This window comes from Blautia sp. AM42-2 (assembly GCF_003480245.1).
Lineage (GTDB): Bacteria > Bacillota > Clostridia > Lachnospirales > Lachnospiraceae > Fusicatenibacter > Fusicatenibacter saccharivorans.
In genome coordinates, this window is sequence record NZ_QUIM01000013.1 from 1 (window position 1) to 57,671 (window position 57,671).

Below are 57,671 nucleotides of genomic sequence, written 5' to 3' on the forward strand. Positions count from 1 at the left end.
ATTGATGATCTGTCAATCCACTTTGACGGCATTCCATGATGAGACGGTATTGTTCTTCGGCAGGTATTCTTTTGCTTCTCATGAGCACACCTCCATAACTTTAATAGAGTAAAATGCTCGCATCTATCATTTCTAGCAAGAAAAGATGAAGTAAAATGCTTGCATTCTCTATTGATTATTATGGGATATTTTTTGGGGCAACACAATCCGTCGAATTATTTTGCACTTACGATTAATGGACAAAAAAACGAACCACACTAACCATGTGATTCGTTATCTTTTATAACAATTCCAATATTTTTAATATTATGAATCTCATCTTTGCCTCTCCAAAAGATTCTTAAAAATTCTACATTACTTCAAGAACTCGAATTGCTATCAATCCAATTCGAACACTAAGCACTTCTGCTGGATTATTAAAATCTATATTCGTTATTTCTATTATTTTCTGCAAACGATATGAAACAGTTCGATAATGAATAAACATTAATTCAGAAGTCTTTTTTAAGCTTTGGTTGACATTCAGATAACATTCCAATGTATCAACCAGCTCTCCATTTTTCTGAATATCGTACTGGCGAAGTTTATTCAATGACTCCGGTATAAACGCTTGCAACTGATTTATATCTTTCATCTTTTCCAGTATCTGATAAAAGAATCCTACCTTTGTACTATCTATAACTGACTTATCCTCGTCTCCGATTATTCGTCTAATAACTTTAATATATTTAAGCGCAATTTTAGAAGATTTAAAAGACTCCTTCAATTCATGGTATCCTGTGACAGTTTTACCTATACCAATCAGAAAATCTATTTCAACTCCCCTATTAACTAGAAATTCTTGTATCGTTTTCTGCAGTTTCTCCAGTTTTTTACGAAATTCCAATCCGGTTTCCCGTTCCGTTTCTCTGTGAATATATACAATCTGGTTGGTTTGCAAAAAAATAGGCTCCCTCGGTAAATAACGTATAATTTCGTTTTCGACCAATTCTGTTTCTTTTATCTGGGCATTGGTAAATTTTTCCATATTCTTTATTGCATCCATACGGAAAGTGACAACCCGATATATCTCTGCATCATTAAGACCAAGCATACCTGCAACTTCATTTTCTTCATCATTTGACAGCGAACCATTCAGCATACGATATTCCAAATCTCTTAGATGTCGTTTTTCAAGATTCTCTTCTAATACATGTCTGATCAAACTAAACTGTAATGTAATGATAATATTCTCTAACGCGATAAAATCTAATTCCCTCAATGGTTCATTCTGTTCTGAAACAACAAAATACATTTCCTGTCTTTCAAATATATTGAGCTTCTTAATATATTCAATATAGTTAGTATTTTTTCTTTTTTGACACAAATATTGATATCTGGTTATAATTCCAGACTTATATTCCGCAATATTTTTTTCAATTCTAAAATCCTGTGTTTCCGAATTACTTGAAAAAAGACAGGTTCCATCTGCGTTATATAAACCGACCGGATTCCCGAGCATGGTACTGATCAAGAAAAATATTCTCTCTATAGATTCCCTTGAATCTATCACGTTCAGTAAAATATTACTTAAATTATCATGTGTCATCTTAAAATATTTCAGTTTTGCAGTTTCAATATCACACAACTGAAGTAGTATATGCTTAATAATCCCCCAAAAATACAAATCCTCAGAAATTTCTATCACGGGCAAATGATGTTCCTGCGAAAATTCCATTAAAATATCAAACAGTCTTTTCAGGTGTTCAGTTCTCTGACAGCACTTTACTATAAATCCACTTATCTGCTTTTTATCCAATTCTTTTAAATGATGCAAAAAAACATCTTCCTCTGTGGCTTCATAGGCTCGCATACTTGTCAGGAGCAGCTCACCCCCCCCCAGGAATTTTTCCATATCTGGCACTTCAATGATTCGGACTCCTTTAATTTCACGACCAATTCCAGAATCATCACTTATCAGTTGCATTTCCGAGAAATTGTTTGATTCAAGCAAGTCCTTTACTGTATACCCCATTTGTATTCCCTTCCTTTTACAATTGATTTGATTTATCTTTATTTTGCCTTATTATGTTATGCTATATCTATTTTAATATATTGGTGGAGTTATTTCTATAATTGTTTTTCATATTCTCTAGTTTGTTTTCTTAGCTATTCTGATAACTCATCGGCATCTGGTTTTATAATCTCCGAGACCTTTATGCCCTTTAGTAGATTGTCATAAGTTTGCTGCACATCCAGCAATATTTTATGTACTTTACAATGCTCTGTTGCATTTCTGGAACAAAACCCATCCTCTTCTAAACAACGATTTAATTTCATGGTTACTTCCGTGGAGGATATTATGTCAAACAGAGAAATATCTTCTGTTTTTTTCACAAGTGAATACCCACCTTTTATTCCTTCGCAAGCTGTAATTATATTCGCTTCTTTTAATTTTTTTGTGATCTTTGGAATATAGCTTTCTGGAATCTTTAATTCGTAAGCTAACTCAGACGCAGTGATTACTTCACCACGACAAGCCAGATAATATACTATTCTGATCGCATAATCCGTTGTAATTTTTAATTGCATAATTGCTCCTCTCCAAAACAGGAAAAATCCCGAATTATTATCCTTGCGCTTCATCTTTTATCGCCTCAAGTCTAATAAATTCGGGATATTGTATAACCTTTCATTTCCATATCTGTGCCTGATGCTTCAACTACTACATTTAAGGATAAAAAACATATAGAAAGAATCAAAATCCAAGAACATAAAATTTTTATGTATTTTTTCCATATATTATGCCTCATCTTGTGATTCTCCCTTATTTCTTTTCTGTTTTTTATGGATTAAAACACTTAGACAAATCAGTGAACCAAACAGCAATAAGAAATATCCCATAACAGGACTGTCATCTCCAGTCTTTACGCTATTGGTTTTTCCTAATCCATCCGAATAGGACGGACCAGATGGTTGTGACGGGTTTGAGGGCTGTGTTAGATTCGGCTTTTCTTCTCCCATATAACTGTTTTTAAAAGAGATCGCTTCTATTTTCTCCCCCTTCTCATTTGCTACAATTGTGACAACTTTTAACTGATTCGATTCATTATAGTAAGCCTCGACAGTCACATAGTACCTGTTTTGATCATATTTATAATCATCCTTTTTTTCTGTCGTCTGATAAATGTTATAATGATACTGTCCTGCTGTTTTTACATTCAGTATAATCTCTGTTGCTGCATTCTTTTCCATTGTCCAGGAATACTGCATATTGCGGCTTCCGGCTGGCATTGGTGCGTCGCTTTGATCGGTTGTCATAATATAAGAAAATTCATCTGCAATGCCTTCCACTTCACTGTCAAAGATCTGTCTCACCGGAATTTTCACTACAGTACAGTTATCAGATGCAAACGCTGATATCTGCATGCTCAGAAAAAGGAGCATAGTCACCAATATGACAGCTGTTTTCTTTAAATCAAGAATTTTCATGTTTTTTCTTTCCCTTCTTCTTTAATTTTCTATCTATCAGCAATAGAACGATAATTAGCAAAAGTATCCAGTAGATAACCGGCACCTGAATCATCTTTTCTTTCAATTTATCAATTCCAGTTCCCAGATTCTTGGCTTTCTCTTTCTCAGGATAGACCTGATCCGTAAGCCTTCCTACTAATATATTTCTTCCATTTGTCATGTCTGAGGTACATGTTATCAGAAGAACCAAATGGTCATTTTCAGTAAGTTCAATGTTTCTTTTATGTAAAGCATTGTCCGATATTTCCTGCAGATACGCCTGTTTTGCTGCCGGTTCCTCTGAACTGACACTGAACAGCCGCTCATTATAAGCATCTGCCTGAATCAATGCATAAAATTCAATTCCATGATCTTTTCCATCAAAAAAAAGATTTCCGTATGGATGTTCGTCAAAATACTCCTTATCTGCGAATAGCCCCACATCTCCAAACATCATGTGTTTTTCCATATGGTGTCCATAAATCATATTGTTAAAATCGGAAAAATCCGGTTTGTTTGCACAGTGCAAAAATATGGAACCACTTAAAGAATATTTGCCTTCGGCATCCGTATTCATATAAGTATCATCATCTTCTGCCTGAAGCAGCGGATAATTAACGTTTGTTTCATTTATTCGAATCCAGCCAATAATATCCGGATTGATTTTCTGCAATTCTTCAAAAGATTTCGTATGTTTTTCTGTTGGAATATAGGCTTCGTAGTTCTTCGCATCAGCCGCCTGATATACCTGATTGGAATCCCATAACATATAGCATGACAGGAACATTACCATAAGAATCAGCAATAACGCTATAAAATTCACCATATGATCGACTATTTTGACTAAAAACTTTGCTGCTTTTTTCATATGAAATATTCCTGAAGTTTCCTTTCTTATTGCAAAAGGGAATGCGACGGAGTATCGCCGCACGCATTCCCTTTGCTGTTACTTTTATGATTTTATGTAATTATTTCTGTACTTTTTTGCGTTTGAAAGCAACGAATCCAAACAGTGCTACAGCACAAAGAGCAACCATCAGAACGTATGGAAGAGTGTTCATGATAATACCAGTTGTTGGTACGTTGTTGAATCTGTTGGTTACGTCAACAATGTTCTTTTTCTGGCCGAGTTTACCACTGGCTGTAATTGCTTCATTGTATTTTTGTGCTGCTTTAGATGTCTCCACACCATTAAGTGTAACTACAGTGCTTCCCTTGTAGTTTGCTTTTGCAGCCTCAGTTACGGTAATCGTTGTTCCTACTGGAAGACCTGTGAATTTCATGTTCTCGCCATTTCCCAGCTGGAATGTACATTGTCCAGTCGCGTCTAACGTAACATCTTTACCATCTTTGTCTTTTACACCGCCAAGTGTTTTTGCATCTGTTCCTGCCGGGAATTCAAATTTTGCAGTAAAGTCGAATTTCTCAGTTGGAAGAGATTTTTCGGCATCTGTTACATTCTGAATAACCTTCTTGGATACGTTCAATGCACCGTTTGTTTTATAGTCAGGATCTGGCTTATTCGGATCTGGTTTCTCACCTGTACCAGCTTCCTGTACATAGGTGTTGACAAAGTTGAAACCATTCTTGCTTGCATCACCACCAATATCTACTTTACCTGTTGTTGCTTTACCTTTGTCATCTTTTGTCTTATTTACAATGATCTTATCAATTTCAAGTGTTCCACCAGTTTTCTCAACAACATATACATCCATTCTATACTCAGCATCGGACATAATCAGTTTTTCATATGCTGTCTCTGTAACAGACGGATTAGCCGTTTCGTTCTCTTCTACTGTATAGGAATATCTACCAGCTTCAGGAAAATCAGTGCCTACTAAATTAATTTTCTTAGTTTTTGTAGTTGTACCAAGATCAGTTGTTTCAAAACTGATTGTTGGTATTTCAACAGCATGAGCAGTATGTATTACATCATCCCCCTCCATAATCTGTGTAGCAGTAAAGCTAAATGTCTCTGCTTTTCCCACCTCAGTGTTGTAGGTCTTGCTGATATAGGCTTCCTTTGCATTATTTTTTGTGTCTGTCGTTGTTTGATCCGCTGCCATTGCCGGCATTGCCATTCCCATTGTCATAGCACCTGCTGCGACAATTGCGAGCATTTTCTTAGTGAATTTTTTCATGCTCATTTTAGTTCCTCCCTTGTAAATTATTTTGTTTTTTATTTGATTAACGGCTCTGGTAATTAAATTCCCCTGCTCCGAATAATCGCGATGACTTTTCCTTTGACATCTTTTATATCAATGCAGCCATAAATTCGGCTGTCCGATGCCTGAGGCCTGTTATCTCCAAGTATAAATACCTGGCCGCTCCCGACTGTGACCGGGAAATCCACTCCATCTTTGAATTGGGTGGTATCAAAGTAAATGTCCTGAGATATCTGTTCTGCACCATTTATCTTCAGTCCGTTTTTTGTAATGTCAACGGTGTCTCCTGCTACTGCCACAACACGTCCGGTCGTGGTTCTGCCATCAGCTTCAAACACTGCAACATCACCGGAGATAAACCTTTTATCCAATCGGTAATACATGACCAGATCACCGTCTTTGATTGCCGGTTTCATGGAGACATCATTTATTCTTACAATTCCATAGAGAAATGTAAAAATAAGAAATACTGCTAAGATAATAAATGCAATCTTCAATAACAACTGAACAATATCCTGTGCTACAGATGTTTCCTGTATTATATTGTTGTTTTTATTTGACCGTTCAGTTTCGTTCTTCATCCTATCCTTCCATAAAAATGGATGCCCATAACCCTTCTAGGGGATTTATTTGTTTTAGGTCAACTCAGACATCCACGGTACTAGTTTGTACCCTTTATTATAGTGGTTTATTTTTTTATTCCAATGCAACAAACATGTAAAAAGGCGGATGTATTTTTGCAAGTTTTGTTCCATAGCAGTGTCTATTCCATTTTCCGTCTTCTCCAGAAAAACAGAACCATAACGATACTTATAGCGAGTAATAGCCATACATGCCTGCTTGTTCCCAGACGAACCCCTGTTTCCGGTATTGATTGTGTGTTTTCGTTTGTGATTTTTAACTCAATCACATCTCCTCGTGCAGCCTCAATCCGCTGTTTCATGACAGCCGTATTTTCATTCGATGTTGCCTGAACTGGATTTGAATACTTATCATTCTCTTCTTTTTTAGAAATCGAAACAGCGTATTTTGATGTATCAACAGTTTCTGTTATTATGATATCCGAAGATATATCTACATTTTGTAATGTAACTTTATCTCCATGTTTCAAGGATGTTCTAAGTGTCTTACTACGCAGCTTTTGACCATCTGCCCAATAGAGAATTTCCATATCAAATGGCTTCTTGCGGTTTCCAAGTGGACCAGTGACTTCCTTTGTAATCTCAACCGTCACCCCGCCTTTTTGCGGATGATTGACGATATGTCTGTCCGAAACAGCTCTCCAGGTATTTGTCGTCGGTGATTTCTCATATAGGAATAAAATATCGGATTCTACATCGACCATATATAAATTAAAGTTATCCTGATACTGTGTTTTGGTTTTATCTGCTTTGTTCTTTTTGTTCGGAGTAACAGATTCTACCATCCAGTATCTGCCATCTGGTATCTCCTCCGATAACTGAAGCATTCCATTCTCATCAGTCAGTTGCAAGTCAAAATCAGGATTACACTTCTGACCATCCTTTTTCAGAACGATATCGTCCTTGCTCTGTGTATTGTCATAATCTACTGTATATCCTGTATCATCCGCATATTCTTTCGTAACATCATCATACGGTACTTTGTAGAACAGAAAACCTGCACCAGCAAGTCGGTTTCTTGGAAGATCATCCGTCTTTAAGAAACTTCGTTCAGCAAGATTGAAATGCAGATTCTGCACTTCCAGTTCCATCTTGGAAACATCCTTGAACTCATTCTCATCCTTCGGGAATATTTGTTGTCCATTTGAATCGAAATACTGAATCTCTGGATAAATAACTTCATAATATAGGAAACCATCCCCGTATTCCGAAGAATAATGTGTCTTTCCTATCTCAATTTCTTCCACCTTATATTCCACCGGATTTCTGTCCTGGAATAGTGGAACATTGTCGACTGTGTGTTCCCATCCGTTCTCTTCATTCAGCAGGAATTCCTGTCCTGTAGAAATTCCATTCTGATACAATCTGATTTTCACCTGTTTTTCCGTCAGTGCATCATTTGGATTTTCCCATGTCTTTTTGATATGCAGAGTGCCTGTTTTAGCAAAATTTCGGATATTAAGGCTGGTATCTCCTCGCTGAAACAGAACAGATTTTCCGTCTATCTTACCATCAACTGGTGCCTTAACAGCCTCCTGATTTTCGTTAGCCTCCCTATCCACCAATTTTGCATCAATGATTTTGAATGCTCCATTGGCAATCTCAACGGTGATCTGTATATCTCCTGTGTCTACATATCCCGTCGGTAAGTTTGTCTCTCGCAACAAATACGTCTCAGTTGCTGTTCTGTTCTGTTTGTTTTCATCTTGTAACGGAATGTGAAGTTGTGCGATTCCGTATTTATCAGTTGTTACCGTTTCCTCCTCAACACCGTTCTTACTGACAGCAAAATTGATCTTCTCCATTCCATGTCCGGTAGACTCATCAAATTTGTTCAGTGTGAGTATTCCCTCTTTCTGATAACGGTTCTCCAATTCAATAGTAAGAGTCTCACCACCGCGTCCAATTCCACGTCCTGTGAATTGAATTCCACTTTCTGGATATGCTTCCCATGAATTTACATTATCTCCTTGTTCATGAGAATTGCGGACATTGTACCAACCTGAAAATTTCACATTCGAATCTTTTGGCTTATAGTTGTACTCTTTTAATGTGTATTTCCAGAATGAGTCCGCCTTAACGATCCACGTACAGCTTGTATGTGTATCATCTGTCCATGTACCTACAACTTCTATTGGAGCATCCTCCGCTTGCGGAGCTTCTGCATCCGGTTTCTGGCTATCTTCTGAAGGAAGCACAAGTTTCATATGCTCATGAAATGCAGGTGGCTGAGGTTTTCCATCTAAAAGCTTTTCATCCATATCTACCTGGATATAATAATCTTTCTTGACTTTCTCTATTGCTTCCGGCATTCCGACAAAATCTTTCTTTACTGTCAGGTAACCATTTTTTGCTACAATACGTCCGTCAATATGCCACCCATCGGACATTTCACTTTTGAAAGAATACCAATAAATGGTGAAGAATTCGGTATCTAATTTCGATGGCGGAATCTCCCTGTCTCCGATACGAATCATACGTCCGCTTTCACGAATTGTCTGGAATACCTCTTCATCGGAAGGAATTCTATCTATCTTGTAGATATAGTCTCCATTTCCAATATATCCCTCATCTGGTTTAGTTCCCTGCAAAAGTTCTTGCACTCTCTTATTTCCATCCGCATACTGTTCCCACGTAGATGGATTCTTATTTCCAAGAACTGGAACATCATGCAATATACTTGCCTTCACATTACAGTTTGCCACGGCAACCGCACTTGTATAATCGTCTACATTCGTGGTTGGTAATGCTACCGAACCATCTTCCGGCATCGCTGACTTACAGATATAAAACTGTACCTGTTTTCGATTTTGGTTACTAACCTTACGCCACGCTGCATAGAGGGTGATTGGCTGTCTTGCACTATTATTTATAAGATCAGAAATAGAATCCCCTGCACCGCATTCCTGCCACTTTCCGTCTTTGTTTCTGTAATCCCAATGATCGAATTCATACTGTTCCAACTCTTTGCTGTCATTATCTTCATGATCATAAACTAGCGGATATGGTGACTTAACGTTATGTTTTCCAGCTTCTATTTCATTCTCATAATCATCTGTATGTCTTGTCTTATTCTCAACCTGAGGGGTCAACTTAGCTTCCTTAGGAAGTTTCTTCATATAACGAGTTGTATTATAGATAACCCTGACTGCCCCAGACTCCAGCGGTTTGTCTGCGATCACCTCATAAGATGAGTTAACCTTCGGAATTTCAAATTTTACCTTATCATTTCCGGACGGTTCTGGAAGAACCTCATTTTCGTCCCTGTCATTAGATGTACAACTCCAGACAATCTCCTTGCCATAATACTCACCTTCTAAACTTGCCCTCTTTGGTACTTCCAAAGTATATGCTTCCCCATGGCCTACATACTGTCTCTTAATTGCTTCTCTTTTGGTCAGATTCAGTGGATCCAACACTTCAATCAGATGAAAACTTTCCTCTACACTGAAATGTCTTCCTGCCAGCCCAACCTGAGAAGAAAGTCCTGTCAAACGATCAAAATAATTTTCGATTCTGTCTGGATTCAGTGGGTTTGGCTGTGAGAAATAATAGACAGATACATCTTTCCCGTTTTTCAGGACAGGAATATACCATGTACCATCGTTGTCCTTATAAGGGTGCTGTACAAACACACGGCTGTCTGTCGCATAACCAAACAGAATCTTCTCTTTCTGATCTGCGCCGGGCTCCAGCTTGCTCGGAGTGAAACCAAACTCACTGTAAATTTTAGAAATCGTATCATCTGGTTTAGCTCGCAAATAATAACGACTGGCTCGGCCACTGTTTGCTTTGATTATGTAATGTTGCTCAGCATTGAGGTTCTTTATCAGCTTATAATGTCCATCGATAAATACATAAAAACTGATATTTGCTTCTTTTACCGCAGCCGGCTTTTCTGTATTATCAGGAACAATCACATATGGACGTACTGCATCATCTGGCTGAATAGTAAAGCTCATGGTATGCTCTGCTTCATTTTTACTCCATGTAACCGCTGAAAGAGTACCATCTTCCTTTCTGCATTCCCAGTTTATATCCTGCGTTTGTTCTTCTACACGCGGCTTTGTACTAACTGTTCTTGTAAGTGTTGACTTTCTTGCAACAAAATCAATTGCCGGAAGATCACGCAAAGCTGTTTGGCTGTAAACCTGTCCATCTTCATCCTGTACTGTCACACTGTAAAAACCGTTATATCTATCATCGTCGTGTTCTAGTAAGGTCTTTGCACTCATTGTGGCAATATTCTGTCCGTCTGGCAGGTAATACACATCCATCGGCTCTCCGGACTTTCCTATATAAATACATTCATGACCTTCTATCGTGTATTTCCCTGCATTATGGATTGTATCGTAATCTCTCTTGGAATAATAAAAACGCTCTTTTGCTCCATTTTGAATAGAACCATCGTAATGAAATTTTTCAAAATGCTCTTTTAACTCATCATTAGAAATATAATAATAAACTGTTCCCGGCTTTGTTGTAGTATCTTTTATAACAGGAATTTCTTCGTTTAGAACATTATATCTCTCATTATTTACAAAAGTATAGAATTTAATGTTCAAGGTTGCTGGTGCAAAAGTGTTGCATGCAACCGTATATGGTTGCTCTATCTTTCCAATAGAAAAGGTTAGTTTATCGCCCTGTTTCACCGGAGCAATTGTTTTATTTTCATCCTCACTGGCACAAAGCCAGTCGCTTTCCTTCGTATCTCCTGGATCAACGGAAATTGTGACCGCAGAATCTTTCTTATAGTAACTCACAGTTCGATTTCCATCCGGATTGATCACTGTAACCGAATAGAAACTGTTCTCATTCTGCTTAATCTGGTCTGAATCATTATCCGGAATTTTTTCGCCATCAGATGCTCCTTTTGGCATATAGTAAACATCTGTCGGTACCGTTGTGTCCTGATTGTCCAGGGTGTAGGATACATATTGCTGTCCTTTATAAGTTACCACTGTCGCCTGTGCTAATGTCTTCTCACCACGGACTGTATATGGAAAATAATTTCCGGACTGTGTTTCCTCTGCATTCAAGCCGAACTCTTTATAAATCTCAGCAAGATCACTGACAGATAAATAGCATCTGCCCTGACGGTTCCATTTATACACTTTTTTCAGTGAATCAGCCGGCAGCTTTCGAACCTCATTGTCTGCATATATATAAAACTGAATATCAAAGGCTGTCTGGTCCGCTCTCTGGAGCACATAAGACTGTGTGATCTTTCCGATTGAGAACCTTGTCCGGTTCCCTGATTCCCGTACACCATCTATTACCTTATCATCTGTTCCCATACAGGTCCATTCGATCTGGTCTGTCTGATCCGGCAATTGTGGATTAAAGTCAGACACAACTTCTTCCACTACAGTTCCTGTTAATGCATAACGAATCCGATCCTGCCCTTCTCCCTTTACCTCTACGGAATAAAACGAGTTGTCCTTTTTTACAGAATCTTTTAAATTTAATGCAAGGCCTTTTCCATTTGGAAGGTAGTAAACATCTATCGCTTCCCCTTGTTTATTCTGTCCATCATTGTAAGAAACATATGTCTTTCCGGATTCTGTGTCTGTATAAACTTTTCCGTATTCTATCCTGCTTTTTCCCCGGTATGCAGATACAAACTTATTTTTTGCATCTGGATTCTGACCATCGCTGTTTTTTACAAATCCAAATTCTTCATATATCAGGAGCAGGTCCTCAATGGAAACACCATAGTAGGTAGTTCTTCCGTCTTTCCATGTTGCAATGCCGGTAATGTCATTATGCTGAAGCTTTACCTTGTTTCCATCAATAATAACATAGAAATCAATATCAAATCCTTCGGAAATCTCCTGAAGCCTTGGTGATTCCTCTTGTGCAATCTGCTCCTCAACGGCTTTTTCTTCTTCTGAAAACTCTCCCGGGGATGGAGTAATTTCTTCCTCCGGAATCTCTTCTAATGGCGGGGTGATTTCCTCTCCAGGAGTCTCTTCTGATGGCGAAGTATTTTCTTCTTTCGACGTCTCTTCCGACAATGATGTACTTTCCTCAGGAATAGATTCTTCTGTGTGCAGTTCACCCTCTTGAGTACTATTTATATTTGGAATATTCTCTTCTTCCACTGAAACTGCCAAAACTGTCGTTCCTGCGCTATTCATGCACAAAACCAATAAAAGTGTCCAGGCTATCCATCTTAGCCATCTCTTTTTCCTCTTCACACAAATTCCTCCTAAAAACATATTTTCATTTTCTTAGCTATCTGCCTTTTTTATCCATTCCTTCTGCATTGCCGCTTCCAGAAAACAATGAAGCAGCGGTTGGGAGAACGAGCCACATTCCCCGTTCAGGATCATTTGCAATGCTTCTCCATGAGTCAGTTTACTTTTATAGGGGCGAGGACTGATTAAGGCATCATATGCATCAGCCAGTCCCACAACCTGTGCACAAAGAGGAATTTCTTCTCCATGCAAACCATCCGGATACCCAGCTCCGTCATATCGTTCATGATGATGTCTGCAGATTTCATAACTAAGCGCATTTAATTTGTCTATAGTAAGACCTTTTGGAAACTTCTTTGTCATTTCAGCTCCAACCAGTGGATGTTGTCTCACGGTTTCCATCTCTTCATCTGTCAGCCTGCCATTTTTGTTCAGAATTTCAACAGGCACCCTAATTTTTCCAATATCATGAATTGGCGCCAAATGTGATACAGCTTCTACTTCTTCGTCTGTAATTCCATATTCCGGATAATTTTTCTGCAGTTGGAGATACATCTGCTTTGTAAAGAAAATAATATTGTCCTGGTTTTCCACTTCTGATAAATTATTATGATCCAGAACTGTAGACAATAATGACACCATATTCCAATATTGCTTGGTCTTATCGCGCTCATTCTTCTGGAGTTCTCGTTTCATTTCCATTACGGATCTGTAGGTTCTTTTTACATTATGTAATGTAATCATTGCTATATTATCTTTTATATCCACATATTTCTTAGCCCTCATCTTTATATAAGATTTTTCACTCTCTATTCTGCGGTATACGATATCCTGCTCTGCATAGCCATGAACCAGATTTTCTGTTAACTTATCGCTTAACAGGAAATCTCGTAGCTTTGATTTATCAGCATCATGAATAAATCTCTCTATATATATCTGAATAAACGTATCATAATCTTCTGTCTTCCTTGCTATTTCAAAGACCTCTTGATTATGTGAGTAAATGCATTCATACCTATTTGTTTTTAAATTTAATTTTAATGCTACATAAAACCGGTCAAAGTCCTTATCTGTGCAAACCATTGGTTTTTCCTGCTCCATAACTCCACCTCTTACGTAACTCAACCCTTAAAGGTACTAGTTTATGTCAAAAAAATATTCCTTAATACTATTTTCACATATAATAGTATATCGTTCTTTCTATTTTTTATAATGCACAAAATTTGCAAATATGGTGTGTGTATTTTGCAAGAAGTGTTCCATTATATGAATTTTTCCAAAAAGAAAAACGAACCACACTAACCATGTGATTCGTTATCTTTTATAACAATTCCAATATTTTTAATATTATAATTCCGTTTCGAACAGCTAATATCTCAGCCACATTGTCAAAATCCATTCCTGTCAATTCTACTATTTTCTGCAAACGGTATGAAACTGTTCGAGCATGCACGCACATTAACTCTGAAGTTTTTCGAATACTTTGTTTATGATTCAAATAGCATTCCAGCGTATCAATCAGTTCTCCATTTTTCTGAACATCATACTGATGAATCTCATGGACTGTATCTGGTATATATGTTCTTAATTGCTTTTCATCCTTAATATTTGTAAAAACATGAAAGAATCCTAATTTTGAACAATCCACTACTGACTTCTGTATATCACCTGTTATCTTTCTAATGACATCAATGTATTCTATTGCAGTTTTAGAATCTTCAAAAGAATCTTTCAAATCATGATAACCTTTAACACTTTTTCCTATCCCAATCAGGAATTCAAATTGTTCTTTTCTATCTGTCAATTGATCTTGCGTTTCTTTTTGAAATTTTTCCAGCTTTCTTCGAAATTCCCGTTTTCCTTCTTTTTATTTTCCTTGTGAATATATATGATTCGATTTGTATTACAAAAAATATACTCTTTAGGTAGAAATTTTAAAACTGCTTTTTCTACAATCTTTGTCTCTTTTCTTTGTTCAGCACTGAAATTTTCTTTATTGTTTCCAGATTTCAAATAAAATGTGATAACCCGATATTCATCTGTTGCATTAAGATCAAGCAGATTTGCAACATCCTCTTTCTCTGATTCTGACAGCAATCCATTTAGCATTCGATATTCTAAATCTCTATGATATTTCTTTTCAATACTCTTTACCGTTTCATTTTGAATTAAAAAATATAATAAAGCTGAAACTGCCCCCTCTAATGTTATAAAATCTAATTCCATTAATGGTTCGTTTATCTCTGATATTAGCAAATAATACTTACTCTGACCGAAAATGTCGATTTCTTTTATATATTCAACATTATTTCTTTTTTGACGTATATATTCAAGCTGCGTAATGATATTAGACACATATTTTGGGCTATCCTTTAAAATTTTTAATTCAATTGGTTCTGATGTACTTGAATACATATTATGAAATTGTGCGTCATACAAAGCAACAGGATTTCCAAGCATAGTTTCCAGACCACAAATCAATTTCTCTATTGCTTTCTCTCTAATAGCTCTTCCAGCAAAATACTGACTGATTTCATCTCGAGTTAATTTAGAATAAATAAATTTTGCAACTACGATATTACTACATATTTGAGATAGTACATACTTAATAACCAACCAGTAACTGATATCCTGTGGAAGTTCCAAAACAGGTATATTGTGTTCTTCACAAAAACATACCAAAGTTTCAAACAACTTATTTAAATGAGCTGTATTCTGCTTTCTTTTCACAATAAATCCACTTATCTGCTTTTTATTTAATTCATTTAAGTGACTTACCATCATATGATCATCTAGTTTTTCATAAGCGGGCAAAGAAGTTAGGAGCAACTCACCCCCCCCAGAAAATTTTCCATGTTGGGAGCTACAATAATTCGAACTCCTCTTATTTCTCTATTGATTCCTGAATTGTCACTAATTAATTTCATCCCTGGGAATTTGTTTGAGTCAATAAAATTTTTTATTGTGTATCCAATTCGTGTTGTACCTCCGTATTTTATAGTATATGTTTATCTAAAACCTAAACATCTGCCAATGATATAGCGGTATTATAGCAAAAAGTAATATTATTTTCCACCTTAAGTAATCTGTATTTTCGCAAATAAATACAGCAAAACTTTATTTATACACTAAAAAAAGATGCAGGAATCAACTTCCCACACCTTCATTAGTAGCCTGGTATCCGCTATTCTAGCACCCCTGTTTATCTCACACCTCAATCAGCTCCTCTCTCCGGCTTATCTTTTCCCTGTTTTTCTTGAATAATCTTCTTATTGATTTCAAGCCGTTCATGAATGGATAATTTCTTATCTTTTCCATCTACCATCTGCTTCTGCTGTGCCGTTTTTCTATCTGTCTTTCCTGCATCCTTAACCACTGCATTCGCTTCGGTACTTGTTACTCGCTCATCTGCTCTTGGGCTTTGTCTGTACATATACATCTGATCGTTTGCTTTCAACTCCTTGTTGTACTCTCGCATCAAATTGTAGGCATACGCTTTAGAAACACCAAGAATTGCCCACACATCATCCACATCCATATACATTTTTTCCTGCACTATACTCATATCGCTTTATCCTCCTTCAAATATTGCTCAACATGTTCCAGACCATAAATCTTGTCCTCTACATAACGGGTTGGCACCCGACCGAGAATCACATAATAGTTCTTACTTGCCAGATCAGCATTCATTCTTTCCACCACCCGGTAAGCAAAAGAAACTGATAACTCAAAGAGTTCGGCAATGTCTTCCACTGATAAATACATTTTTCTTTTACGCATGAAACCATTCCTTTCCTTCTTCCTGTGAAATCTCACAGGTATCTTCTACCCCGTAGAAACGCTTCACAAAATACTTTGTCGGAACTTTTCCTCTAAGCGTCAAATATCCCTGTTCTTCCAGCTCCTTATTCAGATTGCCAATGATCTCATAAGCCGATGTCTGTTTCACCTCCAGAAGTTCACATATATCAGCTGCCTTTAAAAATAATTTGTTCTGCATAATCAGTACCTCCTGTATTTTGAATATTTATCTCTTCATATACTCTGTACTGGCAGATGCAAAATCGGACATCATTTTCCGAAATTTAGCAAATTATTTTAATTTTACAGTTTCCATATGTGTTATCTCTGAATCATGGAGTTTATATCATTGAAAAAGGGTATAAAAAAACAGTCTGCCCTGACGGAAAATATTTCCATCAAAACAAACTGTTCTTCATATTCACACTAATTATATTTTCTGAGCATAGTTACTTTTTGCGAAAATCTCAGATAACTCCGGAAAGAAAACAAAGAAAAAAAATATTTTTTAACTCCATTTGCACTCCACTGGAACATCCAGACAGCCCACAAAGCCTTTATTTATGGGCTTTTTCGCAATTTAGTCCGCTACTCAAACTCGATCGTTGCCGGTGGTTTTCCGGTGCAGTCGTACATGACGCGGTTGATGTGTTTGACTTCGTTTACGATTCGACTGGTTGTTCTTCCAATGACATCCCACGGGATTTCGGCGCTTTCGGCGGTCATGAAATCGGTGGTGGTGACGGCGCGGAGGGCGATGGCGTAATCGTAGGTTCTTTCATCTCCCATGACTCCGACGGAGCGCATGTTGGTCAGGGCTGCGAAGTACTGGCCGATTTCGTGGGCGATTCCGGCTTTGTCGATTTCTTCGCGCCAGATCGCGTCGGCGTCCTGTACCATTTTGACTTTCTCGGCGGTTACTTCGCCAATGATACGGATGCCAAGTCCCGGGCCCGGGAATGGCTGACGGAATACGAGGTATTCCGGGATGCCGAGCTCAAGGCCGGCTTTTCTTACTTCGTCTTTGAAGAGGTTGCGCAGCGGCTCGATGATTTCTTTGAAATCTACGTAGTCCGGCAGTCCTCCGACGTTATGATGGGATTTGATGACGGTGGATTCTCCGCCGACGCCGCTCTCTACAACGTCTGGGTAGATGGTTCCCTGTACCAGGAAGTCTACAGCACCAATTTTCTTTGCTTCTTCTTCGAAGACGCGGATGAACTCTTCGCCGATGATTTTACGTTTTCTCTCCGGCTCTTCTACGCCTTTTAATTTTACATAGAAACGCTCCTGTGCGTTGACGCGGATGAAATTCAGGTCGTATGGGCCGTCCGGTCCGAAGACTGCTTCTACTTCATCGCCCTCGTTTTTACGCAGCAGGCCGTGATCTACGAATACGCAGGTCAGCTGGTTTCCGACTGCTTTGGAAAGCATAACAGCTGCTACGGAGGAATCGACTCCGCCGGACAGTGCGCAGAGGACTTTTCCGTCGCCTACTTTTTCGCGGATAGCTTTGATGGATTCTTCTACGAAGGAGTCCATGTGCCAGTCGCCGGCGCAACGGCAGACATTGTATACAAAGTTGGAAAGCATTTTCTTTCCTTCTTTGGTGTGCAGAACTTCTGGATGGAACTGGGTTGCATAGAGGTTTTTCTCTACGTTTGCAACGGCTGCTACCGGACAGTCATCCGTATGAGCGATGATCTCGAAGCCCGGAGCTGCTTTGGAGATGTAGTCGTTGTGGCTCATCCAGCAGATGGTTTTTTCGGATACGTTCTCAAACAGTGCGGAACTGGTATCTACGGTTACCTCAATTTTTCCATATTCTCTGACCGGTGCTACTTCTACTTTTCCGCCGAGCAGATGCATCATCAGCTGTGATCCGTAGCAGATGCCGAGGATCGGGATTCCAAGTTCAAAAATTTCTTTTGTATAAGTCGGGGAATCCGGCAGATATGCGCTGTTCGGGCCGCCGGTGAAGATAATACCTTTCGGCTGAATTTCTTTGATCTTTTCGATGTCTGTTTTGTAAGAATAAATCTCACAGTAAACGTTGCACTCACGTACACGTCTTGCAATTAACTGATTGTACTGACCGCCAAAATCAAGTACGATAACCGTTTCTCTTTTCAAGAACGTTCCCTCCTGTTTTTTCTTCTGTGCATGATGAACTACATGCGTTTTTTGGGTTTGATGCTAATTATAGTAAAGAAACCGTAAAATTTCAACCCCTGAAGTACAGGAATCGTGTTCTTTTCGCTGTACTTCGGAGGTTTTTCTTTTTTTTCGGGTCCTTATTCTCCGATGGTGATGGTGTAGCCTGCCTGGAAGGTTTCCCCGGCTTTCAGGTGCTGTTCGCCGTATTTGTCTTTTAATTCGCCGTCAAAGCCGACGTTGTCGCAGCGGCCGATCCATGGCTCGAGGCACACGAACGGGGCACCTGCTTTTGGCTTGGACCATACGCCGACGCTCGGGAAGCCTTTGCAGGTGAGAGTGACATACGGTTTTCCATCCACTTCTACGCCGACGCGCTCGACCTGGATGTTGTCGAAGATCAGGGCGTCCTCGTCGAAAAGGGTTCTGGTGTACGGGATTCTGCCGTCCTGAAGTTTCAGTTTTCTCGGATGTGCGACATCGACGCCTGCTGTTTCCGGGTCGATCAGGACGTATTCGAGTTCGGTCTCGGTGTGGTTTTCCAGGCCTTTGTTGAAGACGATGTCATACTGTTCCGGAATCATGAATGCAGGATGTCCGCCGACGGAGAAGTACATGTCATCATCACCGGTGTTTTCTACGTTCCAGGTGATGGTCAGGGTTCTGCCGGAGAGTTCCTGGGTTACGGTGAAGGCGAAATCGAACGGGTAGACTTTTTTGGTTTCTTCGGTCGATACCAGGCGGTGTACAGTTTTGTTTTCGGTGTTTTCGATGCACTCGAATTCGTTGTCGCGGGCGAAACCGTGCTGGCCCATCGGGTATTTGACTCCTTTATGGGTGTAGAAGCCGCCGTTTACTTTTCCGACGAACGGGAACAGGACCGGTGCGTGGCGGTTCCAGAAGGTCGGATCGCCGATCCAGACTGCCTCACGGTCAGCCGCTTTATCGTAGATGCTGCTAAGTTCTGCGCCGTGATCGCTGATCTGCACGCGCAGGTTTTCGTTTTCCATGGTTCTCATACTCTGTTTCCCCCTGTTTTCTTTCATTTTTTGTAACTATTCAGAGCCATGCGAAATTGCATGGCGCTGAATAGTTACCATTTTTAGAATTTATTCCGGATAGACGAGACGGGATTCATCAATTCCGTACAAAACCTCATCCAGGTATTTTTTGCCAAGGTAATTTGCCATGGACAGATTCATATCCAGATAGTTTCCGCAGTCTTTCGGGGATGCACCCGGGACTTCGCCCTTGAAATCGCGGATAAATTCATACATTTCTATTACGAGTGAAACGATATCTTTCGAGCTGTAATCACCGGCCAGCAACAGGTAGAATCCTGTACGGCAGCCCATTGGACCGAAATATACGGTTTTATCTTTCCACTCTTCGTGATTACGCAGGAAGGTTGCGCCAAGATGCTCGATGGTGTGGACCTCAGCGGTATTCATAACAGGCTCATCGTTTGGAGATGTCATGCGCAGGTCAAAGGTTGTGATGACGCTGTCACCCACGTGATCTTTTCTTGAAACGTAGACGCCTGGTTTAAGTTTGATATGGTCGATCGTAAAGCTTGCAATTTTTTCCATGACTGGTATTTTCCTTTCTTTCTGTCCTTTAATAGCTGCGGAGTTCATCATCGGTATCCGCAGTGTTTTCGATGGATTTGATGATGAGATCATAACTATAGGCATCGCTTACTTTTACAGTGACGCGGTCGCCGACTTTATGACCCAGAATGGCTTTTCCTAATGGCGAGTCGATACTGACGTATCCTTTGAGAGAATTACCACGAACGGTGGTGACAAGTTTGTAGGTTTCTGTCTCATCATCTTCTTCGATGTAAACCTGGACGGTATTGTTGATGCCAACTTCATCGTCCTTTGAGGTATCTGAAATAACGTGAGCGGTTTTGATCATTTTTTCCAGATAGCGGATGCGGCTTTCGTTGCGATTTTTGTCCTGTTTGGCAGCTTTGTACTCAAAGTTTTCGCTGAGATCGCCCTGGGCACGGGCTTCTTTTACAGCCTCGAGTTCTTTTGGACGGACAACCAGTTTGCGGTAGTCGATTTCTTCCTGCATTTTTTTAATATCGTTTTCGGTCAGTTTATCATACATGATTTTTCTACCTCTTTTCTTGTGAGGTTATTTTAGCACAGAATACGTTAAATTGGAAGTAGGAAGACAGCCACGGTAGCATCACTTTCTTACGCACCGGAACAGCAAATGTTCCGGTGCTGAATGAACTATAACGGTTCACTCAGCCGTGTTGCTTGGTTTTGAAGGCGGAGTTCCTTTGTTGTCGCTGTTATTTGGCATTTTTCCACCTTCGGGATCGCTCATTGTTTTAACAGACCGGGTTCCGGCGGTGGTGATGATGTCCGTGAGGGTGATCTCTTCGTTGTCAGTGCCGGCAGCCAGAGTATACGTTGCGTCCAGTTTTATTTCTGAGCAGGTCAAAACGATGCTGGCGTAGGCTTTTTCAGGTGTGACCGTGAAGAGGGCACTTCCATCGCTGTCTGTCAGTGTGATGGTAGTGTCAGCGGACTGGGTTTCCGTACAGTAATAGGTGATAACGGGCTGGGTGGAAGCTTCGTCGAAGCTTTCTACCATGCCGGCACTGCCGATGGCAGCCAAGATTCCACCGCTCACAATTGCACTTCCGTCGTAATCGAGGGCACTGTCACCATCGCTGGTCGGCCCGTACACGATCGTAGTTCCGCCGGTCACGAGAAGGCCGCCGTTGGAATCAAGACCATCACCATCGGCGGATACGGTCAGGGTTCCGCCGGTAATTTTAATGTAAAGCTCAGAGTTTCCCCCGCCGCCAGGGCCTCCCTGCATCATCTGTGGAGCATCGCCGTCAGACGGAGCATTCCCCGGATCGAAGTCCTGCGGCGCATTTCCGTCAGACGGAGCGTTCTCCGGATCGAAGTCCTGTGACGGCTGCCTATCGCTGCCGTTTTCTGTATCAGGCGGCATTTGCGGAGGTTCCTTTCCGTCTGCCGCACCGGATATGCTGCCATCATCACCGGAGTTTACGACAGCACTGCTATCGTCGTTTGAGCTTGCAGCATTGCTGTCATCGTCACCGGAACCGGCAGCATTGGCGCCAGGATTTATGGCGTTGGCGCCATCGTCGCCGGAATTTGCGGCATTGATGCCATCGTCGCTGGCGTTTATGGTAATGTCACCGCCGTTGACCACGACGCGTTTTCCTTCCAGGCCTTCGTTGCTTTTTTCAACAAGGATCGTTCCGCCACGAATGATGGTGTCGAGCTCCGCATGGAAACCGTCATCACCGGAGTTTACGGTGATGGTTCCGTCATCGACAACGATGCTGCCGGTTGCATGGAATCCATCCTGTTCTGCCTTAACTGTAAAAACACCACCGGCAATATAGATATTTCCAAGCTCTATGTCATCCGTATTCTTCGCTTTGACCGCACTGTTTGCAGCATCAATGTCAAAGCTTCCATCCAGAATTTTAAGCTGATCTTTGGCTGTGATCCCGTTGTCCGCAGCGGCGATTTTGTAGGTTCCGCCGGTAATCACAAGGTCATCTTTGGATACAATCCCGTGTTTGTAGTCTGCCTCGATGGTCAGACTTCCTGTCCCGTTGCAGACAAGATCTGATTTGGAGAAGATAACACCGTCTACCGTGTTGTCGTCAATCTGAGTGTACTCGTTTCCACCGCCAAGCGTGTTGCTGCTGTTTTCAGCAAGCGTGATGAAAACTTTGTCCGCTTCGCGAACGTAGATGGCAGCATTTGTCTCACAGTTGATATTGACTCCATCGAGTACGATCTGAACCTTGTCGGAATCGGATGCGTCTACGATAATCTGGCCATCCTCAAGTGTTCCGCTTACGATGTAAACGCCTTCTTCCATAATGGTAATTGTGCTGCCGTCTGCTTTGGCTCCGCTGCCGGAGACGGTAGCTGTCGTCTTATTAAGTGTAATTTTTACGGCTTCCGACGCTTTGTAGCTTCCACTCTTCTCACGGTCTGTGAATTCGGTATCGATGGTGGATTCGGTCAGTTCCAGATCGAAATCAATGTCGGAGGCACTTTCTATTGCATTTTCCGAAGCTGTGCTCTCTGATGTGGCCGCCGCGTTGTCGGCAGATGTTTCGCCGGTTGACTCTGTACTGGCGGATTCGGTATTGACAAAGCTGGCAGATGTCACTGCTGTGCCGCATCCACCGAAGGCCAGCGATGATGCAAGAAGCAGGCTGACGACTGCGCCGGTCTCTTTTTTTCTGTTTTTTTTCTTTCTGTTTCGATTCATTATAATTCCTCCCTTCCGGTCTGCGCACGACTGCACAGGATTTCAAGGTTTCCGTTTCTGCAGCGGAGCTGGTCAATCATGTTTTTCTCTTCGCCTTTCTCGCGGAATACGATGCGATACTCCAGCTTGAAAAGACTTCCCATATTCGTGGTTTTTACCTGTACAAGCTCGCAACGGGTCAGATACCTGGTAAAGATATCGTCAAAAACACTGGTATAATCAAGGGACTCCGGTTCCAAGATTTCCATTGACGAGCATGATCACCATCTGTACGATCACAGGCATCAGAACAAGCGTGACAGCAAAGCTTTTGGTGCATTCGCTTTTGTACCTGTAAACAGCAGCGATCAACAGTCCCAGAATCAGAGACACTGCTGTGCAGGCAAGGAACTGACCAAAGGTGAAGGCGGCGGTTGTTTCTGTAAAAACGGAACTGAATATTGTGTTAAGCATAGTAAATTCCTCCCAGAATTTTTTTATTTTCTTGTCTATTCAAAGCCCCATCTCGATTCCGCTTACGCTACATCGCGCTGTTGCTTCTCGCCATATGAAATTCCAGAAAAACCGCTCATTCATGCAAGCATGATTCGCGATTTTTCTTCTATTTTGCATGGCTCTGAATAGTTACATTTTCTTTTTTTGTGAAGCAGATTATGTTTGAAAAAGGCTTTTCGCAAGCTGTGAGTCCACCCACTGCTTCTTGCTTTTCGCAATGGCCGCAGAGGACTTACCTGATTCAGCTAACGGAATGCTGTTTTTGATACGGTTTGCCGGATATCTGTGAATGGTATGAAAGCTTTTTCTTCTGATGCTTTCTGATTTTCGATCTGATAGGCAAAGCCGTATTTAGAAAATGATGCCGGATAGATTGCAAGATCATCCAGAATTTTGCTGAACCATAGGGGCACAGCACCTGGTGTTTTAACCTCCATAAGATACCAGCCTGGTTCTAAAAGCCTGGTTCCTTCCGTTGGACCGTCAAGACACAGATTGTCGGTACGCCATCGGATATTGGTGTCGAAGGTGACACGAAAGTTCCTGTCTTCCGTGCCGAAGCAGGCGATACGGTCGTAGGCGATGTACATAGCGGGAGCAAGCCCCCGGTAGTAGTTACGAAACCAGGTGATTTCGTGAAGAATCTGGCTGTCAAAGCCCGGTTCTGATTTTCCCGCAAGATAGGGAACCGCTTCTGATAATATCATGCGCTCGCGGCGTTTGTAGACGATTCCTTCATATTTTTTCTTTAGTTCTACGTAGATGGGGCTGGTCTCTTTGGCCGGACCATAACTGCGGAGTCGCAGTTTTTCTTTGTAGACGGGTTTTTCCAGCGAACGGCGGATGAGCTGGTGATCCGGGGTATCGTAATAGAGGCTGCAGATGGTATCAAGGCCGTATTCATCCATCTGCAGATGACCCGGAAGGCTCTTGCGAAGCTTGCGAGCCATGATCGGGGAAAGCATGTATTTTGTTTCATACCGTTGGAAGGTCATGGGAATCTGTTGGCTTTGCATCATAATCGATTGATCCTTTCGTTTGATTTACTTCCGGAAATGTTTTTTACATTTTTAAGTATAATGAGGAAACTTTAAAGGAACCTTAAAGAATGGACGGAAAATGTGAAAGGTTTGTGAAAAGACGGACCTCTGTAATCCGGATCGCTTTTTGAATACCATATAAAAAAAGAAAGAGCCGTTTCCGGACAAATTCGTTGGAAGCGGATTTGTTCGGAACGGACTCTTGTAGCCGATATGCAAAGTCATGAAACATATAAAATAGGAAAAGCGTCAAAAATCATCTTGGCCAGCGCTCTTTTCTGGACATGAGTGGCGCGAATGGTACATGAGGATGCGTCTGGTACCAGTAAGCTGTGGTAGCGACATCATCCTGACGTTCAAAGAGACCTCCATGACTGACGCCAATCTGCTGAAGGGTTACCTTAAGATCCTTCTCAAAAAGGATAGGATCAAGAAGGTGCCAGCGGTAGAAGCTGCGCTGTGGCATCTGATCATCATTGTGGTAATCATTATGAAGGAAGGTATCGTGGGTAGAGTAGTAAGGATATCCAAGATACGGAGTGCAGTACTGATTTTCAACGGTTTGGCCATTTTGCTGTGTTGCAAAGCTCCAGGCACCACCGAAGTAATCTTCTGTTCCGGTTCCGCAGATGGTTGGATAATCCTTGTCTCCATCGATGTAGAATTTCATCTCACCTTCTCCGTACCAGTAGCGTTCGAGGCTGGTCAGTGCAAGATAAGTTCCAACGTACTGGCCTTTCCCTTTGATGTTGTCGAGGACAACGTAGTCTTTTGCCTTTTCCGTTATGCGCTGACGACGCCACTGGGCATGGAAATAGGCAGCATCCTCCGGAACCGTTGTCAGGCAATAGTCGATCTGATAAAAGAAGGCCGGAATCGGCTCATCACACTGATTTTCAATGGTAATACGGGCGTTTTTACGGAACGGCATCGGGAAATAGCTGTTGAAACCGCGAGTCGGGTTGACTGCAATCGGGACGGAATTTACCTGATAGGAAACACCGAAACCGCAGCAGAAGAAATCGCCAAGCGGACATTCCACGGATGGATCTTCTTCGTCATCCCAGTACATGCGGAGAACAAGATCCCGCAGAACATAGCGGTTGCGTTCACTGGTACGGTCTGTGACGGTGATCCAGATGTGCTGAATGATGCCTTCTCCCTGGATCTCACCAAGTGTTACGGTCTCTCCTGCTTCTATTTTCGGGATACACGGGGAACCTTTTCTGGACGGACCAAGATCGCTGGATGCCATGCCACCTTTTCCTTTTTCTCCATTCCGGTTTTCCCAGTTAATAGAACGGGACTGTCCGCTTTTCAGCTGGAAAATGTTTTGTAAACCACAATCAAACATCATATATTCCTCCTTTTGTTTTTTTTTGTTTTTTCTCTCTTGGAAGCTTTTGATTTCTGCTTTTTGTGTGTCTGCCTTTCCTACCCTGCCGTCATTTTTCCATTTTTCCGGAATTTTGTTTCTTTCATCCTTTTGCCGGAAAGACTGCTTTAAAACAGATGCCATCTTGTGTCCGCTCTGCGGTGATTTTTCCCTTATGTGCCTTTACAATTGCAGCTGCCACAGAAAGGCCGATTCCATAGCCGCCGCTTTCCCTGGCCCGCGACGCATCCGCACGGTAGAAGCGGTCAAAGAGGCGGTTGAGATCACCTTCCGGCATGGTATCGCAGGTATTCTGCACCGAAAATTCTGCTTTTTTGCCATTTTTTCGCCAGAAAATGTGGATTTTTCCACCCTCCGGAGTGTATTTAACGGCGTTATCCACAAGAAGAGAAACGAGCTGGTGGATTCTTGCGGCATCCCCTTCCATATGGAGTTCTTCTGCAATATCGCTCTGCAGCGTGCAGCGCGATCTGTTTCGTAACCGCAGGGGCTTCAAAGGACGTTACGGCATCCATGATGGTTTCTGACGCATTCCATGTTTTCAGCTCCAGTTTTCCGCCACCTTCCTCCATTTTTGCAAGCGTCAGAAGCTGTGTTACAAGACTGTTCAGACGCTCAATCTGGTGATGAATGCTCTCCGTCCACTCGCTTAAGACCTCCAGCCCGCTTTTTCCCGGCATCATAATATCCAGGATCATGCCGTCATAGTTTCCGCTCTCTGCCCAGTCCGCAGCATCAATTCCATTATAAACAACATCTACAGAATAATGGTTATGTGTAAACACTGCTTCCAGCGCGTGCGCCATCTCTTTTTCATCTTCTGCCAGCAGCAGTCTCATATCGGTTCTCCTTATTTTGGTAATTTTCAGGATTCTCCGCCGCAGTGCGATCCTGCCCGGAGGGCTTTTTGAATTTACAGGAAAATTCAAAAACATCCGACCGGCACTTTTGCATGGGTGCTCGCAGCCGGATGTTCGGTTTGCATTCATTTTCTTTTTTTCTCTGCCCGTCTCCGCAGAAGCTCTTTTGCGCCTGCATACAACAGAAAATATACCGTCAGAATCATAACAACTACAATCCTGTTATCTTTCAGGCTGAAAAAAGAGGTCACATTGACTGCCGCCAGAAACAGCAGCAGTGACACACTGAGATCAATTTTTTCTTTTCTGTCGGCCAGCACCATTCCTGCGGCCGCCAGAACCAGAAGAACGGCAATTCTTGCAATCAGATTTGCCATTTTGACGCCTCCTTACTGTTTCCGGAAGGTAATTTCCCCGGTTTTATCATCCATACCATCGACGATGGCAAGAGATTCCAGATGAATGCCGCGGTCACGCAGCAGTTTTCCTCCGATCTGGAACCCTTTTTCGATGACAACGCCTGCTCCTACGAGCTCTGCACCGGAATCCTGTACCAGGGTTGCCAGTCCTTCCAGCGCTTTTCCGTTTGCCAGGAAATCATCGATCAGGAGAACTTTGTCTCCTTTTCCCAGAAATTCTTTGGAAACAATGATATCATAAACTCTTCCATGGGTGAAAGATTCTACTTTTGTGGTATAAACATCTCCGGCGATATTTTTGGTCTGTGTTTTCTTTGCAAACACAACCGGAACATTAAAAATTTCAGCCACAACACAGGCAATTCCGATTCCAGATGCCTCGATGGTCAGGATTTTCGTGATCTCCTCTCCCGCAAAACGACGCTGAAACTCTTTTCCGATTTCCCGGAACAGATTGACGTCCATCTGATGATTTAAAAAGCTGTCCACCTTCAGGACATTTCCCTCGCGTACTTTTCCGTCTTTGCGGATTCTGTCTTCCAATAACTGCATTTTTTTGAAGCCTCCCGAATTTTTATTATACCCATTGTACTTACTTCTCACTGGAAATGCAAGTCCAAATCCATCAAATTTCGCACTGTCTCAAATTTTATTCATGGCAGCCGCCGGTGTCTCTGCATCAGAGATCCTCTTTCCGGTCCAGATCCTTTAATTCCCACACGGCTTCGACCCGGAACGGAATTACCGATTCCCAGTGCCGTTTCAGCACCTTTTTTCCGCCGCGGTCGCCGGAAAGTTCTTTTAGTTCTGAAAAATAAGGTTTTGAGAACCACGCCGGATTGCCGCTCTCGCCGCCGCAGAAAACGCAGCCAAGTGGAGCCTTCTGCATCTCCATGGATTCCAGAAAGCGCTCCGCCGTCTCTTCCTTCAGGCACGGCTGATCCGCCACAAAACACGCACAGGCATCGGCATTTTGCTTCTCCGCCGCCTCGATTCCCGCGCGGATTGTATAGGAAATTCCTTTTTCGCTGTCCGGCGAAAACACCGTCTGCAGACGCCCGGCTTTTACCAGCGGCGCAAGCTCCTCCAGAATCCTTTCATACTGCGTCACAACCAGCAGTTCCCAGTTCTCATGCCTTCCGGCAATTTGGGCCAGCCGGTCCAGCAGATGGCGGTACACCGCCTTTCCATCCAGCGGATAGAGCAGCTTATTTTCCCCGAACCGTCTGCTGTTCCCGGCTGCCAGATAAAGTATCGTTACTCGCATTCTTTTTCCGCAATTCCCATTGCAATCTGCTCGCTCGTGATCGGCAGTTCGCGGAACCACAGACCCGTCGCATTGTAGATTGCATGTGCCAGCGCCGGAGCCGGTGTGTTGATGACGATCTCGCCGATCGATTTTGCACCGAACGGACCGGTCGGCTCGTAGCTACTCCGAAACTCGACGCGCAGCTTGCCCATATCGAGGCGGGTCGGCACTTTATACTGCATAAACGAATTATTGATCATCTGACCCTTGTCCGTGTACTGGATATTTTCAAACAGCGTCATGCCGATGCCCTGCACCAGACCGCCCTCGACCTGTACGCGCGCAAGGTTCGGGTTGATGACGGTTCCGCAGTCGACAACGGCGGCATAATCGAGAATCTTGACCTCGCCGGTCTCTTTATCCAGCTCGATCTCGACCGCACCAGCCATATAAGGCGGCGGCGATACCGGTGAGCAGTTGCTTTCCGTCGCTTCCAGCGCGATGCCGTTATTGCACATGGCCGCTGTTGCGATTTCTTCCATCGTCATGCTGCTTCCGCTCTTTTCATGCACGACGCCGGTACCGGTAAATTCTATCTCATCTTCCGGCACGTTCATCCGCTCTGCCGCCAGGGCACAGATTCGTTTCCGAAGCGTCATGCAGGCTTTTTCCACCGCTTTTCCGGTAATATACGTCGTACTCGATGCATAGGAACCGGAGTCATACGGGGACGTATCGGTATCTGCGCCGACAACGGTAATGTCATCCACATCACACTCCAGACACTCTGCCGCCATCTGGGACAGAATCGTATCGCAGCCGGTTCCCATATCGGCCGCTGCGATCAGCATCGTATAGCCGCCGTCGTCGTTGACTTTGATCGTTGCCGATCCGACATCGAGATTGGAAATACAGGAGCCCTGCATCGCCATCGCAATGCCGACGCTGCGCACCTTTCCATTTCCCATATCACGACACGGATATTTCTCATCCCAGCCGATCATCTCTTTCGCACGCTCCACGCACTGGTCAAGCGCACAGCTGTTTGCCGTTTCGCCATAGTAAGCCGGCATGAACTGTCCCTCACGGACCATGTTCTGCTCCCGGATCCGGATCGGATCGATGCCAAGACGCGCTGCCATCTCACTGACAGCAGATTCTACGGCAAAGATACCCTGCGTCGCACCGTATCCGCGGTAAGCACCGGCTGACATTACGTTGGAATACACAACATCATACGCAAACCGGTAAGCCTCAAGAGCTCCATACATCGGAATCGATTTGTGGCCGGAAAGGCCGACCGTTGTCGGTCCATGCTCGCCGTATGCACCCGTGTTGGAAAGTGTATACAGATCGATCGCACGGATTCTTCCGTCCTTCATCGCACCGAGGCGGATCGTTACTTCCATCTCATGGCGCGGTGTGGATGCTGTCTGGGACTCTTCTCTCGTAAAGATCATTTTCGACGGTTTTCCGGTTTTCCAGGTTACAAACGCCGGGAAAATTTCGGCAACCACCGTCTGCTTCGCTCCGAATCCGCCGCCGATTCTCGGCTTGGAAACACGGATCTTCGATTTCGGAATGCCGAGTGCATTGGACAGAATGCGGCGCGCATGGTAAACGATCTGGGTCGAGCTCAGCACATTCAGCCGTCCGTAGGTATCCATAAAGCAGTATGTCCGGAACGTCTCCATCATCGCCTGCTGGGCTGCACGTACATGATACGTATGCTCTACGACCTCATCGCACTCTGCGAGCACGGCTTCCACATCTCCGTTGTGATCTTCCGCACTTGCACAGAGATTTCTCTGATTGTCCGCACCGACCGGACAGAGCGATTTCCAGCTTTCCTCCGGATGCACCAGCAGTTCATTATCCTTGGACTGATGAAAATCCAGAATGGCCGGAAGCACTTCGTACTCTACTTTCAGGAGCTTCCGCGCACGGTCCACGCATTTTTCATCTTTTCCGGCAATAATCGCCACCGGATCTCCCACGTAGCGCACATGCTGATCGAGGATCAGACGGTCATACGGGCTTGGTTCCGGGTAGGTCTGTCCTGCCATTGTAAAACGCTGTTTCGGCACATCCTCCCAGGTATAAATCGCCTCAATGCCCGGAACACGCTCTGCTGCCGTCTTTTTCACGGATTTTACGATTGCATTGGCATGCGGACTCCGCAGTACCTTGACAATCAGACAATCCTTCGGCGCCAGATCATCTACATAAACCGGCTTTCCGGTTACCAGCGCGAGGGCATCCTTTTTGATCACCGGCTTATTCACACTGCAGAGCTGATCGGTTCTTCCCGACCAGTCCGGTTCATAGATATGATTTTCTCTGCTCATGACGCACCTCCCTGCTGCTTTTTCCAGGCAAGGAAATTCAAAATTCCCCGAAGCTGTCCTTCATATCCGGAACAGCGGCAGAGATTTCCCGCCAGATATTCTTTAATTTCTTCCTCACTCGGATCCGGATTTTCCCGGAACAGCGCAATCGCATTCATAATCATCCCCGGATTGCAGAACCCGCACTGCTCGGCGCCCTGTCCGGCAATAAAGGAACCAAATTCTTCTGCTTCCTCCTGCAGGCCTTCCAGCGTATCCACCTTACATCCATTCGCCCGCGCCGCAAGCACCGAACACGACAGCACCGGTTTTCCCTCCAGAAAAACCGTACACAGCCCGCAGTTCGACGTCTCACAGCCGCGCTTCACACTGTAGCATCCCTGGCTTCTCACAAAATCGATCAGGAGCATGTCTGCATCGATCTCCGCTTCCGTCTTCTTTCCATTTAAGATCATCGAAATCTTCATCACTGCTCCTCCTTCTTCTGAATTTCTTCCATACATCTGCGCAGCAGCACCCGTCCCAGATGATGACGATACTCTGCACTTCCGCGCATATTACTGCCATACGTAAACTGATCAGAAATCTCCGAAGCCGCCGCCTTCAGCTCCTCCGCAGATGCCTTTCCAGCCGCCAGCTTTTCCGCCAGCTCCGCCGGAAGCTCTACACGTGCCGCCTTCGCCGGTCTTGCCCCAAGCACCGCACATCCTTTTCCGTCTTCCACCCGCACCGCACACGTCAGCACCGGGAAATCCGTTCTGGAATTTCGATGACTCTGATAAACCGTAACACCCTCATGCTTCTTCACAATCAGCCTTACCAGCACATCCCTGTCTCTCTTTGAACAGGCAAACTCCGCCAGCGGCATCCGTCCCGCATGAACCAGCTCCACCTCCGTATCCAGCGCCAGAAACAGCGTCAGCACATCCGAAAATCCAAATCTGCCGAAAATACTGCCTCCCACCGTAGCCAGATTCCGGAACTGCACCCCGACAATACTCCGCACACTCTCCCGTGCCGCACCGTCGGTATAAGCATTCAGCCCCTCATGCTCCTCCATCTGCCGCAGCGTCACCATGCATCCGATGGAAAACTCCTCTTCCGACTCTTCAATCTGATCCAGTCCGAGTCCGGAAAGATCAATTGCCGTCTGCACCTGTCGCTCTCCCATCTTCGTCCAGAGCATTCCGCCTAAAATACAGGCGCTTCTCTTCTGATTCAGCTCATACGCCTCTTCCAGCGACCCCGCACGGATATAATCCTTAATTTTAATCATAGTTACCCTATGCCCTCCATTTTCAGGTTGTTTATTTCTCAATATAGAAGCCCATATATATCATATTATACCTGACCCGCTCCCCCCTTTCAACTTTTTTCTTATTTTTTCAAAAAAACACTTGCATTTTTGCTCCACATCCAGTATAATCAATCAATGTCGGAAGTCATTCTGACACAAAACAAAATACATGGACGGATTCCCGAGTGGCCAAAGGGGACAGACTGTAAATCTGCTGCAAATTGCTTCGATGGTTCGAATCCATCTCCGTCCATATGCCGCAGTGGCGGAACTGGCAGACGCCCGGGACTTAAAATCCCGTGGGTAGTGATACCCGTACCGGTTCGATCCCGGTTTGCGGCACGATTAAGAGCTCTGATTCATACGAATCGGAGCTCTTTTTCCATTCTCCCCCAAAAATCTTACGCCGATCCGCCCTAGCGGATCCAGCCCCATCTCCCGTTCCCACTACCAGCCTCGCCGCCGCGCGCCCGGTGGTCTTGCGTGATGCGCAGGGCAGCATTGGAAAAGCGGGTTGGAAAAACCAGAAAAAACGGAAGCCTTTCGAAAGACTGAAATCTGGTGCTCAACACCAGATTTCAAGGCATTCTGAGCTGGGAAATCATCAGATTTCCCGGCGAATAATGCCGGTGTCTGTCGAAAGACCTCCGTTTTTTCTACGTTTTTCCCCCGCTTTTCCACCGCTGCCCTGCGCATCACGCAAGACCACCGGGTGTGCGGCGGCGAGGCGTCCCCCAAATCCGTCACTCCTCGCATCTATGCAGTACCACTCCCGATAACGGCAGCAAATCCATCTCCAGTATGCCCGCCGGTGCCTCGATTTCTTTCTCCTCCGAAGAAAATCCCACCGCATCCGTCGCAAACACCTGCGTCAGCTTCGCCACCGAACTCCGGTTAATCCCGGTAAGCCACACCGGAATCTCCACATGCACCCTCTCATTCCGGTTATTAATCACCACAATTACCTGCTCCTCCTGATTAAACCGTCCATAAGAAAGCACATTATAATCATGGTGCAAAAATTTCAGCGATCCCATCGCCAGCACCGGAAATCTCCGATGCACCGCAATCATTTCTTTATAGAATCGGATCAGCTCCTGATCCTCCTGTCCCCAGGGATACGTCCTCCGGTTATCCGGATCCGTAAACCCAACCTGGCCGGCCTCATCCCCATAATACAGCGTCGGCGCCCCCGGCCACGTCATCTGAATCACAACCGCCTCGCGCAGCACCGCCTTATTCGTATTCTCCGCAGCCGCATACGGCCCAACATTCGCCACACGCCCCACACGATGATTCGTTCTCGTGAGGAACCGCGAATGATCATGATTATCCAGCTCATTCATCGCCGTATACAGCGAAGGCGCATAAAACGCCGGCATATGATACGTCATCGCCCCGATAAAACTCTCACTGTTTCCGAGAAGCCCCTGGTTAAACTCATCACTGTGCTTCTCCATACCCGTGAGGAACCAGGAAACCGGCTCCATAAACGCATCATAGTTCATCACCGTATCCCACTCGTCGCCCTGCAGCCAGCTCATCGCATCGCCGTAGTGCTCCGCCAGAATAATCGCCTCCGGATTCGCCTCCTTCACAACGCGCCGGAACTCCTTCCAGAACTTGTGGTTAAACTCCGGGCTGTGTCCTAAGTCTGCGGCCACATCCAGCCGCCAGCCGTCCGCATTAAACGGCGGAGAAACCCACTTCGCGCCGATGCGCATAATATCCTCCATCAGCTTCTCCGAACCCTCGTAGTTCAGCTTCGGCAGCGTATCATGGCCCCACCAGCCGTCATAAAACTCATTGTACGGCCAGTTATGCTCATTATAAAACTTAAAAAACGTGTGATACGGACTGTCCTGCGCCACATACGCGCCCGGTTCATAGCCCTTTCCGGCCTCATAAATCCGCTCGCGGTCCAGCCACTTGTTAAACGAACCACAGTGGTTGAAAACGCCGTCCAGAATCACCTTCATGCCGCGCTTGTGCGCCTCCTCCACCAGGTGGATAAACAGTTCATTGCTCGCCTCCAGGTTCGCCTTGTTCGTCACACGGTCAATATACCGCGTTGCCCGCGTATTGTCCTTGTCGCCCGGCCAGAGCAGATCGCCTTCGTCGGAGACAATCTTTCCGAAATGCGGATCAATATAGTCATAATCCTGAATATCATACTTATGGTTCGACGGCGAAACAAACACCGGATTCAGATAAATGACCTGCACACCGAGATCCTGCAGATAATCCATCTTGTCAATGACGCCCTGCAGATCGCCGCCGTAGAAATTGCGGACATCCATCTGCTCCGGGAAGCGGTTCCAGTCATCCACCTTGTTGACCTGCTCACCGATGTAGCTGTACTCTCCCGTCAGCACATCGTTGGACGGATCTCCGTTGCAGAAGCGGTCCACAAAAATCTGATACATGACAGCGCCCTTCGCCCAGTCCGGCGTATGGAAGCCCGGGATAATGCCGAAAGAGTACATCTCCTGCAGCTCTCTTGTGACACCGAGCTTGTTGTAATAACAGACCACACGGCCTGCCTGAATCTCAAAAAAATAGCGGATCGGCTCATTTCCGACCGGAATCTCGATCTCGTAATAATCAAAACCGTTCCGGACCAAACCGACCTGCATCTGTGCACGGATGGAACCGCTGATGAAATAAACCGCATCTACATTATTTTTCAGGGTACGGAACCGGATCTTCACCGTGTCGCCCGGGTTCGGCTCAAACGGAATCTGATACTGCGGGGATTCATCGCTGTAGAGCGCATGCTTGTTGAACATCGCCCGCATCTGTGACATATACTGCTGCATTCTTGTTTTATCCATGAACTAACGCCTCTGTCTTTCTCAATCATTCATTCCTTATATTTTACCCCACACCGCCATGTAATACAACCTTTTTCTGAACACATGTAACGATTGTGTTTATTGGATTTTTATATAGTAAAAGAGCCAGCGGGGTACGCTGGCTCTTTTGGAGAAGGTATTTCTCTTATGGGGTGTAGCAAAAACTATATAATGTATTGGGGGGTTTTTACAGTTATTATAGTACCATACGTCCCTCGAAAAGTCTGCACAAATCGCGATTTTTTTTCATTTGATTCTTATTCAAAATAACGATGAATTTTTCCGGCGTTTCGGATTTTCTGTTTTAATTTGCACAAACGCCCGTAAAATCGCAGAAAAAAACCTGCAAAAAACTTTTTTTGTTTTCTGCAGGTTTTCTATTGCAAATAAAAAGATATCAGATTTCTCCAGAAACTTCCGGTGCTGTTCCTGTCATCTGTGCTTCCTGCTCAAAAATGGCTTCGAATTCAGCACGGCTCAGCTTCTCTTTTTCCATCAGCTGCTTTGCACACTCATGCAGCACATAGGAATGCTCCAGAATAATCTGTTTCGCCTGATCGTGGCATTTCTCGATCATCTGGCGGACTTCCTCGTCGATGGCTGCGGCTACATTCTCGCTGTAGCTCTTCGTATGGCCCCAGTCACGGCCGATGAAGACCTCATCCGAGTCGGAATCGTAAGCGACAAGACCAAGGTTCTCAGACATACCGTACTTCGTAATCATGGAACGCGCGGTAGCCGTCGCCTGTTTGATATCCTGGGATGCGCCCGTTGTGATATCGTCGAAGATCAGCTCCTCTGCCACACGGCCGCCGAGGCATACGGTGATGTACTGCATCATTTTGCCTCTCGTCTGGAACATATCGTCGTTCTCCGGCTGCGGCATCGTGTAGCCCGCTGCGCCAGGACCTGTCGGGATAATGGAGATCGTATAGACCGCCTCCATATCCGGCAGCATATGGAACAGGATCGCATGGCCTGTCTCATGGTATGCGGTGATCCGTTTTTCTTTATCCGAAATGACTTTACTGCGCTTCTCCGCACCGATGCCCACTTTGATGAAAGCAGACTTGATATCGGCCTGGCGCACAAATCTTCTGCGGTCCTTTGCCGCCATGATTGCTGCCTCGTTCAGCAGGTTCTCCAGCTCTGCGCCGGTGAAGCCTGCGGTCGTCTGCGCGATCTGTTTCAGATCCACATCCTCGGCCAGCGGTTTGTTCTTTGCATGGACTTTCAGGATTTCCTCACGGCCCATGACATCCGGCGGTCCTACAACCACGCGGCGGTCAAAACGGCCCGGACGGAGAATCGCCGGATCCAGGATATCGACACGGTTCGTCGCTGCCATCACGATGATGCCCTCATTGACGCCGAAACCATCCATCTCAACGAGAAGCTGGTTTAATGTCTGCTCTCTCTCATCGTGGCCGCCGCCCATACCGGTGCCTCTTCGTCTTGCCACGGCGTCGATCTCATCGATGAAGATGATGCACGGCGCATGTTTTTTTCCTTCCTCAAACAGGTCGCGGACACGGGAAGCGCCGACGCCGACGAACATTTCCACGAAATCGGATCCGGAAATGCTGAAGAACGGCACGCCTGCCTCTCCTGCAACAGCTTTCGCCAGAAGGGTTTTACCGGTTCCAGGAGGGCCCACAAGAAGAACTCCTTTCGGGATTCTCGCGCCGACCTGTGTATATTTCTCCGGTGCTTTCAGGAAATCGACCACCTCAACAAGGTCTTCTTTTTCCTCTTTTAAGCCCGCAACATCGCGGAACAGGACTTTTTTGTCTTTGTCGGTGGACATATGGGCGTTGCTTTTTCCAAAATTCATCATTTTGTTTCCGCCGCCTCCACCGCCGCCCATGGAGCGGTTCATCATCGACATGCCGAAAAGAAGGATCATACCGAGCAGCAGGGCCGGCAGGACAGACGTCATGAAAATGCTGTCTCTCTGGACATTCTGTACGGTGTACGTTACATCAGCATCCTCCAGAAGGCTGATAGCTGCGTTTACGTCGGTCACATTGACCGTATAACTGTCACCGCCCTGCTCCCGTACCACAACGGAGCCGGTCGGCACTTCTTTGTTCTGGACAATCTGCGCGGATGTCACTTTGCCGTCTTTTACGGCGGTTTCAAATTTCTGCTGACTTGGGCTGCTGCCTGCGCTGATTTTTCCGGTGATATAGAACATGGCAAGCACGATAATCACCATAAACGCCGCGTAGAGTCCAAATCCACTGCGCTGTCTGTTCATATTTTCTTTTTACTCCTCGTCTTCGTGAAACTCCACTACTCCGATGTATGGAAGATTCCGATATTTCTGTGCGTAATCCAGACCGTAGCCTACGACGAACTCGTCCGGGATATCAAAGCAGGTATAATCTACTTTGACATCGCGCACTCTGCGCTCCGGCTTGTCGAGCAGAGTACACAGGTGTACGGATTTCGGATTTCTCTTTTTCAGGATGTCGATCAGATAGTAAAGCGTTCTTCCGGAATCGATGATATCCTCCACAATCAGAACGTCTTTTCCTTCCAGCGGCTGATCCAGGTCTTTTACAATACGGACAACTCCGCTGGACTTGGTGTCATCGCCGTAACTTGATACGGACATAAAGTCAAGGCTTACCGGCACTGTGATGCGTTTTGCCAGCTCGCACATAAAGAATACGCCGCCTTTTAAAACGCAGATCAGGTGCACTTCCTTTCCTGCGTAATCGCGGTTGATCTGGTCTGCTACTTCTTTAATTCGTCTGTCTACTTCTTCTTCGCTTAATAATACTCTGATTGTCTCTTTCATCTGTTTTCCTCCTTACCAACGCCAATCTGTATCTGCAGAACTGCTTTCGTGTCTTCCCCGACACGGCCGCTCTCTCCTCTGCGATACCCCACGACCCACCAGATCTCCGGTCCGTCGGCGAGCAGCAGAATGGAATCCCGCTCCTCTTTCGGTATCTTGGCATCAATCATATAATCTTTTAGTTTCTTTTTCCCGCCTTTTGCGGTTACTCTCAGATAATCTCCGCTTCTTCTCGTGCGGAGGACAAGACCGTCTTTTATTTTATCACAGTCAAAGCATTTCGTATACTTTTTTTCTTCAATTCTTTCGGGAAAAACCGATGTTTTTTTCACAATCGTGACTGGATTTTCTGCAAATGCGAGACTTTTTTCCTCTTCCCACCCGGCCGGAACCGGAATTGGAACTTCTTCGCCGCTTTTCCTTTTCCGTTCTTCTTTTAAATGCACTCCCTGCTTTTCCAGGCGGAGCGTCTCGTATCCGCGCACGGCGGTGATTCCATACGGCAGGCAGACACTTTTTCCGACCTGCTTTTCAAAAAGTTCCCGCACAGATTCCAGATGCTCCCTGGTAAGATCCTTCCGTTTTCCCGCCAGCTGTTCCAGAACGCGCCGGATCACGTAGCGCTGCAGAAGAGGCGCTTCGCTGCTCACCGCATCACGCAGCACAACCGCATTTTTCTCTGCGGATGCATACCGCTCCATCAGCTGATCCGTCTGCTGCTCCAGATATTCCTCCGTTTCCAGCAGGTCCAGCGATGTCTGTGCCATATGCGCGGCGGCACGCGGATTGACCTCTTCGGTCAGATACGGCAGCACATGGTGGCGGATTCCGTTCCTCGTGTAAGCATCCTCTGCATTCGTGCTGTCCTCACACCAGGAACACTTCCGGCTTTCCAGTTCCTGCCGGATCTCTTTTCGTCCGACGCAGAGAAGCGGACGGATCACATTCCCCCGCACGGGGCGTAAGGAGGCAAGTCCGGCCAGCGACGTTCCCCGTGCCAGGTGATGCAGCATCGTCTCCGCAACGTCATCCTGGTGATGGGCGAGCGCAATTTTCACTGCCCCCTGCTCCTTTGCGCACGCTGCAAAAACTTCCTGCCGCGCCGCGCGTCCCGCCTCCTCCGTCGAGAGATGCTTTTCTTTTGCGATCTTCTCCACGGGACAGGAATAGAGATAGAACGGAACATCATATTCCCGGCACAGATTTTCTGCAAATGCCGCATCCCGCCCGGCTTCCGCGCCGCGCAGGTTATGGTTGACGTGGACAGCCAGCAGCGAAAAGCCAAGCGGCTCCTGCAGTTCCCGCAGCAGATGAAACAGGCAGACGGAATCCGCGCCGCCGGAGAGGCCGAGCAGCACGCGTTCGCCTGCCGTTACCATATGATACTGTTCCATAAAGGCTCTTACTTTCTCTCGCATCCTTCGTTTTTACTCCTATTTTTTCCAGATTCTGGCGACCAGAACCGTCATATCATCCCGTGCGCGGCAGCCGCCGAGGCGCAGCACGCGTTCCAAAAGCTCCCGGGCAAATTCCCGCGGCTCGCTGTTTTTCACTTCGAGAAGAAGCTGCTTCATCTGCTCCGTCCTGTCCCCGGGCAGCGCGTCCAGCACTCCGTCCGTCATCATCACAAGGTAATCACCGTCGTACAGCTTTTTCGTTGTGGTATCAAAATCCGTCTGGGAAACGAGACCTGCGGCAAGACTGGTCGACTCCACAACCTCTACCCACGTATCCCGCCTAAGGAACGTCGGCGATGCACCTCCTTTCAAAAAGCTGCAGACGCCTGTGTAGAGATTAATCGAAGCAACATCAAACGTGGAAAACATCCCTTCCTTTGGCTGCAGCAGAAGCATCGAATTGATCATCCGTGCCGCCATGATCCGCGGGAATCCGGCGCGCAGGAACTGTTCAAACAGCTCCACCACCGTCTCGCTCTCCCTGTTTGCCTCGATCCCGGAACCCATGCCGTCCGACAGGCAGAGGACAAACTGGCCGTTTTCGCAGAGCACACTGTAATTGTCCCCGGAGATACTCTCCTGCTCCTTGGTGATGCGTCCCACACCGTAGAGAACCTGGAATTTCACATCCTCCTGAAACAGCACCGTCTGGTATTCTCCGCTTAAGACCTGTGCCCCGTCGCGTACCGCAACCATCGGGATTCCGCACAGGGAACCGATCAGTTCCGCCGTCTGGCGAAGCGTGATCCGGCAGTGACGGCCCGCTTTGACCGTCATATAGATCTGTAAATGCTCTTTCGGCCGCTCCTGGAGCCAGATTTTCTGGACGAAAGCCCCGTTTTTCTTCATCTGGCGGCAGATTTTTTCCGAGAGCTCGTCCGGCAGACTGTTGAGGCTGTACAGATCACACGCGGCGCGGTCCATAATCCCGGCGACTTCACTTAACTGTTCTGCCACCACGCGGCGGCTCTCCGCCACACGCCCCGACCAGAGCGCCGTCTGGCGTTCCTGCTGGTAGCGGTTCCAGAACAGTTCCAGAAAGCGGGAGCCGTTCAGGCAGGAGGCGTTCCATTCGCCTTTTGCACGGCTGATCTCGTCCTCATCCCCGTCGGCGATTGTCTGAAGAAGTTCCTGGCACCGCTCGCGCGTCAGGTTTCCGTACTGCTCCCAGCACCACGACGCCTTCGCACAGCGGCTACAGACTTCCTGCTGTTCTTTTTCCAGAATCTTGTCCACCCGGCCCGTCTCCGGCATCACACTTTTTGACGGCATCTGGTAAAAGCTCTCTGCCAGAACGCGGAACGAATCGGCGTAGTGCTCCATCTGCAGTTTCTGCGGATGATTGTCATAGACGGCCGCTTCCCGGCGGCTTCTTCTGGCTTCCAAAAAAATTTTAGCCATGTCCCCTGCTGACAGCAATGCGCCGATCAGGAACATGGCAATGATCCACTCCGGCATGTTCCGCTCCTCCTCTCTTTGTTCTGGACTTCAAAGGGGACTGCGAAATCATGCCCTTTCTTTATCTGTTTTGTTTATTTCGACTGGGATTCTTTAAATAAAATCTCATTATCCTTTACCATGCCAAGTTTTTCTCTTGCCGTTTTTTCTATGTACTCATCGGTCTGCATGTATTCTTTCAAGGCGGTAATATCATCGGTGCGCTGCTTCTCCTCTTCAATCTGGCTGTCCAGACTGGAAAGACGGGATGCATTTGCATTGACCTTCTGCTGAAGGCTGATTCCCTTTACGGTAAGGACTGCAACCAGGCAGCACAGGACTACGGTAATTGAGAACTCTGTTGTACGGCTCTTCTTTCTGACTTTTTTCTTTCGGCCAGAATTCTTTTCTTCCCTTTCTTTCATTCTTTTCTTTACCCTTGCTTTCTATTTTCCAACCGTCTGCAGCCAAACTATCTGTTGTTTTTCGTCCGCAGACTTGTTTCTTTTGTTCTTACATGTGTAGTTACATCTTACCGTTCTTCCCATGAAATTTCAACCTTTTTCTCCGTTTTTTCATACTTTTTACCAGCCATTTTCCTGGAAAAGCGAGGATTCGCCCTGCTTTTTTGATTCCCTTTGCCAGAAGTTCCGGAAGAAAGCGTCCAAACGATGCGTGGTACAACGCAGCGCCCCCAAGGATGCCGCCAAACAGATACCCGCGGAGAATGCCGCTGTTCTCTCCGTAAATCCGTACAAACAGATACAGCGCTGCCGCAATCCAGTAGCAGAGGTCCTCTGCTGATACCGCCGCATGGCTGTGGCGGATCAGTTTCCGCGCTGTCTTGATCAGATCGTACCAGAACCCCAGGACTGCCCCCTGCCAGATGGAACAGGCGAGCAGAATCAGCTCCCGGGTGACATACGCACTCATTTTTACCGGAACAGCCGCACAAGCGCAGACCCCTTCTTCTGCAGCGGCCCATGTTCCGTATAGACCAGGCTGTCGATGCTGCCTTCGATATCCGCCTCTCCCTTTTCCAGCTCCAGGCGGCCCACATGCAGCTCTTTTCCGCGGATGGTAAGAACACCGCAGACGGTCACGAGCAGAACTTCGTTCTCATCAAAGCTTTTCACATCCTGCACGCCGCCAAGAGAAAGTGTTTTCCGCTGTTCCAGCAAAAGGCGGTGCGCCTGTTCGTTCATCTCCCCCATGCAAAAAACCTCCATACAATGGTCTATACACCCATTATATGAAGGTTTTCTCTTTTTATTCGCTGCACATGAATCCTGCCGCACTTCTTATAAGTAGCGGTAAAGCTCCTGTGCTTCTTCTTTTTTCACGGTTTCCTGCACATTCAGCACTTCTACCCTGACGGATTTACTTCCGAACTGAATTTCCAGTACATCTCCTGCCTTGACCTGTGCGGATGCTTTTGCCGGTCTGTCGTTGACGAGGACACGGCCTGCATCACAGGCTTCATTGGCTACGGTACGCCGCTTGATCAGTCTTGATACTTTTAAAAATTTATCTAAGCGCATAGATTTTTACTTAGTTCATCATGTCCTTTAAAGCTTTTCCTGCTTTGAATTTCGGAGTTTTGGAAGCTTTGATTTCCATGGTCTCGCCAGTCTGCGGATTTCTTCCTTCTCTTGCTGCTCTTTCGGATACTTCGAAGGTACCAAAGCCTACCAGCTGAACTTTCTCACCTTTCTTTAATTCTTCAGATACTACATCGACAAATGCTTTTAAAGCAGCCTCTGCATCTTTTTTGGATAAATTTGTCTGCTCAGCCATAGCTGCAACTAATTCTGTTTTGTTCATGAGTTTTACTCCTCCTGTATCTTACATTTGTTTTTTACATGGTACGCGGGCCCGCTGATACACACGACCTGCCCTGCCGGCTGTTTTTCTTCCGGATGATCAGTCTGTTACGTTGACCGGCTTTTTCGCGTAGCTGTATATATTTATATACTAATGCGTCTCTCTTGTCAAGAAAAAAGTCCCCCATACCAGCGGTTTTATGGCGATTTCTGCCCAAAACAGACTCTTTTCCACCGCACGGTTAAAAGAAGGATCCCTTAACAAACCGCAGCCAGTCTGCCTGCTGCGCATTGAGTGTTTTTAGTTTCTCCGTATTCCGCCCGGATATCCACGATTTTCTGCTTCCGTAGTAGCGGTTTGCCAGTTTCCAGTATTTCCACGGATAGGAAAGATAGAGGCGGAGTGTCTCGATTTCCCCCTCATCGAGCGGCCGTCTGGCGCTGTAGGCGTTTAAAATCCGTTCTGCCGCGCGCTCGCTCCAGCCGTGTTTTTCCAGAATTTTCCGCATAAAATAGCCAAGATCTGCCACCTGGAGATCGAAGTTCCACTTGTCGAAATTGACCGCCGTTTCGCCTCTGCCGTTTTCCAGCAGAATATTGTGCTGGCTGAATTCCCCGTGGCAGACGGCGCCTTCTTCGTCCGCCCGCTGCCGCAGTTTTTCATAGGAAGAAGCTTTCATTTCCGCGGCCGCCCGCTCTCCCTGTTCCAGATACGGACTGGCGCTTGCCAGCAGCAGTTTTTCGAACTCATTTTTCTTCTTTTTTGTCTGCAAATACTTTCGGATCTTTCGAATTTCCACATTGTGGCGGATGCACTCCTCCACGATGGATTCCCTCCGGTATTCCATTTTCACCGGCAGATGAGCTGCCGTATGTAGCCGCGCCAGCGCGTCCGAGGCGCGGATAAGATCCTCACTGTTTCCCGTCTCACATTCCCGGCCCGGGTACCAGTTCCGCACAATGTACGTTCCTCCGTCGTCCCCGCGCGTTGCAAGCGCTCCCTCTTCGTTCCGCAGAATCTGATCGCACCGCAGGAGCCCCGACTCCGTGATGCGGCACTGTAGAAGATACCGCTGCTCCAGTTTTTCTGCCGCCGTCCCGAACTCGCTGATCAGCTTATCCCCCTGTTCGGTGTGGCACAATAAAGCGCCCCGCACCCGCATTGTGCCGGAAGCCGTAAGACCGTAATGGGACAGCACACTCAATCCATAATCATACAAGAGCCTGACTCCTTTCCCTGTTGTGATCGTTTTTGGGGTCACGATTCAATGTATGCGTATCCGCCCTGTGCCATGCATACTGGTTTCTGTTTTTTCTTTCATCCCAAAAGCAATGTTGAAAGTGTTTTCTTTTTCTCTTATTTTATTGTTTTTAATTTCACCTCATGGTAAAATATTCCAAACTTGACAGGATGAAAAACACCTGTTATGGGGTTCTCTAAAATCATTTTATTTTAAGGAGGGTTTTTATGATTTTCTTACCACAGCCATCTTCCCTTTCCTACGGAGAGGGCACCTTTACAATTCACTATGACAGCCGCATTTTTCTCGATTCCGAGAGCCCGGCTGAGCTTTTTTCTGCCGCACAGCTTCTGCAGCAGGAGATTGAGACACAGACGGGATTCCGTCCTGCCATCTGCCGCCGTCATCAGCCGGTGGGATCACACCTGATCTATCTGACTGCCTCTCCGGAATTATCCCGTGAGGCTTATACCCTCGCTGTCACACCGGAAAACATCACGATCTGCGGATCTCTGGAAAGCGGCGTTCTCTACGGCGTGCAGACACTCCGTCAGATGATCCGCCAGGCAGGTGCTGTTCTTCCAACCGTCCTGATCTCCGACAAACCGGCCATGGAAAACCGCGGCTTCTACCACGATGCGACCCGCGGACGTGTTCCGACGCTTTCCTATCTGAAACAGCTTGCCGACACCTTGAGCTTCTATAAAATCAATCAGCTTCAGCTCTACATCGAGCACAGCTATCTCTTCGACGATCTGACCGAGATGTGGCGCGACGATACGCCGCTCACTGCAGAGGACATCCTCGAGCTGGACCGCTACTGCAAGGGACTTGGCATTGATCTCGTTCCGTCGCTTGCAAGCTTCGGCCATCTGTACAAGCTGCTCTGCACGAAATCGTATGCACATCTGTGCGAACTGGAAGGCTCTGCTTCGGCTCCGTTCTCCTTCTATGACCGCCAGGCGCACCATACGCTCGATATCACAAACCCGGAGAGCCTCTCCCTTGCCAAACACATTCTTTCCGAATATATGCAGCTCTTCTCCTCGAAGTATTTCAATCTCTGCGCGGATGAAACGTTTGACCTTGGAAAAGGGGCTTCCCGCGCACTCGCCGAGGAAAAGGGAACCACCGTCATCTACACCGAGTTTGTGACAGAGCTTGCCAACTATATCACTGAATCCGGCCGCACGCCGATGTTCTGGAGTGATGTCATCAGCCAGGAGCCGGAAGTTTATCATCTCCTGCCGAAGAACCTGATCTGCCTCCACTGGGATTATGCGTCAAATGTTTCATCGGAGCGTCTGACCCGCCTTGCCAATTCCGGTGCCGAGCATCTGTATGTGTGCCCGGGCGTACAGGGATGGAACCAGCTCATCAACAAGTATCATGAGGCGTATGAAAACATTTCCAGAATGGCGCGCTACGGCCACGAATGCCATGCGATGGGACTTCTGAACACTGACTGGGGCGATTACGGCCACATCAATCACCCGGACTTCTCCCGCATCGGCATGATCTACGGCGCGGCGTTCTCCTGGAATGCAGACATTCTGCCGGAGGAGGAAATCAACCGCCAGATTTCCGTGCTGGAATTTGGTGATGCTTCCGGAAAACTCGTTTCCGTGCTCGATCTTCTCTGCCATCAGGATGCGTATCCGTGGCGCACTGCCGTTATGGTACAGGAAGCACTCGAACTGCATCAGGACAAAGAAGAGGCTGCCGAACTGCTCCGCTCCTGCGCGGAAGGCGATGCGGATGCAGCAAATGCTTCAATCGACGCGCTCTGCGCCGTTCTGTACGAGAAAGCCGGCACCGTCCGCCCGGAGAACCGTCCGATGATCTATGCGTACCTGCTCGCCGCAGACGGCCTGAAAGTGCTGAACCGCCTGCTGCCGTTCCTGCGCGCTTCCCTTCTTTCCGAGGGCACTCTGCCGGAGAAAGAAGACTGTTTTGCACTCGCCGGAGATCTCGAACGGTGGCTGCACAGCTATAAAGAGCTGTGGCGCACCGTCTCCAAGGAGAGCGAACTGTACCGCATTGCCCATGTGTTCTGCTGGTATGCGGATCTGCTGCGTGATCTGAACGTATAAAACCAGCAAAAAACAAAAGAGAGCCGGGGACGGATTGTTCTGTCCCCGGCTCTCTTTTGTTTGCCGTTTTGGCTTTACAGCAGTGTTTTTACGTACTCTGTCAGGTATTCTTTTGTATTCTTCGCCGGATCTTTCATCACTTCTTCCAGCGCCGCGTTCAGGCATTCGCCGATTTTCGGGCCTTTTGGGACACCGAGTTCCATCAGATCTTTGCCGGAAACGGCCAGCATTTTCAACGTAAAGCAGTCGCCGTTATCGAGAATTTCTCTGACGCACTCCCTTACCTTTCCGATCCGTTCCAGGGTTTTCTCCCGCTGGTACAGGCTTTTGGCCATCGTATCGGCTTCCTGCACGATCATCAGTTTTTCGAACAGCTCCGGGCCGAGTTTGTTCAGAATACGGCGGATCACCGGTTTCTCCGGAGCCATGCGGCAGTCATGCCAGCGGATCAATGCTGCGACCTGGCGGATGGTTTCGTTGTCGAATTTCAGACGGCGCAGAATCGCTTTCGCCATTTTCTCCCCCGCCGGTGCGTGGCCTTTAAAATGATCGATGCCGGCCTCATCCGTTGTGCGGCACGCCGGTTTTGCAATGTCGTGGAGCAGCATCGTCCAGCGCAGAATCGGATCTGCCGGAACGTGCTGCAGAGCGGCAATCGTGTGCTCACCAACATTATAACAGTGGTGCGGATTGTTCTGCGGCGTTTTCATCAGTTCATCAAACTCCGGCAGCACAATTTTTGTAATACCCGCCTCATAAACGGCCTCCATGTACTCCGGCCGCTTCGAGATCAGCAGTTTATTCAGTTCCACACGGATCCGCTCGGCGCTGATTTTTTCAAGCGTCGGCGCGAGTGCTATGATGGCATCCAGTGTTGCCGGATCGAGTTTGAAGCCGAGCTGTGCGGAAAAGCGGAGGGCACGCAGGATCCGCAGTGCATCCTCACTGAACCGCTCGGTCGGATTTCCGACACAGCGGATGACTTTGCGCTGTAAATCCCTGATTCCATCGAACAGATCCACAAGCCCCTCTTCGTTGTTGTATGCCATCGCATTGATCGTAAAATCACGGCGGCGCAGATCCTCGGCGAGGCTGGAGGTAAAGACCACTTCTTTCGGATGGCGGCCGTCCTCATACTCTCCGTCGATGCGGTACGTCGTGACCTCGTGCGCGCCGCTTCCGGCCAGAACTGTTACCGTTCCGTGCTCCAGTCCCGTATCCACGGTGCGGTCAAAAATTTCTTTTACCTGCTGTGGGGAAGCAGAGGTTGTAATATCCCAGTCGTCCGGCTCCCGCGCAAGAATCGTATCGCGCACACAGCCTCCGACCGCGTACGCCTCGAAGCCTTTCGCATGCAGGGAATCGATTACCATATTTACGCTTGGCGGCATTTTTATCTTCAAATTTGTTATCTCCTTTTTCTAAATCTGCTTTTCCAGTATAGCAGTTTCCTTTTTTTCCCGCAAGTGTGGTTGCGGTTGTATTTTGGGGATTGCATGTGTATAATAGAGGTTAATAAAATTCGAAAGGGGATTTACATTTTTATGAAACTGGATCGTTACCGAAAATATGTCCGGACCGGCGTTACTGCCTTTCTGGTACTTGCAGCGTCCATGATTTTTTACTACCTGCTCTTCCACCAGACTTCTGTGCGGACCGCCTTTCACAATGTCCTCGACATTCTCTCCCCCCTGATTGCAGCCCTGATTCTCGCCTATGTGATCAGCCCGATCATTAACTTCATAGAACAGCGGATCATCGCCAGACTCTTTGCCCGGCACGGAAAAACACAGTCGGTACGCTGCAAAAAGCTTGTGCGGGCGCTTTTGATTCTTCTGACGTACGTCGCCATGCTTTTCGCGCTGTACGGACTCATTGCGACCCTGATCCCGGAGCTGTTCTCAAGTATCACAAACATTGTCTCCAACTTCTCCAACTACGCAAACAACATTCAGGATTTTGCCACAAAAGTGCTGGCGAATTACCCGGAGATGCAGCAGACGGCAGACCAGTACATCTCCATGTTCTCCGCAAAGCTTTCCAACTGGCTGACCAATGACCTGATGCCGATGCTCCGTACGTTCCTTCTGAACCTCTCCGGACAGCTCGTCAACATGGTTACGTTTTTCAAAAACATTCTGCTTGGCGCGATCGTTGCGATCTACATGCTGTACAACAAGGAAAGCTACATTGCCAAGCTGAAAAAAGCAGTCTACGCGCTGCTCGGTCTGGATCACGGAAATGCCGTGATCCGCGACTGCCAGTATGTGAACCAGGAATTCAGCGGATTCCTCGTTGGAAAAGTCATCGATTCGATCATCATCGGTGCCATCTGCTATCTTGTGACGAGCCTGATCGGCACCCCGTACGCACTGCTGGTCAGCGTAATCATCGGTGTGACGAATATCATTCCGTTTTTCGGCCCGTTCCTCGGCGCCGTTCCGTGTCTTCTGCTGATCCTTCTGATCGACCCTCTGCAGGCACTGTATTTCCTGATTTTCGTCGTTCTCCTGCAGCAGTTTGACGGAAACTTCTTAGGACCGAAAATCCTCGGCGAGACGACCGGCGTGTCTAGCTTCCTTATCATCATCTCGATTCTGATCGGCGGCGGCTTCTGGGGTGTCTTTGGCATGATCATCGCCGTTCCGGTCTGTGCCATTATCTGCACGGTCTGCCGCAACTTCGCCAACCGTCGTCTTGAAAAACATCACCTGCCGGATGACGATGCGTTTTACTTCCACATGGACCACATTGATCCGGAAACGAGACAGGCGATCCCATATCAGAAAAAGAAGATCGACGAGGCCGAAGTCTTCCACTTCCCGGGCTACCGGCTGCGCAAAGCGCTGACAAAGCTGGCCCCGGAAGAGTCTCCGGTTGATGCGCCGTATACACCGGCAAAGCCTTCAACCGAAGAGAAAAACTCAGATTCTTCCGATTCCGATCAAAAATAAATCGTATCTTACAAAAATGCCTTCTGCGCAGACTGTTTCCATTCTGCACAGAAGGCATTTTTTTATTTTTGCTTTTTATTTCTCGATTACAACCGTGCTGAGTGTCTCTGCCGGAAGATCGACACGCATGATATGTCCGTTGACACGCAGGAAGCAGCCGGAATCCTCTTTTGTGCGGTTCAGCAGGATCACAACGTAGCTTCCGTCCGGATTGACTGCGGCCGTTACATCCAGGTTTGCTCCGTATTTGCTCCAGCCGATGCGTTTTGCACCCGGAGCAATATATTTGGAAATATGGCCGATGTAGTGGTACATGATCGGTTTGCGGTAATGGAAATCATCATCCACAATCAGACCTGAGGTGAATCCCATCGGTACGTGGCGCGGGCCGCCGTCTTTGTCTACGAGGAAGTTCCAGTCGATCCAGCGGTTCATGCCGGCGTTCAGGTTTCCGATCATATCGTGTGCATAATCTGCGGCGTCAAGGTAATCGACGTACTCTGGTGTCTGGAAGTTCACCGGTCCGAAACCACCGTCGCCAAAACCGATTCTGCCCGGCATGTGAAGGGCACAGCACTCGGAAAGCATGAAGGTTTTGTCCGGGTATTTCTGTTTCATCAGCTCAACAGCCTCGAAGTGGTCGCCGGAATACCAATGGAATGCGATACCGGCTACCATGTCCATGGTCTCCTCGTCAAGGACGGTCAGAACGTGCTCGATCATACGCTCTTTGTTGTGATCCCAGATGAAGATGCCGATCTTGTCCGTCAGGCCTGCTTTTTTCATCTCCGGATACAGATAATCTTTCAGGTAGGTTTTGGACTCTTCCGGTGTCCATACGCAGCTGTCCCAGGTGGTAGCCGCTACGGTCTCGTTCTGCAGGCTCAGCATCGTCACCGGGATTCCCTCATCGAGGTATGCCTGCAGATATTTTACGACGTATTTTGCCCAGCTTCCGTAATACTCCGGTTTCAGGCTGCCGCCGTGGTTTCTCTGCGGAATCTCTTCCGGAACCGGCATTCCCATTGCACCGTAAACAGCAGCATCATTCTTTGCGATCTTCGGTGCAGTTTTCCACTGATACGGCGGAGACCACGGGCTCATCAGAACACTGATCGGCTCTGCGGAGATTTCGATGGCTTTTTTCAGCATCGGAAGGACATATTTGCGGTCGCGGTCGATCGAGAAGGTTGCCAGATCCGGGTCTGCGATCGGGTCTGCGACTGCCTGATACTCCTCAAGGGAATAGTCACAGCTGTCGATCGGCACGCGGACAAATCTTGCATGAAGGCCGTCCGGTCCGAAAATATCCTGTAATGCCTGATTCTGTGTTTCCTCATCCATACGGGACAGCAGGTATGCGCTGCTCTCGGTCATGGCGCCGCCGAAGCCCTCGATGGTCTGGAACGCAAAGTCCGGATACAGGTTGATGACGTTCGACTCAATCATTTTTACGCTCTTGGACTCGTCTTCCGGTGCCAGCGCTTTTTCCCAGGTTTTTGCTTCCCCTTTTACATGGTACGTTGTAATCTGTTTTGCTTTCATTTTCCACACTCCATTTTTCACATGTTTTGCGGCATTTACTGAAAATCCGCTGTTTCATGCTTCCACTATACCATGCTCTCTTCTTCTTGTTTAGTGCCTTTTTCGGCAGGAAATTAGGGCATTTCCGCTTTTCTGATTCTTACCCACTGGCCCATCGGGCGGTCTCCTTTTTCCTTTTCATACCGCTTCTGCATTTCCTTCATGCTGCAGCCGTACCGCTCCTTAAACAGACGCGACACCGACTTGTAGTTTTCGCAGCCGTGTTTCGGCAGAAGTTCCATGATCCGCGCCTCGGGATGCTGCAGGTCGCGGCAGATCCGGTCGAGCCGGATTTCATACAGATACTGGTAGACCGTCAGACCGAGGTACCGTTTCAGAAGCTTCGACAGATAATTCGGCGTATAACCAAAGTGCTCCGCGACCTGCGCCACCGTCAGCTTTTTGGCGTAATGCTCCTCAATATACCGCATGACCTCGCGGATCTGCTGTACGGCCTTCTGATTCTGCGGAATGTGTTCTTTTCCGATCCGCACCGCATAGTCCACCAGTAAGCGGTACAGCGCTTCAAGAAGAAGGCTGTCGAATTTTAACTGATACCCTTCTTTCTGCGCACCGTACACCTCGTCCATCTCCCGGAGAACTGCTTTGAATTCTGCGAGTTTTTGTTTTTCCGCCTCACTGGCCGGTCTTTCATCCACAACAAAGTAAAGATGATCGTAACGCTCCATGTACTGCAGCAGCATCTCGTACGGAACCTGCAGGACGATGGCCTGATTCGGATAGGCTGTCACGGCATGGATCGTGCCGGAGTTGATGACGAGAAGTTCATCTGCCCCGATCTGCCGCTCGCCGCCGTCACCGAAACGCACTTTCAGACGGCCTTCCAGAAGATAAATGATCTCCAGATCGTTGTGCCAGTGCGGCGGGTTGCTGTAGCCGCCGTCGTCGATGCTGTGGAAAAAGCGGATGCCGATATCCCCGTTTGCCGTAATCCATTCGAAATTGCTCTCCATGGTGCCCTCCCGTTTCTTGTCTTTTCGTGTATACAGACGAAGCGCGTCTGAACTTTCTGTTCGTTCAGGCGCGCTCCTTCTATTATCTTTTCTGCTACAGGGACATGGTAATTTCCCGCCCTGTGCGGTGGTATTTCTGAAAAGTGACTCCGGACGCCTTCATCATCCGTTTCGATGCGATCACGGACGGGGTGTCCGCGTACTTGTCGCAGTCGTAGATCACCGTTTTGATTCCCGCCTGGATAATCGCCTTGCAGCACTCGTTGCATGGGAACAATGTCACATACAGCTTGGCTCCCTCGAGGCTTCCGCCGCGGTAATTCAGGATGGCGTTCAGTTCACTGTGCGTTGTGTAAAGATACTTGTTTTCCAGCGGATTTTCACTTGTCTTTCCCCACGGGAACTCGTCGTCCGAGCAGCCTCTCGGGAAACCGTTGTATCCCATGGACAGAATCTTGTTGTCCTCGCTCACAATGCAGGCTCCCACCTGTGTGTGCGGATCCTTCGAGCGCATACCGGCAAGCTGGGCAACTGCCATGAAATATTCATCCCAGGAAATATAATCCTCTCGTTTATCGCTCATACCCATTTCCCCCGTGTTTTCTTAACGTACTTTGCTTCCGCTCTTATTTCGTACCGAAGATACGGTCTCCGGCATCGCCGAGGCCTGGTACAATGTAGCCGTGCTCGTTCAGATGGTCATCCAGTGCTCCGACGAAAACATCGACATCCGGGTGAACCTCATGCATTTTCTCGATTCCTTCCGGAGATGCGATGATGCACATGAAGTGGATCTTCTTTGCGCCTTTTTCTTTCAGCATGGTGATGGCTGCCGTTGCAGAACCGCCGGTTGCCAGCATCGGGTCGGTTACAAATACTTCACGGCTTGCGATGTCTGACGGAAGTTTGCAGTAATACTCAACCGGTGCCAGGGTTTCCGGATCACGGTACAGACCGATGTGTCCGATTTTTGCTGCCGGAATCATAGCCAGCATACCTTCTACCATACCAAGACCGGCACGGAGGATCGGCACAACTGCCATTTTCTTTCCTTCGAGCTCTTTTACGGTTGTTTTGCAGATCGGGGTTTCAATTTCAACGTCTGTGAGCGGCAGCTCTCTGGTTGCCTCGTAGCACATCAGCATTGCAATCTCGCTGATCATCTCGCGGAACTCCTTGGAGCTTGTGTCTTTCTTTCTGATAATACCGATTTTGTGCTGGATCAGTGGGTGATCCATGATGACTGTTCTTGCCATTTTCCCTTCTCCTTTGTTTAAAATTTATTCATTTTCTCCTTCATGCTCAATCAAGTGAATACGGCGTTCGTGACGCTCTTCTCCGGAAAATGGAGTGTTCAGGAAGGTTTCTACGATTTTGATTGCAAGGCCAGGGCCTACAACGCGTCCTCCCATCGCCAGTACGTTGGCATCGTTGTGCAGGCGGGTTGCCTCTGCGCAGAAGCAGTCGGTGCAGAGTGCTGCACGGATTCCTTCCATTTTGTTTGCCGTGATAGAAATGCCGATTCCGGTTCCGCAGATCAGGATTCCCTTATCACACGTTCCGTTCTGGATCGCATGGCCTACTTTTCTGGCGTAAACCGGATAATCAACTGCCTCGTTGCTGTAGCATCCGAAGTCCTGATATTCCAGTCCCTGTTTGTCCAGATATGCTTTTACCTCCTGCATCAGCTCATATCCGCCGTGGTCGCATCCTAAAGCTATCATTGTTCTTCCTCCTCTTTCAGCCGCGCAAGAACACCTTCAATCAGGAATTCCAGCGCTTCATAACATTTTCCGTATTCGGTAAGCGGTTCCCCGTAAAGGGCGGGGATGTCTCCTGCCAGCCGCAGAAATCCGGCGATCGTTTGCAGATGGGGCGCATCCGGGAAGTCCTCACGGATCTTTTCCCTCTGACTGTCCTCCATCACAAGAAGCAGCGTGTCGTCGTTGATGTCCTCCGCGGTAAGCGGTGTGGTCGTGTGGTCTTTGGCCGAAAGCCCGTTGCGCGCAAGCACTGCCTCTACCTTCTGGTTGACCGGCTGCGGAAACAGAACGACAAGCCCGCGGGAACCAATTTCCATCGGCCACGGAAGCTCTTTGCTCTGCAGAATCGCCTTCGCCATCGGTGCGCGCGCGGTATCGTCCGCGTCCACAAATAAAATCCTGCTGTAATGTTTCACTGTTATACCTCTGCTACTTTGTGGCCTGCGGCTTTTAACAGGCGGTTCATGATCGCCTGCCCCATACGCGGGGTGTCGAAAGCCTCGGAATAAATCACTTCCACGCCGTCCTCATCGAAGTCGCGCAGAATCGCAAACAGGTGATGCGCGATCGTCTCATCTTCGGCGCGCAGCCCGATGCTCTTGATATCTCCTGTGGTGTACTGCTCCCGTGTCTCATCGGTGCAGATTACGCCCACTTTCTTTCCTGCCTTTTCCTGTTCTGCGGCAAGGCGGTTGATTTCCGGAATCACCCGTTCCATCTCGCCCTGGATAATCGTAAGGTCTGCCTTCGGCGCATAATGTTTGTAGCGCATGCCCGGTGCCTTCGGACGCACATGGCTGTCCTCCGCAAGGATTCCCGGATCGACACGCACGGTTCCAAGCACTTTTTCCAGCATCTCTTTGTTGTAATAGCCCGGGCGGAGAATCGTCGGAATCTCCTCTGTAAAATCGACGATAGTGGATTCGAGGCCGATCTCGGCGTCTCCTCCGTCGATGATACAGTCAATTTTGTCCCCAAGGTCCTCGATCACATGCTCGGCTTTCGTCGGACTCGGCCGGCCTGATGTATTGGCGCTCGGCGCTGCGATGAAGCCGCCTCCGGCTAAGATCAGTGCGTTTGCCACTTTGTTGCTCGGATAGCGCACGGCTACGGAGGTAAGGCCTCCCGTCGTCTCGAGCGGAACGGCATTTGTTTTCTCAAAAATCATCGTCAGCGGTCCCGGCCAGCATGCGGCTGCCAGTTTGCGTGCACTCTCCGGCACGTTTGCCGCTACGGTTTCGAGGTCCTCCATTCTTCCGATGTGGACGATCAGCGGGTTGTCCGACGGACGGCCCTTTGCCGCATAAATTTTCTCGGAAGCTTTGGCATCCAGCGCATTTCCGCCAAGACCATATACGGTCTCGGTCGGGAATGCCGCCAGACCGCCGTTTTTCAGAATCTCTCCTGCTTTTTCGATCGCGCTCTGATCTATGTTATCTTCTGTCATCCTGGCAATCCATGCCCTCATATGTTTCTTCCTTCTTTCCATCTGTTCCAGCGCACAGTGTTTCCATCTGCGCACACTGTTTTGATTATACCATTTTCCGGCGCAGTTGAAAACCCTTGATTTAAAGAAGCTCTTTTAACTGAGCCGTGCGGTACGCCTCGATCAGTTCCTTTAATTCACGGATGCGCTGCCGGATCTGCCGTCCCTGATCCGTATCGCCGACTAACTGGCGCTTCATGTTGTACCGCACCGCCACCTGGCGGGAGACAATATCCTTCTCCTCCTGGATTGCTTTTTCCGTCGATTCAAACGGCTCGTGCGCGGTGAGGCTGAGGCCGTACGAGTTGTAAATCAGCGTGTAACCCGCGATGCCGGTTTCTTTGTGGTACGCCCTGCAGAAGCCGCCGTCGATGATCAGCACCTTGCCGCCGCATTTGACCGGGCTTTCACCGGCACTCTGGTGTACCGGGACGTGGCCGTTGATAATATGTACATTTTCACCGGCAAGCCCGAACTCCTGTAAGATCCGGTCCGCCGTCTCCTCTTTCTCGATCAGGCGGTAATACGCGTTTTTCACCTCGGTCCAGGTCTCTTTTTCTGCGAGGAAATACCGCTCAAATGTTGTCATCTTGTCGCGGCCGTACAGCGGGGAATTCGGCGCGGTCCACAGATACCACAGCGTATTGCGGCCCTGCTCCCGTTTTTTCGGATCGCGGCTTACAAATGCGCGGCGCACGTTGTGCTCGAGGATATCGTACAGTGCTTTTCCCTTGTATTTCTTTCCGTCGACCTGTACCTCTTTTAAGGTGCCGTCCTCATTCATCGGCATGCAGCCGTGGTACAGCAGATTTCCATTGTAGACGCGGTAGAGGCTTCCTTTTTTGAGCAGGAAATCGACGTGCGCCTGCAGTTTTTCGCTGTTTCGGAAGGCGAAGATCAGCTTATCGAGCACTTCTGCCTCTTTTTCTGTCAGCTCGTCCGGATGCGCCGGGTCGATCGTCGGAAAGCTCTTGTCGCGCAGAGCATACGTTTTCTCCCCAATCGTCACCGTTCCGTTCTGGTAATCGATCTGTTCCAGCAGACGGCGGTTTTCCATGCCGTATTCCGGGTTTTCACGGATCAGACGGTTCTCGAGCTTTAACTGCATCACGGTGATGGCCTTGTGCATGCGGCGTTCCAGCATCTGCTGGGAATTTCCGCTGTCCTCGCCGCCTTTTGCGGCAAAGCATTCGCACGGATCATCGCCGTACGTCTCGAGAGCAAAGGTGGCAAGCGGAAGCATATTGATGCCGTAGCCGTCCTCCAGCACATCGAGATTGCCATAGTGGAGGCAGATGCGGATCGTGCTGGCCACGCACGCCGGCTGGCCGGTCGCAGCGCCCATCCAGAGCACATCGTGGTTGCCCCACTGGATATCGAGGGAATGGTAATTCATCAGGCAGTCCATGATTTTATACGGCTCCGGACCGCGGTCAAAGATGTCGCCGATGATGTGGAGATGATCAACAACGAGCCGCTGAATCAGCTCTGCCACGGCGATGATGAAGTTTTCGGCGCTGCCGATTTCGAGGATGGTCTGGATGATCGCCTCGTAGTATGCTTCTTTATCGAGCACCTCCGGCTTTTCGGTGATCAGCTCCTCGATGATATAGCCATAATCCGCCGGCAGGGCTTTCCGCACTTTGGCACGGGTGTATTTGGAAGAAACGATTTTGCAGACGTCGATCAGGCGGTACAGCATGACCTTGTACCAGTCATCGATATCCTCCTGCTGCTTTTTCTCCATCTCCAGGCGCTCTCTCGGGTAATAGATAAGGGTTGCAAGCGCACGTTTTTCCGAAATACCGAGCGTGTGGCCGAAGACATCGTCAATCTTCTTTCGCACGGCACCGGAACCGTTGCGGAGTACATGAGAAAAGGCTTCGTATTCGCCATGAATATCCGAAAGGAAATGCTCCGTGCCTTTGGGAAGGTTGATAACGGACTGCAGATTGATGATTTCGGTCGCTGCTTTTTCGATGGTCGGGTACAATTCTGCGAGATATTCCAGATAATTTTTTTCGTTTTCCATGAGGACCTCCTGCCTGGGTTGTTTTTTCTTATTTTATAACGAACTCACCCTCGGCACAACCCTTTTTCTTCTTTCGATACATCGGGTGCGTCCCCTCGTGGAAAATATAATAGCTCACATAATCTGTGAGAAAAATTCCCACTGCCGAGAGCAGATACCAGATCCCGAAAAACCACGGGCAGATCAGCCCATCGCAGAAGGAAAACGGCAGCGTACTATAGTCCCACATGCGGTAATGCAGCACCCTCAGGGAAAACATCCCCGAATACAGTTCAATGGCCGTAATCAGGACGGCGGATACCATCATCTGAAACGCCAGCGGAAAGCGGCGCAGCCCGGCGGCTTCCAGCATTCCGATTCCTGCAAGGGACAGTCCTCCGGCAATGCCCATCAGGCGGAAGCTGTAACCGCGGTAGGTGACTTCGATGGCAATATAAATGCAGTAGCCCAAAAGAAAAAACAGCAGATACTTCTTCGCTTTCATTCGTTTTTCTCCCATTCTAATTGAGAATCTTTTCTCTTATTCCCAGTATCTCTGTCTTTTCTCTTTTTATCCGCTTGCATTTTTTCTTTTCCATGTTACAATACTTTCATGTTTCGAAAGAAGTTTTGAATAGAAAGGACAGAAAAAAGAATGGCATTTAACCCAATGAAGTTAATAGAATTAAAAAATCTAAGAGACCGTTTCGCCCAAAACCACCCGAAGTTCGTAAAATTCATGGGCGATCTCGCATCCTCCCAGATCGAAGAGGGAACGATTCTCGAAGTCACGGTGAAAAAGCCGGACGGGCGAACAATGGTTTCCAATATCAAGGTGACTGCTTCGGATCTTGAAATGCTGCAGGCAATCAAACAGATGTAACATATTTTTCGTGGCAAAAAGCCGCTTTCGACGAGCGGCAGGCTTTTGGACGCACGGTATTCCTCGAGATACTGCGTCACCGTCTTTCCCGTCATTTTCCGGAAGAGGCGGCAGCAGACCTCGCGGGACAGATGCACTTGCTCACCAAGCTTTTCGAGCGAAATCACGGATTCTTACCATTACTCCGATGCATTCCTGACGATCGAAGCGCCGTTCTACTTCCTGCTCGGCCTTCTCGCCGTCTACCGCACCTCGATTCAGAGTATGCAGAACGGACGCGCACCGTTTGCCGCATGCATGGTCGAGCTTGTGATGCGTCTTGCTGCTACCGTCTGGCTGTCACGCTTCTTAGGCTACACTGCCGTCTGCATCGCAAGCCCGCTTGCCTGGTTCGGTGCAATTGCACTGCTGATTCCAGTCTACTATCGGATGATGATGAAGCCTGTAAAAACAGTGT

General features: G+C 47.1%; 55 protein-coding genes and 2 tRNA genes (1 of these 57 running past the window's edge). 6 read left to right on the forward strand and 51 right to left on the reverse strand.

The genetic code is table 11. The features are described 5' to 3' along the window. Nucleotides 1–349 precede the first annotated feature (349 nt). The 30 genes from DW915_RS12795 to DW915_RS12935 all read right to left on the reverse strand — a co-directional run bounded on the left by DW915_RS12795 (nucleotide 350) and on the right by DW915_RS12935 (nucleotide 31,826). Nucleotides 350–2,014, reverse strand: coding sequence for a PucR family transcriptional regulator (locus DW915_RS12795; protein ID WP_118600667.1), 1,665 nt, complete (start codon nucleotides 2,012–2,014; stop codon nucleotides 350–352). Between the two features lie 134 nt (nucleotides 2,015–2,148). After that, nucleotides 2,149–2,625 carry an RrF2 family transcriptional regulator gene (locus DW915_RS12800; protein ID WP_082424891.1) on the reverse strand — a complete coding sequence of 159 codons (477 nt, stop codon included), beginning with the start codon at nucleotides 2,623–2,625 and terminating at the stop codon, nucleotides 2,149–2,151. A 156-nt stretch (nucleotides 2,626–2,781) separates the two neighbouring features. Beyond that, the gene (locus DW915_RS12805) at nucleotides 2,782–3,471 is read right to left on the reverse strand and encodes a Spy0128 family protein (protein ID WP_055227179.1); all 690 of its coding nucleotides are present in this window, start codon (nucleotides 3,469–3,471) and stop codon (nucleotides 2,782–2,784) included. Beyond that, complete coding sequence (gene srtB / locus DW915_RS12810) at nucleotides 3,458–4,360, reverse strand: class B sortase (protein ID WP_199671264.1); 903 nt, start codon at nucleotides 4,358–4,360, stop codon at nucleotides 3,458–3,460. Before srtB ends, DW915_RS12805 begins: the two co-directional genes overlap by 14 nt. Nucleotides 4,361–4,460: 100 nt before the next feature. Beyond that, nucleotides 4,461–5,639: a DUF7601 domain-containing protein gene (locus DW915_RS12815; protein ID WP_118600669.1), complete on the reverse strand. Its 1,179-nt coding sequence runs from the start codon at nucleotides 5,637–5,639 to the stop codon at nucleotides 4,461–4,463. A 56-nt stretch (nucleotides 5,640–5,695) separates the two neighbouring features. Then, nucleotides 5,696–6,238 (reverse strand): signal peptidase I, encoded by a 543-nt coding sequence (lepB, locus tag DW915_RS12820; protein ID WP_118600671.1) that lies wholly within the window; start codon nucleotides 6,236–6,238, stop codon nucleotides 5,696–5,698. A 182-nt stretch (nucleotides 6,239–6,420) separates the two neighbouring features. Next, nucleotides 6,421–12,498, reverse strand: a complete 6,078-nt coding sequence (locus DW915_RS12825; protein WP_243033837.1) for a Cna B-type domain-containing protein — start codon at nucleotides 12,496–12,498, stop codon at nucleotides 6,421–6,423. A gap of 33 nt (nucleotides 12,499–12,531) precedes the next feature. Next, on the reverse strand, nucleotides 12,532–13,599 hold the full coding sequence (locus DW915_RS12830; protein ID WP_118742242.1) for an HD-GYP domain-containing protein: 1,068 nt from the start codon (nucleotides 13,597–13,599) through the stop codon (nucleotides 12,532–12,534). Between the two features lie 220 nt (nucleotides 13,600–13,819). Further along, the gene (locus DW915_RS12835; protein WP_158579541.1) at nucleotides 13,820–14,302 is read right to left on the reverse strand and encodes a PucR family transcriptional regulator; all 483 of its coding nucleotides are present in this window, start codon (nucleotides 14,300–14,302) and stop codon (nucleotides 13,820–13,822) included. After that, on the reverse strand, nucleotides 14,299–15,327 hold the full coding sequence (locus DW915_RS12840; RefSeq protein ID WP_118742243.1) for a hypothetical protein: 1,029 nt from the start codon (nucleotides 15,325–15,327) through the stop codon (nucleotides 14,299–14,301). The genes DW915_RS12835 and DW915_RS12840 overlap by 4 nt, the downstream gene beginning before the upstream one ends. Before the next feature lie 385 nt (nucleotides 15,328–15,712). Continuing rightward, nucleotides 15,713–16,063 (reverse strand): hypothetical protein, encoded by a 351-nt coding sequence (locus tag DW915_RS16590; protein ID WP_242856687.1) that lies wholly within the window; start codon nucleotides 16,061–16,063, stop codon nucleotides 15,713–15,715. Beyond that, a complete protein-coding gene (locus DW915_RS12850) occupies nucleotides 16,060–16,278 on the reverse strand; it encodes a hypothetical protein (RefSeq protein WP_055227196.1) in 219 nt (72 codons plus the stop codon). Before DW915_RS12850 ends, DW915_RS16590 begins: the two co-directional genes overlap by 4 nt. Further along, the gene (locus DW915_RS12855) at nucleotides 16,271–16,498 is read right to left on the reverse strand and encodes a hypothetical protein (protein WP_015515216.1); all 228 of its coding nucleotides are present in this window, start codon (nucleotides 16,496–16,498) and stop codon (nucleotides 16,271–16,273) included. The genes DW915_RS12850 and DW915_RS12855 overlap by 8 nt, the downstream gene beginning before the upstream one ends. Before the next feature lie 389 nt (nucleotides 16,499–16,887). Further along, a complete protein-coding gene (guaA, locus tag DW915_RS12860; protein WP_118742244.1) occupies nucleotides 16,888–18,432 on the reverse strand; it encodes a glutamine-hydrolyzing GMP synthase in 1,545 nt (514 codons plus the stop codon). Nucleotides 18,433–18,593: 161 nt separating this feature from the next. Next, nucleotides 18,594–19,472 (reverse strand): aldose 1-epimerase family protein, encoded by an 879-nt coding sequence (locus DW915_RS12865; RefSeq protein ID WP_118742245.1) that lies wholly within the window; start codon nucleotides 19,470–19,472, stop codon nucleotides 18,594–18,596. Nucleotides 19,473–19,562: 90 nt separating this feature from the next. After that, on the reverse strand, nucleotides 19,563–20,042 hold the full coding sequence (locus DW915_RS12870; RefSeq protein WP_118595116.1) for an S-ribosylhomocysteine lyase: 480 nt from the start codon (nucleotides 20,040–20,042) through the stop codon (nucleotides 19,563–19,565). 28 nt (nucleotides 20,043–20,070) lie between these two features. Continuing rightward, on the reverse strand, nucleotides 20,071–20,571 hold the full coding sequence (locus DW915_RS12875; protein ID WP_022462124.1) for a GreA/GreB family elongation factor: 501 nt from the start codon (nucleotides 20,569–20,571) through the stop codon (nucleotides 20,071–20,073). A 138-nt stretch (nucleotides 20,572–20,709) separates the two neighbouring features. Further along, nucleotides 20,710–22,743, reverse strand: coding sequence for a carbohydrate-binding domain-containing protein (locus DW915_RS12880; RefSeq protein ID WP_118742246.1), 2,034 nt, complete (start codon nucleotides 22,741–22,743; stop codon nucleotides 20,710–20,712). Further along, nucleotides 22,743–22,991 (reverse strand): hypothetical protein, encoded by a 249-nt coding sequence (locus DW915_RS16595; RefSeq protein ID WP_330422689.1) that lies wholly within the window; start codon nucleotides 22,989–22,991, stop codon nucleotides 22,743–22,745. Before DW915_RS16595 ends, DW915_RS12880 begins: the two co-directional genes overlap by 1 nt. Next, nucleotides 22,963–23,196: a hypothetical protein gene (locus DW915_RS16600; protein ID WP_055227237.1), complete on the reverse strand. Its 234-nt coding sequence runs from the start codon at nucleotides 23,194–23,196 to the stop codon at nucleotides 22,963–22,965. Before DW915_RS16600 ends, DW915_RS16595 begins: the two co-directional genes overlap by 29 nt. 287 nt (nucleotides 23,197–23,483) lie before the next feature. Beyond that, entirely contained in the window at nucleotides 23,484–24,257 is a 774-nt protein-coding gene (locus DW915_RS12890) for a polyphosphate polymerase domain-containing protein (protein WP_118640004.1), read from the reverse strand. A 277-nt stretch (nucleotides 24,258–24,534) separates the two neighbouring features. Beyond that, nucleotides 24,535–25,632 (reverse strand): glycoside hydrolase family 172 protein, encoded by a 1,098-nt coding sequence (locus tag DW915_RS12895; RefSeq protein ID WP_055227238.1) that lies wholly within the window; start codon nucleotides 25,630–25,632, stop codon nucleotides 24,535–24,537. A gap of 124 nt (nucleotides 25,633–25,756) precedes the next feature. After that, on the reverse strand, nucleotides 25,757–26,101 hold the full coding sequence (locus DW915_RS12900) for a sensor histidine kinase (protein ID WP_118742247.1): 345 nt from the start codon (nucleotides 26,099–26,101) through the stop codon (nucleotides 25,757–25,759). Then, nucleotides 26,049–26,513 (reverse strand): response regulator, encoded by a 465-nt coding sequence (locus DW915_RS16375; RefSeq protein WP_118742259.1) that lies wholly within the window; start codon nucleotides 26,511–26,513, stop codon nucleotides 26,049–26,051. The genes DW915_RS12900 and DW915_RS16375 overlap by 53 nt, the downstream gene beginning before the upstream one ends. Nucleotides 26,514–26,659: 146 nt before the next feature. Next, the gene (locus DW915_RS12910) at nucleotides 26,660–26,911 is read right to left on the reverse strand and encodes a hypothetical protein (RefSeq protein ID WP_022462118.1); all 252 of its coding nucleotides are present in this window, start codon (nucleotides 26,909–26,911) and stop codon (nucleotides 26,660–26,662) included. A gap of 12 nt (nucleotides 26,912–26,923) precedes the next feature. After that, nucleotides 26,924–27,505 carry a xanthine phosphoribosyltransferase gene (locus DW915_RS12915; protein ID WP_055218716.1) on the reverse strand — a complete coding sequence of 194 codons (582 nt, stop codon included), beginning with the start codon at nucleotides 27,503–27,505 and terminating at the stop codon, nucleotides 26,924–26,926. 127 nt (nucleotides 27,506–27,632) lie between these two features. Continuing rightward, a complete protein-coding gene (locus DW915_RS12920; RefSeq protein ID WP_118742248.1) occupies nucleotides 27,633–28,220 on the reverse strand; it encodes a nucleotidyltransferase family protein in 588 nt (195 codons plus the stop codon). Next, complete coding sequence (locus DW915_RS12925) at nucleotides 28,211–30,550, reverse strand: xanthine dehydrogenase family protein molybdopterin-binding subunit (protein WP_118742249.1); 2,340 nt, start codon at nucleotides 30,548–30,550, stop codon at nucleotides 28,211–28,213. The genes DW915_RS12920 and DW915_RS12925 overlap by 10 nt, the downstream gene beginning before the upstream one ends. Then, nucleotides 30,547–31,017 carry a (2Fe-2S)-binding protein gene (locus DW915_RS12930; RefSeq protein WP_022462114.1) on the reverse strand — a complete coding sequence of 157 codons (471 nt, stop codon included), beginning with the start codon at nucleotides 31,015–31,017 and terminating at the stop codon, nucleotides 30,547–30,549. Before DW915_RS12930 ends, DW915_RS12925 begins: the two co-directional genes overlap by 4 nt. Beyond that, the gene (locus DW915_RS12935) at nucleotides 31,017–31,826 is read right to left on the reverse strand and encodes an FAD binding domain-containing protein (RefSeq protein WP_118742250.1); all 810 of its coding nucleotides are present in this window, start codon (nucleotides 31,824–31,826) and stop codon (nucleotides 31,017–31,019) included. The genes DW915_RS12930 and DW915_RS12935 overlap by 1 nt, the downstream gene beginning before the upstream one ends. Before the next feature lie 192 nt (nucleotides 31,827–32,018). Here DW915_RS12935 and DW915_RS12940 point away from each other — a divergent pair. Both DW915_RS12940 and DW915_RS12945 read left to right on the forward strand, forming a co-directional pair. Beyond that, nucleotides 32,019–32,100, forward strand: a tRNA-Tyr gene (locus tag DW915_RS12940). Between the two features lie 3 nt (nucleotides 32,101–32,103). After that, nucleotides 32,104–32,189, forward strand: a tRNA-Leu gene (locus tag DW915_RS12945). 401 nt (nucleotides 32,190–32,590) lie between these two features. On the opposite strand, the gene DW915_RS12950 is transcribed toward DW915_RS12945, so the two are convergent. The 11 genes from DW915_RS12950 to DW915_RS13000 form a co-directional block, all read right to left on the reverse strand. After that, nucleotides 32,591–34,681: a glycoside hydrolase family 13 protein gene (locus DW915_RS12950; RefSeq protein WP_118742251.1), complete on the reverse strand. Its 2,091-nt coding sequence runs from the start codon at nucleotides 34,679–34,681 to the stop codon at nucleotides 32,591–32,593. 418 nt (nucleotides 34,682–35,099) lie between these two features. Next, the gene (gene ftsH, locus DW915_RS12955) at nucleotides 35,100–36,962 is read right to left on the reverse strand and encodes an ATP-dependent zinc metalloprotease FtsH (protein ID WP_117801455.1); all 1,863 of its coding nucleotides are present in this window, start codon (nucleotides 36,960–36,962) and stop codon (nucleotides 35,100–35,102) included. Nucleotides 36,963–36,971: 9 nt separating this feature from the next. Next, nucleotides 36,972–37,508, reverse strand: coding sequence for a hypoxanthine phosphoribosyltransferase (gene hpt, locus DW915_RS12960; protein ID WP_117801456.1), 537 nt, complete (start codon nucleotides 37,506–37,508; stop codon nucleotides 36,972–36,974). Next, entirely contained in the window at nucleotides 37,505–38,926 is a 1,422-nt protein-coding gene (gene tilS / locus DW915_RS12965) for a tRNA lysidine(34) synthetase TilS (RefSeq protein WP_117801457.1), read from the reverse strand. The genes hpt and tilS overlap by 4 nt, the downstream gene beginning before the upstream one ends. Nucleotides 38,927–38,941: 15 nt before the next feature. Further along, nucleotides 38,942–40,423 (reverse strand): SpoIIE family protein phosphatase, encoded by a 1,482-nt coding sequence (locus tag DW915_RS12970; protein ID WP_055218705.1) that lies wholly within the window; start codon nucleotides 40,421–40,423, stop codon nucleotides 38,942–38,944. Between the two features lie 74 nt (nucleotides 40,424–40,497). Continuing rightward, nucleotides 40,498–40,827: an FtsB family cell division protein gene (locus DW915_RS12975; RefSeq protein WP_022462107.1), complete on the reverse strand. Its 330-nt coding sequence runs from the start codon at nucleotides 40,825–40,827 to the stop codon at nucleotides 40,498–40,500. A gap of 100 nt (nucleotides 40,828–40,927) precedes the next feature. Further along, nucleotides 40,928–41,335 (reverse strand): spore cortex biosynthesis protein YabQ, encoded by a 408-nt coding sequence (yabQ, locus tag DW915_RS12980; protein ID WP_022462106.1) that lies wholly within the window; start codon nucleotides 41,333–41,335, stop codon nucleotides 40,928–40,930. 2 nt (nucleotides 41,336–41,337) lie between these two features. Next, nucleotides 41,338–41,616 (reverse strand): sporulation protein YabP, encoded by a 279-nt coding sequence (yabP, locus tag DW915_RS12985; RefSeq protein WP_330422690.1) that lies wholly within the window; start codon nucleotides 41,614–41,616, stop codon nucleotides 41,338–41,340. A gap of 87 nt (nucleotides 41,617–41,703) precedes the next feature. After that, nucleotides 41,704–41,943: an RNA-binding S4 domain-containing protein gene (locus tag DW915_RS12990; protein ID WP_022462104.1), complete on the reverse strand. Its 240-nt coding sequence runs from the start codon at nucleotides 41,941–41,943 to the stop codon at nucleotides 41,704–41,706. A 10-nt stretch (nucleotides 41,944–41,953) separates the two neighbouring features. Then, complete coding sequence (locus DW915_RS12995; protein ID WP_118700141.1) at nucleotides 41,954–42,226, reverse strand: HU family DNA-binding protein; 273 nt, start codon at nucleotides 42,224–42,226, stop codon at nucleotides 41,954–41,956. 241 nt (nucleotides 42,227–42,467) lie between these two features. Further along, entirely contained in the window at nucleotides 42,468–43,445 is a 978-nt protein-coding gene (locus DW915_RS13000; RefSeq protein WP_118742252.1) for a CotS family spore coat protein, read from the reverse strand. Between the two features lie 248 nt (nucleotides 43,446–43,693). Here DW915_RS13000 and DW915_RS13005 point away from each other — a divergent pair, with 248 nt between their 5' ends. Then, nucleotides 43,694–45,559, forward strand: a complete 1,866-nt coding sequence (locus DW915_RS13005; protein WP_118595107.1) for a beta-N-acetylhexosaminidase — start codon at nucleotides 43,694–43,696, stop codon at nucleotides 45,557–45,559. Nucleotides 45,560–45,633: 74 nt separating this feature from the next. On the opposite strand, the gene DW915_RS13010 is transcribed toward DW915_RS13005, so the two are convergent. Continuing rightward, a complete protein-coding gene (locus tag DW915_RS13010; protein ID WP_117801461.1) occupies nucleotides 45,634–46,962 on the reverse strand; it encodes a CCA tRNA nucleotidyltransferase in 1,329 nt (442 codons plus the stop codon). Between the two features lie 141 nt (nucleotides 46,963–47,103). Between DW915_RS13010 and DW915_RS13015 the strand changes: the two genes are divergently transcribed. Next, entirely contained in the window at nucleotides 47,104–48,513 is a 1,410-nt protein-coding gene (locus DW915_RS13015) for an AI-2E family transporter (protein WP_158581062.1), read from the forward strand. A gap of 75 nt (nucleotides 48,514–48,588) precedes the next feature. On the opposite strand, the gene DW915_RS13020 is transcribed toward DW915_RS13015, so the two are convergent. The 9 genes from DW915_RS13020 to DW915_RS13060 all read right to left on the reverse strand — a co-directional run bounded on the left by DW915_RS13020 (nucleotide 48,589) and on the right by DW915_RS13060 (nucleotide 56,836). Beyond that, entirely contained in the window at nucleotides 48,589–50,058 is a 1,470-nt protein-coding gene (locus DW915_RS13020) for a glycoside hydrolase family 30 protein (RefSeq protein ID WP_022462098.1), read from the reverse strand. A gap of 113 nt (nucleotides 50,059–50,171) precedes the next feature. Next, the gene (locus DW915_RS13025) at nucleotides 50,172–51,071 is read right to left on the reverse strand and encodes an AraC family transcriptional regulator (RefSeq protein WP_055264852.1); all 900 of its coding nucleotides are present in this window, start codon (nucleotides 51,069–51,071) and stop codon (nucleotides 50,172–50,174) included. A gap of 94 nt (nucleotides 51,072–51,165) precedes the next feature. Continuing rightward, entirely contained in the window at nucleotides 51,166–51,654 is a 489-nt protein-coding gene (locus DW915_RS13030; protein WP_022462096.1) for a deoxycytidylate deaminase, read from the reverse strand. Nucleotides 51,655–51,697: 43 nt separating this feature from the next. Further along, nucleotides 51,698–52,327 (reverse strand): uracil phosphoribosyltransferase, encoded by a 630-nt coding sequence (gene upp, locus DW915_RS13035; RefSeq protein WP_022462095.1) that lies wholly within the window; start codon nucleotides 52,325–52,327, stop codon nucleotides 51,698–51,700. Between the two features lie 24 nt (nucleotides 52,328–52,351). Further along, entirely contained in the window at nucleotides 52,352–52,795 is a 444-nt protein-coding gene (gene rpiB / locus DW915_RS13040; RefSeq protein WP_055218692.1) for a ribose 5-phosphate isomerase B, read from the reverse strand. Continuing rightward, nucleotides 52,792–53,250 carry an arsenate reductase/protein-tyrosine-phosphatase family protein gene (locus tag DW915_RS13045; RefSeq protein WP_055218690.1) on the reverse strand — a complete coding sequence of 153 codons (459 nt, stop codon included), beginning with the start codon at nucleotides 53,248–53,250 and terminating at the stop codon, nucleotides 52,792–52,794. Before DW915_RS13045 ends, rpiB begins: the two co-directional genes overlap by 4 nt. Nucleotides 53,251–53,252: 2 nt before the next feature. Further along, entirely contained in the window at nucleotides 53,253–54,302 is a 1,050-nt protein-coding gene (locus tag DW915_RS13050) for an L-threonylcarbamoyladenylate synthase (RefSeq protein WP_022462093.1), read from the reverse strand. Between the two features lie 100 nt (nucleotides 54,303–54,402). Further along, nucleotides 54,403–56,352 carry a fructose-bisphosphatase class III gene (locus tag DW915_RS13055; protein ID WP_055227271.1) on the reverse strand — a complete coding sequence of 650 codons (1,950 nt, stop codon included), beginning with the start codon at nucleotides 56,350–56,352 and terminating at the stop codon, nucleotides 54,403–54,405. Nucleotides 56,353–56,380: 28 nt separating this feature from the next. Next, a complete protein-coding gene (locus DW915_RS13060) occupies nucleotides 56,381–56,836 on the reverse strand; it encodes a putative ABC transporter permease (protein ID WP_158581063.1) in 456 nt (151 codons plus the stop codon). A 150-nt stretch (nucleotides 56,837–56,986) separates the two neighbouring features. Here DW915_RS13060 and DW915_RS13065 point away from each other — a divergent pair, with 150 nt between their 5' ends. Continuing rightward, complete coding sequence (locus DW915_RS13065; protein ID WP_022462090.1) at nucleotides 56,987–57,214, forward strand: hypothetical protein; 228 nt, start codon at nucleotides 56,987–56,989, stop codon at nucleotides 57,212–57,214. 45 nt (nucleotides 57,215–57,259) lie between these two features. Then, nucleotides 57,260–57,671, forward strand: the 5' portion of a protein-coding gene (locus DW915_RS13070; protein ID WP_243033838.1) for a hypothetical protein. The gene runs 2 nt beyond the window's last position; 412 of the gene's 414 nt are visible here — the first part of the coding sequence; its start codon is at nucleotides 57,260–57,262; only part of the stop codon is in view: it crosses the right edge, with 1 base visible at nucleotide 57,671.

Bases quoted from the DNA above. Each gene is read 5' to 3' on its own strand.
- DW915_RS12795 (WP_118600667.1), bottom strand. From the start codon at position 2,014: ATGGGGTATACAGTAAAGGACTTGCTTGAATCAAACAATTTCTCGGAA.
- DW915_RS12800 (WP_082424891.1), bottom strand. From the start codon at position 2,625: ATGAAGCGCAAGGATAATAATTCGGGATTTTTCCTGTTTTGGAGAGGA.
- DW915_RS12805 (WP_055227179.1), bottom strand. From the start codon at position 3,471: ATGAAAATTCTTGATTTAAAGAAAACAGCTGTCATATTGGTGACTATG.
- srtB (WP_199671264.1), bottom strand. From the start codon at position 4,360: ATGAAAAAAGCAGCAAAGTTTTTAGTCAAAATAGTCGATCATATGGTG.
- DW915_RS12815 (WP_118600669.1), bottom strand. From the start codon at position 5,639: ATGAGCATGAAAAAATTCACTAAGAAAATGCTCGCAATTGTCGCAGCA.
- lepB (WP_118600671.1), bottom strand. From the start codon at position 6,238: ATGAAGAACGAAACTGAACGGTCAAATAAAAACAACAATATAATACAG.
- DW915_RS12830 (WP_118742242.1), bottom strand. From the start codon at position 13,599: ATGGAGCAGGAAAAACCAATGGTTTGCACAGATAAGGACTTTGACCGG.
- DW915_RS16590 (WP_242856687.1), bottom strand. From the start codon at position 16,063: ATGAGTATAGTGCAGGAAAAAATGTATATGGATGTGGATGATGTGTGG.
- DW915_RS12850 (WP_055227196.1), bottom strand. From the start codon at position 16,278: ATGCGTAAAAGAAAAATGTATTTATCAGTGGAAGACATTGCCGAACTC.
- DW915_RS12855 (WP_015515216.1), bottom strand. From the start codon at position 16,498: ATGCAGAACAAATTATTTTTAAAGGCAGCTGATATATGTGAACTTCTG.
- DW915_RS12865 (WP_118742245.1), bottom strand. From the start codon at position 19,472: ATGAGAACCATGGAAAACGAAAACCTGCGCGTGCAGATCAGCGATCAC.
- DW915_RS12870 (WP_118595116.1), bottom strand. From the start codon at position 20,042: ATGGAAAAAATTGCAAGCTTTACGATCGACCATATCAAACTTAAACCA.
- DW915_RS12875 (WP_022462124.1), bottom strand. From the start codon at position 20,571: ATGTATGATAAACTGACCGAAAACGATATTAAAAAAATGCAGGAAGAA.
- DW915_RS12880 (WP_118742246.1), bottom strand. From the start codon at position 22,743: ATGAATCGAAACAGAAAGAAAAAAAACAGAAAAAAAGAGACCGGCGCA.
- DW915_RS16595 (WP_330422689.1), bottom strand. From the start codon at position 22,991: ATGGAAATCTTGGAACCGGAGTCCCTTGATTATACCAGTGTTTTTGAC.
- DW915_RS16600 (WP_055227237.1), bottom strand. From the start codon at position 23,196: ATGCTTAACACAATATTCAGTTCCGTTTTTACAGAAACAACCGCCGCC.
- DW915_RS12890 (WP_118640004.1), bottom strand. From the start codon at position 24,257: ATGATGCAAAGCCAACAGATTCCCATGACCTTCCAACGGTATGAAACA.
- DW915_RS12895 (WP_055227238.1), bottom strand. From the start codon at position 25,632: ATGTTTGATTGTGGTTTACAAAACATTTTCCAGCTGAAAAGCGGACAG.
- DW915_RS12900 (WP_118742247.1), bottom strand. From the start codon at position 26,101: ATGGAAGGGGATGCCGCAAGAATCCACCAGCTCGTTTCTCTTCTTGTG.
- DW915_RS16375 (WP_118742259.1), bottom strand. From the start codon at position 26,513: ATGAGACTGCTGCTGGCAGAAGATGAAAAAGAGATGGCGCACGCGCTG.
- DW915_RS12910 (WP_022462118.1), bottom strand. From the start codon at position 26,911: ATGGCAAATCTGATTGCAAGAATTGCCGTTCTTCTGGTTCTGGCGGCC.
- DW915_RS12915 (WP_055218716.1), bottom strand. From the start codon at position 27,505: ATGCAGTTATTGGAAGACAGAATCCGCAAAGACGGAAAAGTACGCGAG.
- DW915_RS12920 (WP_118742248.1), bottom strand. From the start codon at position 28,220: ATGCGAGTAACGATACTTTATCTGGCAGCCGGGAACAGCAGACGGTTC.
- DW915_RS12925 (WP_118742249.1), bottom strand. From the start codon at position 30,550: ATGAGCAGAGAAAATCATATCTATGAACCGGACTGGTCGGGAAGAACC.
- DW915_RS12930 (WP_022462114.1), bottom strand. From the start codon at position 31,017: ATGAAGATTTCGATGATCTTAAATGGAAAGAAGACGGAAGCGGAGATC.
- DW915_RS12935 (WP_118742250.1), bottom strand. From the start codon at position 31,826: ATGATTAAAATTAAGGATTATATCCGTGCGGGGTCGCTGGAAGAGGCG.
- DW915_RS12950 (WP_118742251.1), bottom strand. From the start codon at position 34,681: ATGGATAAAACAAGAATGCAGCAGTATATGTCACAGATGCGGGCGATG.
- ftsH (WP_117801455.1), bottom strand. From the start codon at position 36,962: ATGAACAGACAGCGCAGTGGATTTGGACTCTACGCGGCGTTTATGGTG.
- hpt (WP_117801456.1), bottom strand. From the start codon at position 37,508: ATGAAAGAGACAATCAGAGTATTATTAAGCGAAGAAGAAGTAGACAGA.
- tilS (WP_117801457.1), bottom strand. From the start codon at position 38,926: ATGCGAGAGAAAGTAAGAGCCTTTATGGAACAGTATCATATGGTAACG.
- DW915_RS12970 (WP_055218705.1), bottom strand. From the start codon at position 40,423: ATGCCGGAGTGGATCATTGCCATGTTCCTGATCGGCGCATTGCTGTCA.
- DW915_RS12975 (WP_022462107.1), bottom strand. From the start codon at position 40,827: ATGAAAGAAAGGGAAGAAAAGAATTCTGGCCGAAAGAAAAAAGTCAGA.
- yabQ (WP_022462106.1), bottom strand. From the start codon at position 41,335: ATGAGTGCGTATGTCACCCGGGAGCTGATTCTGCTCGCCTGTTCCATC.
- yabP (WP_330422690.1), bottom strand. From the start codon at position 41,616: ATGGGGGAGATGAACGAACAGGCGCACCGCCTTTTGCTGGAACAGCGG.
- DW915_RS12990 (WP_022462104.1), bottom strand. From the start codon at position 41,943: ATGCGCTTAGATAAATTTTTAAAAGTATCAAGACTGATCAAGCGGCGT.
- DW915_RS12995 (WP_118700141.1), bottom strand. From the start codon at position 42,226: ATGAACAAAACAGAATTAGTTGCAGCTATGGCTGAGCAGACAAATTTA.
- DW915_RS13005 (WP_118595107.1), top strand. From the start codon at position 43,694: ATGATTTTCTTACCACAGCCATCTTCCCTTTCCTACGGAGAGGGCACC.
- DW915_RS13015 (WP_158581062.1), top strand. From the start codon at position 47,104: ATGAAACTGGATCGTTACCGAAAATATGTCCGGACCGGCGTTACTGCC.
- DW915_RS13020 (WP_022462098.1), bottom strand. From the start codon at position 50,058: ATGAAAGCAAAACAGATTACAACGTACCATGTAAAAGGGGAAGCAAAA.
- DW915_RS13025 (WP_055264852.1), bottom strand. From the start codon at position 51,071: ATGGAGAGCAATTTCGAATGGATTACGGCAAACGGGGATATCGGCATC.
- DW915_RS13030 (WP_022462096.1), bottom strand. From the start codon at position 51,654: ATGAGCGATAAACGAGAGGATTATATTTCCTGGGATGAATATTTCATG.
- upp (WP_022462095.1), bottom strand. From the start codon at position 52,327: ATGGCAAGAACAGTCATCATGGATCACCCACTGATCCAGCACAAAATC.
- rpiB (WP_055218692.1), bottom strand. From the start codon at position 52,795: ATGATAGCTTTAGGATGCGACCACGGCGGATATGAGCTGATGCAGGAG.
- DW915_RS13050 (WP_022462093.1), bottom strand. From the start codon at position 54,302: ATGAGGGCATGGATTGCCAGGATGACAGAAGATAACATAGATCAGAGC.
- DW915_RS13055 (WP_055227271.1), bottom strand. From the start codon at position 56,352: ATGGAAAACGAAAAAAATTATCTGGAATATCTCGCAGAATTGTACCCG.
- DW915_RS13060 (WP_158581063.1), bottom strand. From the start codon at position 56,836: ATGAAAGCGAAGAAGTATCTGCTGTTTTTTCTTTTGGGCTACTGCATT.
- DW915_RS13065 (WP_022462090.1), top strand. From the start codon at position 56,987: ATGGCATTTAACCCAATGAAGTTAATAGAATTAAAAAATCTAAGAGAC.